50 protein-coding genes, 2 tRNA genes and 3 pseudogenes are annotated in these 55,999 nt (G+C 70.7%); 31 read left to right on the top strand and 24 right to left on the bottom strand.

The window, feature by feature from the left end; genetic code table 11:
- Positions 1-199 precede the first annotated feature (199 nt).
- Positions 200-526 (bottom strand): hypothetical protein, encoded by a 327-nt coding sequence (locus tag ACP4J3_RS09045; RefSeq protein ID WP_194044009.1) that lies wholly within the window; start codon positions 524-526, stop codon positions 200-202.
- A 376-nt stretch (positions 527-902) separates the two neighbouring features.
- On the opposite strand from ACP4J3_RS09045, the gene ACP4J3_RS09040 reads away from it, so the two are divergent.
- The 3 genes from ACP4J3_RS09040 (at position 903) to ACP4J3_RS09030 (ending at position 3,030) form a co-directional block, all read left to right on the top strand.
- A complete protein-coding gene (locus ACP4J3_RS09040) occupies positions 903-1,769 on the top strand; it encodes a bifunctional DNA primase/polymerase (RefSeq protein WP_426532221.1) in 867 nt (288 codons plus the stop codon).
- A gap of 140 nt (positions 1,770-1,909) precedes the next feature.
- Positions 1,910-2,341: a hypothetical protein gene (locus ACP4J3_RS09035; RefSeq protein ID WP_426532219.1), complete on the top strand. Its 432-nt coding sequence runs from the start codon at positions 1,910-1,912 to the stop codon at positions 2,339-2,341.
- 149 nt (positions 2,342-2,490) lie between these two features.
- Positions 2,491-3,030, top strand: coding sequence for a DinB family protein (locus ACP4J3_RS09030; protein ID WP_426532217.1), 540 nt, complete (start codon positions 2,491-2,493; stop codon positions 3,028-3,030).
- Here the strand turns inward: ACP4J3_RS09030 and ACP4J3_RS09025 are convergent.
- From ACP4J3_RS09025 to ACP4J3_RS09010, 4 genes are all read right to left on the bottom strand, one after another.
- Complete coding sequence (locus tag ACP4J3_RS09025; RefSeq protein WP_426532215.1) at positions 3,004-3,348, bottom strand: hypothetical protein; 345 nt, start codon at positions 3,346-3,348, stop codon at positions 3,004-3,006. The genes ACP4J3_RS09030 and ACP4J3_RS09025 overlap by 27 nt on opposite strands.
- 76 nt (positions 3,349-3,424) lie before the next feature.
- Positions 3,425-3,509, bottom strand: a tRNA-Ser gene (locus ACP4J3_RS09020).
- 54 nt (positions 3,510-3,563) lie between these two features.
- Positions 3,564-5,117, bottom strand: a complete 1,554-nt coding sequence (locus ACP4J3_RS09015; RefSeq protein ID WP_426532213.1) for a serine/threonine-protein kinase — start codon at positions 5,115-5,117, stop codon at positions 3,564-3,566.
- A 170-nt stretch (positions 5,118-5,287) separates the two neighbouring features.
- Positions 5,288-7,015, bottom strand: coding sequence for a trypsin-like peptidase domain-containing protein (locus tag ACP4J3_RS09010; RefSeq protein ID WP_426532211.1), 1,728 nt, complete (start codon positions 7,013-7,015; stop codon positions 5,288-5,290).
- 267 nt (positions 7,016-7,282) lie between these two features.
- On the opposite strand from ACP4J3_RS09010, the gene ACP4J3_RS09005 reads away from it, so the two are divergent.
- From ACP4J3_RS09005 to ACP4J3_RS08995, 3 genes are all read left to right on the top strand, one after another.
- Complete coding sequence (locus ACP4J3_RS09005) at positions 7,283-8,110, top strand: glycerophosphodiester phosphodiesterase (protein WP_426532209.1); 828 nt, start codon at positions 7,283-7,285, stop codon at positions 8,108-8,110.
- A 257-nt stretch (positions 8,111-8,367) separates the two neighbouring features.
- Positions 8,368-9,006 (top strand): ATP-binding protein, encoded by a 639-nt coding sequence (locus ACP4J3_RS09000; protein WP_426532207.1) that lies wholly within the window; start codon positions 8,368-8,370, stop codon positions 9,004-9,006.
- Between the two features lie 157 nt (positions 9,007-9,163).
- Positions 9,164-10,129: a DUF5926 family protein gene (locus ACP4J3_RS08995; RefSeq protein WP_426532205.1), complete on the top strand. Its 966-nt coding sequence runs from the start codon at positions 9,164-9,166 to the stop codon at positions 10,127-10,129.
- A 243-nt stretch (positions 10,130-10,372) separates the two neighbouring features.
- Here ACP4J3_RS08995 and ACP4J3_RS08990 read toward each other — a convergent pair whose 3' ends face one another.
- Positions 10,373-10,936 carry a hypothetical protein gene (locus tag ACP4J3_RS08990; RefSeq protein ID WP_426532203.1) on the bottom strand — a complete coding sequence of 188 codons (564 nt, stop codon included), beginning with the start codon at positions 10,934-10,936 and terminating at the stop codon, positions 10,373-10,375.
- Between the two features lie 160 nt (positions 10,937-11,096).
- Positions 11,097-11,756 carry a bifunctional DNA primase/polymerase gene (locus ACP4J3_RS08985; RefSeq protein WP_426532201.1) on the bottom strand — a complete coding sequence of 220 codons (660 nt, stop codon included), beginning with the start codon at positions 11,754-11,756 and terminating at the stop codon, positions 11,097-11,099.
- A gap of 504 nt (positions 11,757-12,260) precedes the next feature.
- Between ACP4J3_RS08985 and ACP4J3_RS08980 the strand changes: the two genes are divergently transcribed.
- The 4 genes and pseudogenes from ACP4J3_RS08980 to ACP4J3_RS08965 all read left to right on the top strand — a co-directional run bounded on the left by ACP4J3_RS08980 (position 12,261) and on the right by ACP4J3_RS08965 (position 18,166).
- Positions 12,261-13,766 carry a PP2C family protein-serine/threonine phosphatase gene (locus ACP4J3_RS08980; RefSeq protein WP_426532200.1) on the top strand — a complete coding sequence of 502 codons (1,506 nt, stop codon included), beginning with the start codon at positions 12,261-12,263 and terminating at the stop codon, positions 13,764-13,766.
- A 144-nt stretch (positions 13,767-13,910) separates the two neighbouring features.
- A complete protein-coding gene (locus ACP4J3_RS08975) occupies positions 13,911-15,374 on the top strand; it encodes an aminopeptidase P family protein (RefSeq protein ID WP_426532198.1) in 1,464 nt (487 codons plus the stop codon).
- Positions 15,375-15,503: 129 nt separating this feature from the next.
- Complete coding sequence (locus ACP4J3_RS08970) at positions 15,504-16,850, top strand: PLP-dependent aminotransferase family protein (RefSeq protein WP_426532196.1); 1,347 nt, start codon at positions 15,504-15,506, stop codon at positions 16,848-16,850.
- A 102-nt stretch (positions 16,851-16,952) separates the two neighbouring features.
- A pseudogene (locus tag ACP4J3_RS08965) lies at positions 16,953-18,166 on the top strand (MFS transporter).
- Here the strand turns inward: ACP4J3_RS08965 and ACP4J3_RS08960 are convergent.
- Both ACP4J3_RS08960 and ACP4J3_RS08955 read right to left on the bottom strand, forming a co-directional pair.
- Positions 18,141-18,377 (bottom strand): annotated as a pseudogene (locus tag ACP4J3_RS08960) (triphosphoribosyl-dephospho-CoA synthase); the annotation flags it as partial. The pseudogenes ACP4J3_RS08965 and ACP4J3_RS08960 sit on opposite strands and share 26 nt — an antisense overlap.
- Positions 18,319-18,498: pseudogene (locus ACP4J3_RS08955) on the bottom strand (protocatechuate dioxygenase); the annotation flags it as partial. The pseudogenes ACP4J3_RS08960 and ACP4J3_RS08955, both read right to left, overlap by 59 nt.
- Positions 18,499-18,680: 182 nt before the next feature.
- Between ACP4J3_RS08955 and ACP4J3_RS08950 the strand changes: the two are divergent.
- A complete protein-coding gene (locus ACP4J3_RS08950) occupies positions 18,681-19,769 on the top strand; it encodes a serine hydrolase domain-containing protein (protein WP_426532194.1) in 1,089 nt (362 codons plus the stop codon).
- Positions 19,770-19,855: 86 nt separating this feature from the next.
- Here ACP4J3_RS08950 and ACP4J3_RS08945 read toward each other — a convergent pair whose 3' ends face one another.
- Complete coding sequence (locus ACP4J3_RS08945; RefSeq protein ID WP_426532192.1) at positions 19,856-21,229, bottom strand: TrkH family potassium uptake protein; 1,374 nt, start codon at positions 21,227-21,229, stop codon at positions 19,856-19,858.
- Between the two features lie 248 nt (positions 21,230-21,477).
- On the opposite strand from ACP4J3_RS08945, the gene ACP4J3_RS08940 reads away from it, so the two are divergent.
- On the top strand, positions 21,478-21,933 hold the full coding sequence (locus ACP4J3_RS08940) for a CBS domain-containing protein (RefSeq protein ID WP_426532190.1): 456 nt from the start codon (positions 21,478-21,480) through the stop codon (positions 21,931-21,933).
- Between the two features lie 48 nt (positions 21,934-21,981).
- On the opposite strand, the gene ACP4J3_RS08935 is transcribed toward ACP4J3_RS08940, so the two are convergent.
- Positions 21,982-22,683 carry a hypothetical protein gene (locus tag ACP4J3_RS08935; RefSeq protein ID WP_426532188.1) on the bottom strand — a complete coding sequence of 234 codons (702 nt, stop codon included), beginning with the start codon at positions 22,681-22,683 and terminating at the stop codon, positions 21,982-21,984.
- 131 nt (positions 22,684-22,814) lie between these two features.
- On the opposite strand from ACP4J3_RS08935, the gene ACP4J3_RS08930 reads away from it, so the two are divergent.
- Positions 22,815-23,273 (top strand): hypothetical protein, encoded by a 459-nt coding sequence (locus ACP4J3_RS08930; RefSeq protein WP_426532186.1) that lies wholly within the window; start codon positions 22,815-22,817, stop codon positions 23,271-23,273.
- A gap of 195 nt (positions 23,274-23,468) precedes the next feature.
- On the opposite strand, the gene ACP4J3_RS08925 is transcribed toward ACP4J3_RS08930, so the two are convergent.
- Together ACP4J3_RS08925 and ACP4J3_RS08920 are read right to left on the bottom strand one after the other, a co-directional pair.
- Positions 23,469-24,152 (bottom strand): hypothetical protein, encoded by a 684-nt coding sequence (locus ACP4J3_RS08925; protein ID WP_426532184.1) that lies wholly within the window; start codon positions 24,150-24,152, stop codon positions 23,469-23,471.
- Positions 24,153-24,480: 328 nt separating this feature from the next.
- Entirely contained in the window at positions 24,481-24,846 is a 366-nt protein-coding gene (locus tag ACP4J3_RS08920; protein WP_426532182.1) for a hypothetical protein, read from the bottom strand.
- A gap of 397 nt (positions 24,847-25,243) precedes the next feature.
- Between ACP4J3_RS08920 and ACP4J3_RS08915 the strand changes: the two genes are divergently transcribed.
- A complete protein-coding gene (locus tag ACP4J3_RS08915) occupies positions 25,244-25,501 on the top strand; it encodes a hypothetical protein (protein WP_426532180.1) in 258 nt (85 codons plus the stop codon).
- Positions 25,498-26,283: a tyrosine-type recombinase/integrase gene (locus tag ACP4J3_RS08910; RefSeq protein ID WP_426532178.1), complete on the top strand. Its 786-nt coding sequence runs from the start codon at positions 25,498-25,500 to the stop codon at positions 26,281-26,283. Before ACP4J3_RS08915 ends, ACP4J3_RS08910 begins: the two co-directional genes overlap by 4 nt.
- A 107-nt stretch (positions 26,284-26,390) precedes the next feature.
- On the opposite strand, the gene ACP4J3_RS08905 is transcribed toward ACP4J3_RS08910, so the two are convergent.
- A complete protein-coding gene (locus ACP4J3_RS08905; RefSeq protein ID WP_426532176.1) occupies positions 26,391-26,840 on the bottom strand; it encodes an ATP-binding protein in 450 nt (149 codons plus the stop codon).
- Between the two features lie 241 nt (positions 26,841-27,081).
- On the opposite strand from ACP4J3_RS08905, the gene ACP4J3_RS08900 reads away from it, so the two are divergent.
- From ACP4J3_RS08900 to ACP4J3_RS08860, 9 genes are all read left to right on the top strand, one after another.
- Positions 27,082-27,942, top strand: coding sequence for a hypothetical protein (locus ACP4J3_RS08900; protein ID WP_426532174.1), 861 nt, complete (start codon positions 27,082-27,084; stop codon positions 27,940-27,942).
- Positions 27,943-28,127: 185 nt separating this feature from the next.
- A complete protein-coding gene (locus ACP4J3_RS08895) occupies positions 28,128-28,877 on the top strand; it encodes a YcnI family protein (protein ID WP_426532172.1) in 750 nt (249 codons plus the stop codon).
- Between the two features lie 97 nt (positions 28,878-28,974).
- Positions 28,975-29,628, top strand: coding sequence for an SCO family protein (locus ACP4J3_RS08890; protein ID WP_426532170.1), 654 nt, complete (start codon positions 28,975-28,977; stop codon positions 29,626-29,628).
- Positions 29,625-30,071, top strand: coding sequence for a copper chaperone PCu(A)C (locus ACP4J3_RS08885; protein ID WP_426532168.1), 447 nt, complete (start codon positions 29,625-29,627; stop codon positions 30,069-30,071). The genes ACP4J3_RS08890 and ACP4J3_RS08885 overlap by 4 nt, the downstream gene beginning before the upstream one ends.
- 13 nt (positions 30,072-30,084) lie before the next feature.
- Positions 30,085-32,124, top strand: coding sequence for a copper resistance CopC/CopD family protein (locus tag ACP4J3_RS08880; RefSeq protein WP_426532166.1), 2,040 nt, complete (start codon positions 30,085-30,087; stop codon positions 32,122-32,124).
- A gap of 7 nt (positions 32,125-32,131) precedes the next feature.
- Positions 32,132-33,475, top strand: a complete 1,344-nt coding sequence (gene efeB, locus ACP4J3_RS08875) for an iron uptake transporter deferrochelatase/peroxidase subunit (RefSeq protein ID WP_426532164.1) — start codon at positions 32,132-32,134, stop codon at positions 33,473-33,475.
- Between the two features lie 118 nt (positions 33,476-33,593).
- Positions 33,594-34,526, top strand: a complete 933-nt coding sequence (pheA, locus tag ACP4J3_RS08870; RefSeq protein WP_426532162.1) for a prephenate dehydratase — start codon at positions 33,594-33,596, stop codon at positions 34,524-34,526.
- Between the two features lie 532 nt (positions 34,527-35,058).
- Positions 35,059-36,336 carry a serine--tRNA ligase gene (gene serS, locus ACP4J3_RS08865; protein ID WP_426532160.1) on the top strand — a complete coding sequence of 426 codons (1,278 nt, stop codon included), beginning with the start codon at positions 35,059-35,061 and terminating at the stop codon, positions 36,334-36,336.
- Positions 36,333-37,151: an HAD family hydrolase gene (locus ACP4J3_RS08860; protein WP_426532158.1), complete on the top strand. Its 819-nt coding sequence runs from the start codon at positions 36,333-36,335 to the stop codon at positions 37,149-37,151. The genes serS and ACP4J3_RS08860 overlap by 4 nt, the downstream gene beginning before the upstream one ends.
- A 247-nt stretch (positions 37,152-37,398) precedes the next feature.
- Here the strand turns inward: ACP4J3_RS08860 and ACP4J3_RS08855 are convergent.
- From ACP4J3_RS08855 to ACP4J3_RS08830, 6 genes are all read right to left on the bottom strand, one after another.
- A tRNA-Ser gene (locus tag ACP4J3_RS08855) sits at positions 37,399-37,483 on the bottom strand.
- Positions 37,484-37,775: 292 nt separating this feature from the next.
- Positions 37,776-37,979, bottom strand: coding sequence for a hypothetical protein (locus ACP4J3_RS08850; protein ID WP_426532156.1), 204 nt, complete (start codon positions 37,977-37,979; stop codon positions 37,776-37,778).
- Between the two features lie 140 nt (positions 37,980-38,119).
- A complete protein-coding gene (locus tag ACP4J3_RS08845) occupies positions 38,120-38,839 on the bottom strand; it encodes an ABC transporter permease subunit (RefSeq protein WP_426532154.1) in 720 nt (239 codons plus the stop codon).
- Positions 38,840-38,849: 10 nt separating this feature from the next.
- Positions 38,850-39,761, bottom strand: a complete 912-nt coding sequence (locus ACP4J3_RS08840; RefSeq protein ID WP_426532152.1) for an ABC transporter ATP-binding protein — start codon at positions 39,759-39,761, stop codon at positions 38,850-38,852.
- The gene (locus ACP4J3_RS08835; RefSeq protein ID WP_426532150.1) at positions 39,758-40,675 is read right to left on the bottom strand and encodes an ABC transporter permease; all 918 of its coding nucleotides are present in this window, start codon (positions 40,673-40,675) and stop codon (positions 39,758-39,760) included. The genes ACP4J3_RS08840 and ACP4J3_RS08835 overlap by 4 nt, the downstream gene beginning before the upstream one ends.
- Positions 40,665-41,654, bottom strand: a complete 990-nt coding sequence (locus ACP4J3_RS08830; protein WP_426532403.1) for an ABC transporter ATP-binding protein — start codon at positions 41,652-41,654, stop codon at positions 40,665-40,667. The genes ACP4J3_RS08835 and ACP4J3_RS08830 overlap by 11 nt, the downstream gene beginning before the upstream one ends.
- Positions 41,655-41,907: 253 nt before the next feature.
- Here ACP4J3_RS08830 and ACP4J3_RS08825 point away from each other — a divergent pair, with 253 nt between their 5' ends.
- From ACP4J3_RS08825 to ACP4J3_RS08795, 7 genes are all read left to right on the top strand, one after another.
- Positions 41,908-42,759: a M24 family metallopeptidase gene (locus tag ACP4J3_RS08825; protein ID WP_426532148.1), complete on the top strand. Its 852-nt coding sequence runs from the start codon at positions 41,908-41,910 to the stop codon at positions 42,757-42,759.
- 8 nt (positions 42,760-42,767) lie between these two features.
- Positions 42,768-44,525, top strand: a complete 1,758-nt coding sequence (locus ACP4J3_RS08820) for an SDR family oxidoreductase (RefSeq protein ID WP_426532146.1) — start codon at positions 42,768-42,770, stop codon at positions 44,523-44,525.
- Entirely contained in the window at positions 44,522-45,478 is a 957-nt protein-coding gene (locus ACP4J3_RS08815) for a MerR family transcriptional regulator (protein WP_426532144.1), read from the top strand. The genes ACP4J3_RS08820 and ACP4J3_RS08815 overlap by 4 nt, the downstream gene beginning before the upstream one ends.
- Positions 45,479-45,600: 122 nt before the next feature.
- Complete coding sequence (locus tag ACP4J3_RS08810; protein WP_426532142.1) at positions 45,601-46,071, top strand: RNA 2'-phosphotransferase; 471 nt, start codon at positions 45,601-45,603, stop codon at positions 46,069-46,071.
- Between the two features lie 64 nt (positions 46,072-46,135).
- Positions 46,136-46,612, top strand: a complete 477-nt coding sequence (locus ACP4J3_RS08805; RefSeq protein ID WP_426532140.1) for a hypothetical protein — start codon at positions 46,136-46,138, stop codon at positions 46,610-46,612.
- Between the two features lie 41 nt (positions 46,613-46,653).
- Positions 46,654-47,556: an LLM class flavin-dependent oxidoreductase gene (locus ACP4J3_RS08800; protein WP_426532138.1), complete on the top strand. Its 903-nt coding sequence runs from the start codon at positions 46,654-46,656 to the stop codon at positions 47,554-47,556.
- A gap of 127 nt (positions 47,557-47,683) precedes the next feature.
- A complete protein-coding gene (locus ACP4J3_RS08795; RefSeq protein WP_426532136.1) occupies positions 47,684-48,571 on the top strand; it encodes a Cof-type HAD-IIB family hydrolase in 888 nt (295 codons plus the stop codon).
- A gap of 34 nt (positions 48,572-48,605) precedes the next feature.
- Here ACP4J3_RS08795 and ACP4J3_RS08790 read toward each other — a convergent pair whose 3' ends face one another.
- The 4 genes from ACP4J3_RS08790 to ACP4J3_RS08775 form a co-directional block, all read right to left on the bottom strand.
- Complete coding sequence (locus ACP4J3_RS08790; protein ID WP_426532134.1) at positions 48,606-49,670, bottom strand: peptidoglycan DD-metalloendopeptidase family protein; 1,065 nt, start codon at positions 49,668-49,670, stop codon at positions 48,606-48,608.
- A 145-nt stretch (positions 49,671-49,815) separates the two neighbouring features.
- Entirely contained in the window at positions 49,816-53,307 is a 3,492-nt protein-coding gene (cydD, locus tag ACP4J3_RS08785; protein WP_426532132.1) for a thiol reductant ABC exporter subunit CydD, read from the bottom strand.
- A gap of 12 nt (positions 53,308-53,319) precedes the next feature.
- Positions 53,320-54,324, bottom strand: a complete 1,005-nt coding sequence (cydB, locus tag ACP4J3_RS08780) for a cytochrome d ubiquinol oxidase subunit II (protein WP_426532130.1) — start codon at positions 54,322-54,324, stop codon at positions 53,320-53,322.
- A 20-nt stretch (positions 54,325-54,344) separates the two neighbouring features.
- Positions 54,345-55,853: a cytochrome ubiquinol oxidase subunit I gene (locus tag ACP4J3_RS08775; protein ID WP_426532128.1), complete on the bottom strand. Its 1,509-nt coding sequence runs from the start codon at positions 55,851-55,853 to the stop codon at positions 54,345-54,347.
- Positions 55,854-55,999 lie beyond the last annotated feature (146 nt).

Below are 55,999 nucleotides of genomic sequence, written 5' to 3'. Positions count from 1 at the left end.
TCTCGGGAAGTTCCGAGAAGCCCTGGGAGGGTTTCTGACTGTCCGTCAGATGCAGACCACTGTCAAGGCCACCGGGAACACCCGAAAACGCCTGCGCGGCGGCACCGAAGTACCACCGCGCAGACGCGTTACACCCCACAGCACACCCACAGTTCCGAGGGGGCCGATGCCTGAGCACCTGGGCACCGACCCCCTCAGCTCACCACCAGAGCGGAGTGAAGTTGACCGACGTGTTGTCGTTGCCCTGGTTGACCGACGTGAAGGCGGAACCGTTGACCTGGGCGGTGTTGCTCTGGTTCGAGGCACCGGAGCCGGTCGCCTGCTGCTGGGTCGTGGACGAGTTGCCCCAGTTGTCGCCACCGACCCCGCTGCCGATGAGGCCCTGAGCGGCGTTCGTGACAGCCGCGCTGGATCCGTCGTCCGCGATGGCGCCGTTGTCCGCCGTCGCGACGCCGGAGAAGAGGGCGACGGCGAGCGGAAGGGCGGAGACGGCCGCGATGACGCGGGCGGTACGGATGCTTGCCATGTTGTTCCTCCAGAACAGGTGCGCCCAGGCTCCCCGCCGGACGCATTGGTGGTGCATGAAGTACGGCATGTTCCAAGGCAGTTGGCCGTCCGCCCCGGAGTCGTTCACGACGTCGCGAGATCAGAGTTGCCCACCGAATCCCCGGCGAACCACCCCGGAAGCCCCGATTCGCCCTCAAGCGTGATGACAAGTCGATAAACCCCTTTCGCCACTTCTGACTCCCAGGCCAGGGCAGTACGGACACCTCCACCCCAAGCCGCACAAGGAAGGAAAGGTTCCGGCACGCTTCCGGCCAATCCGCGTCGACCGGCGCGTCGGCGGCGGATCGCGGCCAATCCCTCTTTCCTTTTTCGAACATCCGTACGAACATGGAGGCATGGCCACCACCGACCGGCAGGCCACGACGCTGGCCCTCGCACACGCCCTGTCAGCCGCCGAACGCGGACTGGCCGTCATCCCCCTGTCCCGGACGAAGCTCCCGGCCCTGCGCTCCCCGCACCGCGACGACCCCGACCCCGCGCCCTGCCACGGCGAGTGCGGCCGCTTCGGACACGGGGTCTACGACGCCTCCTCCGACCCCGCCCGCATCCGCGAACTCTTCGCCGCAGCCCCCTGGGCGACGGGCTACGGCATCGCGTGCGGCCTGCCCCCGCACCACCTGATCGGCATCGACCTCGACACCAAATCCGGTACGGACTCCTCGGCCGCCCTGCGCGAACTGGCACTGCGCCACCTGTTCACGATCCCGCCCACGGTCGTCGTACTGACCCCGAGCGGCGGTCGCCACCTGTGGCTGACCGGCCCGGCCGACATCGTCGTCCCCAACTCAGCGGGCCGTCTGGCCCCCGGCATCGACATCCGCGGCGCCGGCGGCTACCTCGTCGGCCCCGGCTCCCGCACCGACCACGGCGTCTACAGCACCGCCCCCGGCACGGCCCACATCGGCCCCGCGCCCTGCCCGCGCGCCCTCCTGCGCCTTCTGCTCCCCCCACCCCGCGCGCACCACCCCGCGCCCCCGTCGACCGGCGGCCACGGCCAGGGGCTCGTCCAGTTCGTGCTCGCCGCCCACGAGGGCCAGCGCAACACCCGCCTGTTCTGGGCCGCCTGCCGGGCCTACGAGGACGGCATCGGCCCCGCCCTCGTCGACCCCCTCGTCGAGGCGGCCCTCAACACCGGCCTGACGGAACGGGAGGCCCGCGCGACGATCGCGTCGGCGGCGCGGATGACGGGGCACCGGCCCTGACGAAGTCAGAAGTCGGCCTACTGCAGAAGCGGGCCTACTGCAGAAGTCGGCCTACTGCAGAAGCCCGCCCACTGAACGGCCCGGAAATTCACGGGAGCTCGATGCACCACCGCCCTAAGACGACGTCCAAAGCGCCGACCATGTCGCTGACGCGCGTCGTCCTCACGTCCGGCCGCTCGCTCGACCTCTCCGAGCTGCGGTTCTCCTCGACGTACGGCGGGATGCTGGAGGGTTACCCCTGCAAGGTGGTCAACGACATGACGATCAAGAGCCTCCTCCGCACCGCGGAGGGGGACCACCCTTCCGTGCCGGTGCACCTCGTGCCGCCGCCGCGCGAATATCCCGACCAGTACGCGGGCGCGTTCGGACCGGTCGAGGTGCTGCCGGCCGTGGCCTGCGTGGGTGTCTTCCGCTCCACGGCCCTCGACCGCGCCCACGACCCGGTCCTGCACCGCTCCGCCCTGACGATCATCTGGTTCCAGCCGACCACGCATGTGCCGTCCGGCTGCGACGCGGAGGATGCGCTGCGGGAGGTCGATTGGGAGGGGCTGGCGCGGGACTGCGAGCTTTGAGCGGCTTGAGGGCTGGGGGCCGGGGGGCGGGGCTGAGGGCTGGGGTCCGAGGCCCGAGGGCTGGGGACCGGGGGCCGGAGGCTTGGGGGCCGGCCGCGTGCGGGAAATCGGCTTGCCGCCGCGGGGAGGCCGTATGCCAGGGTCGGCCCGTGAGTGATTCCCGACGTGACCTGCTGCGCCGGCAGTTCGACCTGACGTGGGCGCTGTTCGAGTACCACCTCGATCGGCTCCGGCCCGAGGACTTCCTGTGGGAGCCGGGACCGCACTGCTGGACGGTGCGCCGGGCCGCCGACGGCACCTGGGTGCCGGACTGGGCGGAGACCGAGCCCGACCCCGTCCCGGTGCCGACCATCGCCTGGCTGAGCTGGCACATCGGCTGGTGGTGGAGCGTGGCCACGGACCGCCTGCGGGGCCGGCCGCCCCGGGAGCGGACCGACGTCATTTGGCCCGGCGAGGGGGAGGCGACCGTCGCGTGGCTGCGCGACCTGCGCACACAGTGGCTGACGGCACTGGACGGACTCGACGACGGCGACCTGGAGGCCGCCGCGTCGCTTCCCTCGGCGAATGACCCGCAGTACACCGTGGCGCACATGATCGGCTGGGTGAATGCCGAGCTGATGAAGAACGTGGCGGAGATCGGGCAGTTGCGGCTGCTGCGGGCTTCAAGGACCGGCGTAGGAGGCGAGTAGCAGCGCTCCGGCTCCCAGGACAACGATCTGAACGACGCCGGCGATGCGCCATCCCAGGACGAGAAGGCCACCGCCCGTGACGGCCGCGCCCCCGGCCAGGATCCACATCCCCCGCAACGCCTCCTTGGGCGCGCTGGGCGGATTGGCGCTGTCGTAGCTGTCGGCCCAGGCGGTCATCCCGTACTGGATGATCACCAACCAGGCGATGACCATCAGGTCGATGACAACAAGCGCCACACTGACCCCGACCTGCCGTCCGACCGACGGCTCACTCCCCCGCATGCCGTTCAGCATGCTGCCGGGGCCGGGGCCACTCATGAGTACAGCTACTCAGACGCGCGAACGGCCCTTGGCCTGGCAGCCAGGTCAAGAGCCGTTCTCACTGCTCATCGGGCGGTGGGTGTGGGATTTGAACCCACGGTGACTCGCGCCACGACGGTTTTCAAGACCGTTCCCTTAGGCCGCTCGGGCAACCCACCTTCGCTCCGGTCCGCCAGGGCGGAGCGGGTACAGCGTACCGGGCCCGCGTGGTGTCAGGGGGCGGTGGTGAGGCGGGCGCCGTTGGTGGCTGTTTCGAAGGCCGGGCGGTACTCGTGCCATTGGGCGTTCGGTGCGGACAGGTAGATCACGTACTGGGTGCCGTCGCTGCTCGCGAAGGCCAGTTCCGCCGCGCGGTACTCCCGTGCCCTGCCGTCGAAGGTGAACTCCCAGTACCCGGCGGGTCGGCCCCGGAAGGTCGTCGAGGTCATCCGCACGCGTTCGTAGCCGGGGTTGTCGCGTCGGGTCTGGTCCTCCTCCGTCTCCCGCCAGTGCTGTACGGGGTCCGTGCCCGCGAACTCGACGACGTTGACCCGCAGGCCCACCAGGCGGGAGGGGTCTATGTACGCGACCTCACCGCCGGGCAGCGTCTTGCGCTTCCAGCCGTCCCGCACCGGGACCGAGAGGCCGCTGTGCACCTCTTCGAGGTGGTATCCGGTGGGCACCGGGGGTGGGGTGGTGGCGGTGGGGCCGGGAGAAGGGGTGGTCGTGTCGGTCGCCGATGGTTGGGCCGATGGTCTTTCGGTGCCGGTCCTGGGCCACCACAGCGCGCCGCCCGCCACACAGGCCACCAGCGTCACCGCCAGGACCGACCACAGCACCGTACGGCGGCGCCTGCCGCTGCCGCCGCCGTCCGTTCGCTCGGTTCGTGCCGTGGGTGCAGGTGTGGGCAGCGTGGGGTCGTCGGCCCTGGCCCGGCGTGGGGCCGACTCTGTCGGAGCGGTTCGGGTGCCGGTCATGTCCGCCAGGCGGCGTTCGACCTCGTGCACGTCCATACGCTGATCCGGATCCTTGACGAGCAGGCCCGCGATCACCGGGGTCAGCTCACCGGCGTTGCGCGGGGGCTCGTGGGAGTCCGTGGCGATGGCGTACGCCGTCTCGATCGCGGTGCCGCGGCGGAACGGGGCCCGGCCCTCGACCGCCTGGTACAGCGTCGCCCCCAGGGCCCACAGGTCGCTGGCGGGGCCGGTCTCGGGATGCGCGCCGCGCAGCCGCTCGGGCGCCAGGTAGCCGATGGAGCCGATCAACTCGCCGGGCTTGGTCAGCGAGGACGTGCCCGACTCCATGGCGATCCCGAAGTCGGTGAGGACGATCCGCCCGTCGTCGCCCAGCAGCACGTTGGCGGGCTTGACGTCCCGGTGCAGGACCCCGGCGTCGTGGGCGGCGCGCAGGGCAGAGGCCATCGCGCGGCCGATCCGTGCGGCCTCGGCGGGTGGCAGGGTGCCGCGCTCCTTCAGTACGTCGCTCAGTGTGCGCGAGGGTATGTACTCCATGACGATGCACGGCAGGCCCTCGTCGTCGAGCACGTCGTGCACCACGATCACGTTGGGATGGGCGATCCGGGCGGCGCTGCGGGCCTCACGGCGGGTGCGCTCGTAGAGGGTCCGGATCTCGTCGTCCTGGAGGTGCGGCGGGATGTGCAGCTTCTTCAGCGCGACATGACGGCCGAGCAACCGGTCCTCGGCCCGCCACACGGTGCCCATGCCGCCGCTGCCCACTCGCTCCACCAGCAGGTATCGGTCGGCGACGAGCCGCCCAAGATCGGACACCGCGAGTCCGCCCCCCTTCTCTGCTTCCCCGTCGCGCATGTGCTTCCCAATCGCGAACAGTCCAGGTCGAGAAGGCACGATAGTCCATCCGGGTGCATGGACATGGTCGCCGCCGGTGCGGGAAAGGGGGGCGGACGGCCACGCGCGCGTGGCCGTCCTCGCGTCGGCTGTCAGCCGTCGCCCTTGCGTGACCCCAGGGTGAGTTCGACCGTGTTGGACTTGCCGTCACGTTCATAGGTGATCGTGACCTTGTCGCCGGGCTTGTGCGTCCAGATCTCGCCGATCAGGGTCGGGCCGGAGTCGATCACCCGGTCGTCGAGCTTGGTGATGACATCGCCGGGCTGGAGGCCGGCCTTGTCGGCGGGGCCGCCCGGCTCGATCGGGTCCGAGCCGCCGTTGCGCTCCTCGATGATCTGGGCGCCGTCGGTGGTGTCCTGCGTGGAGACGGAGGCGCCGATCCTGGCGTAGACGGGCTCGCCGGTCCTGATCAGCTCCTGGGCGACGTACTTGGCCTGGTTGATCGGGATGGCGAAGCCGAGGCCGATCGAGCCGGCCTGGCCGGTGCCGCCGAGGCCGTTGGCGGCGGACTGGATCGCCGAGTTGATGCCGATCACGTTGCCCTGCGCGTCCAGCAGCGGGCCGCCGGAGTTGCCGGGGTTGATCGAGGCGTCCGTCTGCAGGGCGCTCATGTAGGAGGCGTTGCTGCCGCGGCCGTCACTGGAGGCCACCGGGCGGTTCTTGGCGCTGATGATGCCCGTCGTGACGGTGTTGGACAGCCCGAAGGGGGCGCCGATCGCGATCGTGGAGTCGCCGACCGCCACCTTGTCGGAGTCGCCGAGTGTCAGCGGCTTGAGGCCGGACGGGGCGTTCTTGAGCCTGATGACCGCCACGTCGTAGCCCTGTGCGTGGCCGACGACCTCGGCGTCGTACTTCTTGCCGTTGGGGAATGTCGCCGTGAGCTTGCCGCCGTCGACCGCGTCGGCCACCACGTGGTTGTTGGTGACGATGTGGCCCTCGGTGTCGAAGACGAAGCCGGTGCCGGTGCCGCCCTCGCCCGCGCTGCTCTCGGCCTGGATGGTGACGGTGCTCGGCAGCGCCTTGGCGGCGACGCCGGCGACGGTGCCCGGGTCGCGCTTGATGGAGCCGCCGCTGTCGGAGGCGGAGACGGTCGTCGAGGAGGTCGTGTTGTCGTTCTTGGCCAGGGTGTAGCCGAGGCCGCCCCCCACACCGCCCGCGACCAGCGCGGCGATGAGGACCCCGGCGAGCAGCCCGCCGCGCCCGCGGCCGGACTTCGGCGCCGGCTGCTGGTGGGCGGCACCCCAACCGGCACCCCAACCGGGACCCATACCGCCACCACCGGCCGCACCACCCGCACCGGCACCACCCGCGACGGCACCCATCTCGGCATACGGCGGCGTCCCGGGCGGCGGCGGAGGCGGCCAGGAGGCATCGGGGGCCGACCCCTGGGAGACGGTCGGCTGAGAGACGGGAGGCTGGGAGGAATGGGGCTGGGAGGAGTAGGGCTGAGAGGAGTGGGCCTGGGCAGCGGACTCCGGGGACTCCGGCGGCTGCGCACCGTTCGCCGCGGCCGAGGCGGCGGGCGGCTGCGCGGCGGGTGGCCGTACGCCACTGGAAGCCGGCGGCTGCGTGGCCGGCGGCTGTACGCCGTTGGAAGCCGGCGGCTGCGCCCCGGCCCCGGCCCCCTGCGCACCGTAGGGCTGTGTGCCGTTCGAGTTCGCCGGGGCACCGTCCGGCACCGGCGGGAGCTGGGTGGTCGGGGCGGCGTCGGGCTCGGGGGCCGGGCGCTCCTGGGATGCCGGAGGAGCAGGAGCATCCGCCGGCACGGGGGGTGCGGACGGGGCCGGGGGTACCGCGGCGCCCTCGTTCTCGGTGCTCACAGCTTCTCTCCTCGATCCACGGCTGTTTGTCGGCGGTCGCACTCGGTCACGCCCGTTCACGCTTGTTCATGGCCGGTGCGCGGCGGCTGTGCATGACTTTTGTATGCCGTCAGCTTTTCCCACAGGCCGTCAGAGCACCATAAGCGGTCGCTGTGCGTCCACGACCACCCTTTATATAGGTTATGTGCGACTAAACGGACGCAATCCCAGCGCTCCCGAAACTGCTCCGGTCGCACGTCCACCCCCGTGCGGTGGCACCATGACGCGGTGACCCACGCACGGCAGCACCAGATCCAAGTCGTCGCCCACCGCGGAGCCTCCGAAGACGCTCCCGAGCACACCCTGGCCGCGTACAAGAAGGCGATCGAGGACGGTGCGGACGCCCTCGAGTGCGATGTACGGCTGACCGCGGACGGCCACCTCGTCTGCGTACACGACCGCCGTGTCAACCGTACGTCCAACGGTCGCGGCGCGGTCTCGGCCCTGGAGCTCGCCGAGCTCGCCGCCCTGGACTTCGGCTCCCGCAAGAACCGCGACTCTTGGAAGAACCGGACCGAGGAGCCCGACTGGGAGTTCCGGCCGGAGGATCCCGAGGACACCTCCGTGCTGACCCTGGAGCGCCTCCTCGAGCTCGTCGCCGACGCGGGGCGGCGCGTGGAGATGGCGATCGAGACCAAGCACCCGACCCGCTGGGCGGGGCAGGTCGAGGAGCGGCTGCTGCACCTGCTGAAGCGTTTCGGGCTCGACGCGCCCGCCTCGGCCGGCGACTCCCCGGTGCGCGTGATGAGCTTCTCGGCGCGCTCGCTGCACCGCGTGCGTGCCGCGTCGCCGATGATGCCGACGGTCTATCTGATGCAGTTCGTCTCACCGAGGCTGCGGGACGGGCGGCTGCCGGCGGGGGTTCATATCGCGGGCCCCTCGATCCGGATCGTGCGCAATCACCCGGCGTATGTGGAGCGCCTGAAGCGAGCCGGCCACCAGGTGCACGTGTGGACCGTGAACGAGCCGGAGGACGTCGATCTCTGCGTCGAGCTGGGCGTCGACGCCATCATCACCAACCGCCCGCGCGCGGTGCTGGACCAGCTCGGGCGCTGACCCGCCCGCGCGCGTGCCCGCGGGCGATCCAGACGCAACGCGCACGCGCGCGTGCTCGCAGCGACGCAGGCGCAACGCCGATGCCCGGAGCAAACGTCATGCAGGGAAACCCCTAAAACCCCTTCAATCCCTGCACAACCTCTTGACCCCACAACCTCTCCAGCCCCATCCTCCCCTATCGGCCACACCGAAAAATTCCAGCCGTCTCGATTACAGGGAGTGCACCGGCGCGTTCGGTCCGTATTCGATCGTTGCGAATGCGTCACCGGACATTGATTGGCCGGTTTCCGGTACAGGCCAATGGGGCATCCACACCGTGGCGTGGGGCAAAGGAGGTCTCGGGGGTGGCGTTGGTGGTGGCACAGGAGGTGCCCACGTCGTCGAGCATGGCCGTTCCCCATGGTCCTGCGGGCGTGGGGGAAGCGAGACACCGTATGCGCGCTCAGTTGCGCAGGGGCGGCGTGGCGGAATCGGTCATCGACGATGCCGTACTGATTCTTTCCGAACTCTTGAGCAACGCGTGCAAACACGGCCGGCCACTGGGTGACGCGCTCTCCGGGGACGGCGACGTCCGGGCGGCGTGGCGCGTGGACGCGGGCGGCAGGCTCACGGTGGAGGTGACGGACGGCGGCGGACCCACCCGCCCCGCTCCGGCCACGCCCTCGGTCACCGCACACGGCGGCCGTGGGCTGAACATCATCACCGCCCTCGCCGACGACTGGGGCGTCAGGGACGACGCCCGCGGCGAGGTCACGGTCTGGGTCGTGGTCCACGACGACGTGCACGATCCGGACGCGGGGCACCGACGGGACGACTTCGCTACGCGCGTCGCGGCGCCGTCGATGGGCGCGATATCCGGCCTCGACTTCGCGGACGCCTTCGACGACATGGACTGACTGAGGGCACCGGTCTCGGCACAGGCCCTGTTCCTGCCTCCGAACCGGCCCTTCTCCCGGCACGACCCGGTGGGTTGTCCACAGCCTCCCGTCGGCCATGGCGCGAACGGCTAGGCTCGCGCCGTACCAGACGAGCCGTAACCGGGAGACACCCACGATGGCCAAGAAGCGAGTCCAGACCAAGGCCAAGCGCCCGCAGATCGTTGACGGAGAGATCCCGGTCGTCGGCGCGCGCGAGCCCTGCCCCTGCGGCAGCGGCCGGCGCTACAAGGCCTGTCACGGCCGGGCCGCCGCGCAGGCCGTGACCGAGCTGGTGCAGCGTCCGTTCGAGGGGCTGCCCAGCGAGTGCGACTGGGTGGCCCTGCGCGAGCTGGTGCCCGCCGCCACCGTCGAGCTGCCCCTGAAGGGCGGCCTCCCCGAGGGCGTCCCGTCGGTCACGCTGGCCACCGTGCTGCCGATGGCCTGGCCGGCCCTGCGCCGCGACGACGGCACGGTGCTGCTCGGCCTGCAGAACGACACGGCGTCGGGCGACATTAGCCGCGACCTCGCCGACACCCTCCAGCAGGCCCTCGCCGCCCAGCCCGGCACCCCGGTCCAGGGCCGCCGCGCCCCCGCCGACGGTCCGCGGCTGCAGGATCTGCTCGACCCCGAAGGCACGTTCGAGCCAGTTGTGCACTCGGGCTTCGAGTTCTGGGTCCCGGACGCGGAGAACGCCACTCCGGAGGTGGCCGCCTCCCTGGAGCGGGCCAACGCCGCGGCCATCCCGACGGTGAAGCTGACCGGCGTGGACGCCGCCTACTGGTGCCAGACGCCGGAGAAGAACCACCTGCGCTGGGTCATGCCGCACCCCGAGGAGCAGCTTCTGGACGCCCTCGCGCGGCTGCACGCGGCGGGCAGGTCGAACCTCGGCGAGGGCACCCGGCTGGTGGGTTCCTTCCGCGCTCACGGCCTCACCGTGCCGGTGTGGGACCTGCCGAGCGGCGTCGGCGCCGAGGATGTGGAAAAGCCGGCCGCCGAGTTCGCCGAGCGCCTCGCCACGGCCCTGGCCACGGACGCTCCGCTCACGGCGGACGAGCGTCGCGCGCGCGGCGGCCTGACCAACCGGCAGGTCACGCTGAGCTGACACCGGCCGCGGAGATCGGGTTCGGCTGAACCGTCGTTCAGCCGAACCGGCCCGTCCGGGAGGGGTGAATCCGATCACAACTCCCCTGCGGAGCAAGGGAATCCGTGACTTGAAAGCCCGGATCGAATTTGCGAACCGCCGATCTCTTGTTACCGTTCCATTAGCCCGGTTGCTGGTGCATCCCCCGTCGCCAGCAACCGGGTCTTTCCATATACGCGCGCGTTTACGGAATGACGTCGTTCGTCAACCGCCTGCGGACGCCCCGGAATTGTCCGGCGCGGAGTTGCTGGTGGCGCGCAGCAGCAGCGCCCCGCGTCCGGCCCGCTCGGCGAACTCCGTGACCGCCGAGTAGGCGTCCATGCCCGCGCGCGTGCGCTGCCGGGGCGTCTCACACGTACCCGGCTCGTCACCGGCGCCCACCGCACAGCGCATCTGCACCGTGCGTCCACCGGGCCCCATGAGGCTCAGTACGGAGTCCAGCGCGCCGCCGGTCGCATTGCGGTAGTAGGTCCGCGCCCAGGTGTCCTCGCCCTGGGTGAGGACACAGGTCTGCGCCTCGACGCCCTCGGGCGAGGTGAGTTCGGGACCGCAGCGCACCGCGGTGGAAAGACCCAGGTCGAGCAGGACCGGGGAGTCGGTGGGCGTGGCCGTGGGCGCCTTGGCGTCACCGTGCGGGGACGGACGCGCGGTGCCGTCCTTCGGGGCGGGCGGGGCGGGCCGTACGGCGTCGCGCGCGGAGGTGCCCACGGCGGCCCGGCCCGCCTCGACGACCTGGCCGGCGGCCGCCCAGGCCAGTGGCAGCGCCACGGCGGCCGCCGCGACGGACGCGAGGGCGATCAGACGGACTCTTCGCTGGTTCGGCCCGCGGCGATGTGACGACGGTGCCCTTTTTCCCCTGGAATGACGCGGCATATCCGGAAGATAACGACCATGCGGGTGTGCTCCGTTCCGCGCACGCCGCAGACCCCTACAACTCGGGGGCGCTCACACCCGTACGAGTGAGGGCCTCGACCACGGCGTCGACCACGGCCTCCACATCCGGCACCCACGGAGAGGCCGATCCGGGCAGCGGGGCGCGCTGCCAGGTGATCGGGCCCTGGCCCGTCTCGGACGGGGGCAGGGCGAGATAGCCGCCCTCGCCGTGGAAGCGCAGGGAGCCGGGGACGAAGTCCTTGGCGTACAGCAGTTCGCCGAGCTGTTCCATGGAGTACGGCTTGACCAGGATCGCCCAGCGCGCGGGCGAGGCGATGACCGGGCCGAGGCGCATGCCCATGCGGTCGAGGGCGGTCAGTGCGTGAGCGGCCGGCAGGGCGGGGAGGCTGACCGCGCAGGGCGCCTTGCCGCCGGTGGCGAGGATGATCGGCGCCGCGGGCCGGTTGCCCCACCACCAGCGCACCATGCGCTCGTCGGTGGTGGCCGCGAGGAGCCCGGGATCGAAGGGGTGGGCACCGGGAACCGTGCACTCCGGGTCGGGGCAGCCGCAGCGGGAGTGCCCCTGCGGGTGCGTCGTCACTCCCGGGAGTACGGGCCACTGCCATTCCGTCGCGAAGGTCAGGGCCGCGCTGATCAGCTCAGGCCTCCCGTCACCGCGCAGGAGCCTGCGTCGCCTTCCGAGGATCTCGCGCATGAGCGCTCGTTCCTTTCCGTTGCACCGCTGGCAACACCGTGGACCACATCACACCATGTGTCGATCACTTCACTGTGCGTACCTGTTGGCGCATCACACCCCTGCCCTGGGCAAGGGAAACCCCTATGGGTCGAGCGTTTGGCTGCTTCCGCGGCAGCCTCGTCCATACTGCGTCCATCAAAAGCATGGGCGTGGCGTGGGGTGGCGAAGTCTGGCGTTTTGCCGTCGCGCGTATTTCTCTTCGCCTCCGCCACGGGAGGATGGGGCACGATCGTCGGTGGCTAAGACGCCCGGGTCCGGCACCAGGTTCCGGGTGGCTGTCAACCACCCCTGGCCTTCACCGAGTACGTACCCATCACGACCGCTGTGACGCTCCGTGGAGCGAAACCAGTCGACCGCAATAGCCCGTTCCCTGAGGCAGTTTTAAGCCAACTTTGCCTTTGCGCAAGAGGTCTACGAGGAGTACTCCGGTTACCCACGGACACCAGGAATCCCGGCAGGACAATGCTGGACATCCCCTCACGAGTGCGTGTACATGTGGAGACACTGCTAGCGGCGCAGAATGACATGGGGGTTTGCGATGCTTTTGAGCAATACGCACCGGTCGGAAAGCCGGACGCCATGAACGCCCCTCACCCTTCGAAAGTGGCCGGAATCGATTCAACGGTTCCCTCACCCGCACACACTGTCGCGCCCGCGCCCACGGGCACCCCGGCGGTGGCCCCGCCGAACGCACCCGGCGCGCTCCTCCAGGACCGCCTGGCCGGCTGGGTCTCGGACCTGACGACCCTCCACGAACTCACCGAACGGCTGGCCCGCACGAACGCGCTCGCCGAGGCCCTGGAGGAGTTGCTGCGCGCCGGATCCGCCCTCGTCGGCGCCCCGCGCGGACTCGTCGTCCTGGAACCGGCGGACGGACTGGGCCCGGACACCACCATCGGCCTCGGCCTCGCCCGCGCGGACCTCGGGCACATCGAGACCGTGCCGCGCAGCGCGATGTCGTACGGGCGGATCCTCGACGGACTGCCCGGCGGCGACGGCGAGATCGCCCAGCCCGATCTGCTCTCCGAGGACGGACTCGACCCCCGCCACCGCGAGGTCGCCGCCCGCCTCGGCTACGCCGCCAGCTACGCCCTCCCCCTGGCCACCGAAGCCGCCGGCCGCCTCGGCGCCGCCGTGTGGCTGTACGACGAGCCCGCCGAGCCGGCAGAGCGCCGGCGCCACCTCATCGGCCTGTACACCCGCTACGCCACCGAGCACCTGGCCCGACTGCTCGAAGTCGAGCGCACGCGCGCGTGCATGCGGACGATGACCGAGGAACTGCTCCCCTCCCGGCTGCCCCGCGTGGTCGGCGTCCAGCTCGCGGCCCGGCACCGCACCAGCCCGCGCGGGGGCGGCGACTGGTACGACGCGCTGCCGCTGCCGGACGCCGCGCTCGGCCTCGCGGTCGGCTCGGTGACCGGGTCCGGGCCCAGCGCGGTCGCCGCGATGGGACGGCTCAGGGCCAGCCTGCGGGCGTACGCCGTGATGGAGGGCGAGGACCCGGTCGCGGTCCTGTCCGACCTGGAACTGCTGCTCCGGCTCACCGAGCCCGCCCGCTCCGCCACCGCCCTGTTCGCCTACTGCGAGCCCGCCCTGCGCAAGATCACGCTTGCCGGCGCCGGACACGCCCCGCCGCTGCTGATCGGCGAGCGGCGCACGGAGTTCGTGGAGACCTCCGTCTCCGCCCCGCTGGGCATGCTGGCCTGCTGGGAGGCGCCGAGCGTGGAGCTGACCGCCGAAGCCGGAGAGACGGTTCTGCTGTACACCGACGGGCTGCTGCACCGCACCGGCGACGCCACCGACCGCGCCTTCGCCCGGCTGCACGCGGCGGCCGCCGGGGTGCCGAGGGCGATCCGGCACGATCCGGACGCCGTCGTCGACCACGTGCTGCGGACCGTGCTGCCGGACGGGGTGGACCGGTCGGGCGGTGACGAGGACGTCGTCCTGCTGGCGGCGCGCTTCGAGTAGCGGCTCGTGGCCCTCGGTGCCCACCCATAACAGGCGCGTGGCCTGCGCCATAGCAGAGGCGGGCGGCTCCTCCCGCGCCCCCGGGTCCTCGTGTGCGCGACCGTACGATGGACGGGGTCGAATGCCGTATCGAGGAGGATGACCGTGGCCGACGAGCTCACCCCGGAGACCCCGGAGACCCCGGAGACCGAGGAGCCCATCAAGCAGCGCAAGAACGGCCTGTACCCGGGTGTGTCCGACGAGCTCGCCGAGAACATGAAGTCCGGCTGGGCCGACACCGAGCTGCGCGATCTGGAGCCGATCCCGCAGGCCGCCGAGACGGCCGCCCGCCGTGCCGCGCTGTCCGCCCGCTTCCCGGGCGAGCGCCTGGTGATCCCGGCGGGCAACCTGAAGACCCGCTCGAACGACACCGAGTACCCCTTCCGCGCGTCCGTCGAGTACGCGTACCTCTCGGGCAACCAGACCGAGGACGGCGTGCTCGTCCTGGAGCCGGTCGCGGACGGCCACGAGGCGACGATCTACCTGCTGCCCCGCTCTGATCGCGAGAACGGCGAGTTCTGGCTCTCCGGCCAGGGCGAGCTGTGGGTCGGCCGCCGGCACTCCCTCACCGAGGCGGAGAAGCTGTACGGCATCCCCGCCTCCGACGTGCGCGAGCTGGCCGACAAGCTGCGTGAGGCGACGGGTCCCGTGCGCGTCGTCCGCGGCTACGACTCCGGCATCGAGGCCGCGCTGACCGACAAGGTCACCGCCGAGCGTGACGAGGAGCTGCGGGTCTTCCTGTCCGAGGCGCGGCTGGTCAAGGACGAGTTCGAGATCGGCGAGCTGCAGAAGGCCGTCGACTCGACGGTTCGCGGCTTCGAGGACGTGGTGAAGGTCCTCGACAAGGCCGAGGCGACGAGCGAGCGCTATATCGAGGGCACCTTCTTCCTCCGCGCGCGCGTCGAGGGCAACGACGTCGGCTACGGCTCCATCTGCGCCGCCGGCCCGCACGCCTGCACGCTGCACTGGGTGCGCAACGACGGGCCCGTGCGCTCGGGTGACCTGCTGCTGCTCGACGCGGGCGTCGAGACGCACACGTACTACACCGCCGACGTCACGCGCACGCTGCCGATCAACGGCCGCTACAGCGAGACCCAGAAGAAGATCTACGACGCCGTGTACGAGGCCCAGGAGGCCGGTATCGCGGCCGTGCAGCCGGGCGCGAAGTACCGGGACTTCCATGACGCCTCGCAGCGGGTGCTCGCCGAGAAGCTGGTCGAGTGGGGGCTGGTCGAGGGACCGGTGGAGCGGGTGCTGGAGCTCGGTCTCCAGCGGCGCTGGACGCTGCACGGGACCGGGCACATGCTCGGCATGGACGTCCATGACTGCGCCGCCGCGCGCGTGGAGTCGTATGTCGACGGCACGCTGGAGGCGGGCATGGTGCTGACCGTCGAGCCGGGGCTGTACTTCCAGGCCGACGATCTGACGGTGCCGGAGGAGTACCGGGGGATCGGGGTGCGGATCGAGGACGACATTCTGGTGACGGAGGACGGGAACCGGAATCTGTCGGCTGGGCTTCCTCGGCGGTCGGATGAGGTGGAGAGCTGGATGGCCTCTCTTAAGGGCTGATGTGTGATTGATGGCCGGATGCCCAGAGGGGTGTTCGGCCATCGTCGCGGTCTGCGGGTCGTGGGGGCTTGTCGCGCCCGCGCGGCGGAGCCGCATATCGATACAGCCCCGCGCCCCTGGGGGGTTGGTGTGGACCTGCATCTGGAAGTCGCCGCGGCTGAAGGGCATCGGGCGGGGCTCGAGCGTGCCCTGCGTGATGCCGTGCGGGACGGGCGGCTGGCACCCGGGGCCCGGTTGCCCGCCACCCGGCGGCTCGCCTCCGAGCTCGGGATCTCGCGGAACACCGTGAAGGCCGCTTACGACCAACTCGTCGCCGAGGGTTACCTGACCGCGCGACAGGGCTCGGGCACCCGGGTCGCCTCGCTGCCCGCCCTCGCCGCCGAACCGCCGGAGGCCTCCGCACGCGCGCGTGTGCCGCGTTTTGATCTGCGGCCGGGGAGTCCGGACGTGGGGGCGTTTCCGGCGGCCGCCTGGTTGCGGGCGCTGCGCAGGGCGATCGCCACGGCGCCGTCCTTGGCGTACGACTACGGCGATCCCCGCGGTCGTCTCGAGCTGCGGACCGCGCTGTCGGGGTACCTGGGGCGGGCGCGTGGGGTGATCGCGCCGCCGGAGCGGATCGTGATCACTTCCGGGTATGTGCAGGGGCTGGCGCTCCTCACGCGCGTGCTGGCGGGCGGCGTCATCGCCATGGAGGATCCGGGGCTGCCGTTCCATCGGGAGGTGGTGCGGCGCAACGGGGGCCTCGTCGTGCCCGTGCGGGTGGACGGACGGGGGGCCTGTGCGGAGGAGTTGGGGGACTGCGAGGCCGTCGTGGTCACGCCGGCGCATCAGTATCCGACCGGTGTGACGCTGCACCCCGAGCGGCGGCGGGCGCTCACCGACTGGGCACGCGCGCGTGGCGGGCTGATCGTCGAGGACGACTACGACGGGGAGTTCCGCTACGACCGCCAGCCCGTGGGCGCGTTGCAGGGGATGGCGCCGGGGCAGGTGGCGTATCTGGGGACGGCCTCGAAGACCTTGGGGCCGGCGCTGCGGCTCGGGTGGATGGTGCTGCCGCCGCAGTTGGTCGACGCCGTGGCCGATGCCAAGCTGCACAGCGACCATCACACCGAGTCCATCGGCCAGTTGGCGCTCGCCGAGCTGATCGACAGCCATGCGTACGACCGGCATGTGCGGGCCTGCCGGCTGCGGTACCGCAGGCGCCGGGACCGGCTTGTGGACCGACTGGGAGCGCGTCGGCGGGTGCGCGGGATCGCGGCCGGGCTGCACGCGCTGGTGGAGGTCGACGACGAGGCGCGGGTGCTGGAGCGGGCGGCGGCGGAAGGGCTCGCGCTCGGGCGGCTGGGGGAGCACTGGCACGGGCCGGGTGGCGGCGAGGGGCGGCCGCAGGGGCTCGTCGTGGGATACGGGACGCCCCGGGAGCAGGTGTATCCGGAGGCGTTGGAGGTGCTGGGGAAGGTGTTGGAGGACGGCTGACAGGCGGGGGTGGACTGCCGTTCGGCGTCCTCGAATTGGGCCACTGAAACGGCTGCAGATTGGTCCTGCCGAGAGACCCACCTCGTTCCTAGTGTCGCAGGCATGACGAACTCGCTCGTCCCGCCCGCCGGGCCACCACGCCTCCTGGCCTGCGCCCAGTTGAGCAACTCGGTCGGCGACGGCGCCTACTACACGACGTCGGCCCTCTACTTCACCCAGGTCGTCGGCCTCGCCCCCGCGCGCGTGGGGCTCGGGCTGACCGTCGGCTGGGGCGGCTCGCCGACCGGCGGGGGCCGCGCGGTACGGCGGTGCTGCTGGCCCTCGCGACGGGGCTCGCCGTGGCGTCCTTCACGGTTGTGCGCGGCTTCTGGCCGTTCGTGCTGGCCGCGTGCGCGTACGCCGCCGCGCAGTCCGGGCTCGCGGCGGCCCGGCAGGCGCTGCTGGCGGGGCTGGTGCCGGCCGGGGAGCGCACCGGGCTGCTGGCTCATCTGCAGTCGACGCTCAACGCCGGTCTGGCGGTGGGCGCGGGGCTGGGCGGGCTGGCGCTGCATGCCGGGACGCGGGCGGCGTATCTCGGGGTGTTCGCGCTGGACGCCGTGAGCTTCGTGGTGTGTGCGGGGCTGTTGCTGCGGCTGCCGTCCGTGCGGCCGACGCCTATGTCAGCGGGGCTGGCGCGCAAACGCGGCGGCCTGGGCGTTCTGCGCGACCGGCCGTACGCCGTCGTCGCGCTGCTCAACACCGTGCTGCTGCTGCGGCTGCCGCTGCTCAGCCTCGTCCTGCCGCTGTGGATCACCCGCCGGACCGGGGCACCGGCCTGGCTGGTCTCCGCGCTCTTCGTGCTCAACACCGGTGCGGTGATGCTGTTCCAGGTCAGGGCGGCGCGCGGCGTCACGGGGCTCGCCACCGCCACGCGCGCGGTGCGGCGTGCCGGGTGGGTGATGCTGGCCGCGTGCGTGGTGTTCGCGCTGTCGGCGGGCGCCTCCCTGTGGGTGGCCGTCGGAGTCCTGGTGGTGGGCGCGGTGCTTCAAGTCGTCGCCGAGATGGACCAGTCGGCGGGTTCCTGGCAGCTTTCGTTCGACCTGGCTCCGCAAGGCCGCGTCGGCGAGTACCAGGGCCTGTTCGGGACCGGCGTCACCGTCGCCCGCACCCTCGGCCCGCTCCTGCTGACGACCCTGCTGGTGGAGTGGGGGACACCGGGCTGGCTGCTGCTGGGCGGGGCCATGCTGGCCGCGTCGTACGCGATGGGACCGGCGGCGCGCCTGGCCGCCGCTCGCCGGGCGGAGGCCCGGGTCAGGCCGCCCGAGCACGTGCCGTGACCGGCAGTGCGCCCAGGAACAGCGCCCCCGCGAGCAGGCCCGCACTCCCCCGCGGGCTCCACGCGCGCGCGTGCAGGTCGGCGTCAAGGGCGGCCAGCGCCCGCGCGCCCGCCCCGGTGGCCGTACCGCCCGCCTCCAGGACCGCGCGGGCGCCCGCCTGGACGTGCCGCAGGCCGATCGGGCCCGCGGTGTAGAGGAGTTCGGTGTCCTGTCTCGACGGCGGCCCCCTTGACCGGCGTGCAGCCGTCGGTGGCGTCGACGACGGTGAGGCGCAGCGTCAGCGGGACGTCGCTCTTGCCCTCGGTGATGTCCTTTCTCACCAGGGCGCCGTCGCTTCGGTGGTGCTCGCGTCGGCGAAGGCCGACTGGTAACGGCGATAAGGAAGCCACCCGTCAGCGAGGTGAGGTCGCGCTGTGCGCGGACTGTGAGTGATCTCGAGCGGGAGTGGCATTCAACTTGTTTCGACATTACGTAATGACGTAACTTCTGTCTTGGTCGACTCTTGGAGGAGTGCATGAACCGACGGAAGTTCCTGGGCGCGACGGCGGCCGGGGTGGGTGTGTCGTTAATGCCGCGGGCCGCCACCGCAGCCGAGGGCGAGCTGGGCGCGCGGGTGCGGGGTTACCTGGACCGTGCGCTGGACGCCGGCAGCCCGAGCGTGGTGTGCGGAGCCATCCGCGGCGCACGGCGACACGTGGCGGGCGCGGCCAGGAGCGGCCCCGCGCCCGGCGGCAGGACGGTGTTCCAGCTCGGCTCGATCGGCAAGACGCTGACCGCCACGGCGCTCGCGCGCGAGGTGTGCGCGGGCAGGGTCCGCCTCGACTCGCCGCTCGTCCTGCCGCCCGCGTTCCCCGTCCCGCGCAAAGGCCCCCGGCGGATCACCCTGGCCGACCTGGCGACGCACACCTCCGGTCTGCCCAGGCTGCCTCCGAACCTCCTGGAGCATGCGGACCCCTACGACCCGTACGCGCACTACAGCTTGGACGACCTGGCCGCGGGTCTCGCCGAGACGGCCCTGAGCACCGAGCCGGGCAGCGCCTACGAGTACTCGAACCTCGGATACGGGCTGCTCGGCCAGGCGCTGGCCTTCGACGGCGTGGACGCGCTGCTGCGGCGGAGAGTGGCCGTGCCGCTGCGCCTGGCCGACACCACGACGACGCTGAGGCCGGACATGGCCTCCCGCAAGGCCGTCGGGCATCTGGCGGGGGAGCCCGTTCCCGACTGGCACGACCGCGTGCTCAGCGGCGCGGGCACGTCCATGTTCAGCACCGCCGACGACATGCTCCGCTATCTCGACGCGCAACTGCGTCCGGAGCGCTCACCGTTGCGCGACGCGATCGAACTGACCCAGCGCCCACACTTCACCGTGGACCAGAACCTGCGGATCGGGCTCGGCTGGAGCATCCACGCGCTGCCCGGTGGCCGGAGCATCACCTGGCACAACGGCGGCACCGGCGGATTCAGCACCTGCGCGGCGTTCAACAGGCGGAACATGACGGCGGTGGTCATGATGGTCAACACTTTCAGCGAGCAGACCGACAGCGCCCTCCGCCCGGTCGACGCACTGACCCTCGGCCTGCTCGCCGAACTCGACGAAGCGTGACCCGCCGCGCTACACCGCCACCAACGGGGCGTCCTTGCGCCACTTGAGGATCAAATGACGGGGGGTGGGGGGTGACCTGCAGGAGGTCATCCGATGATCGGACGCTCTTCGGGGAGTTCGTAGCGGCGGGTCCGTTCGCGGAGGGCGAGGGCGGAGACCAGGGTGACCGGTCCGAGGCGGCCGACGAACATCAGCAGGATCGCGATGAGCTGGCCCGGTACCGGCAGGTCGGCGCTGACGCCTGCGGACAGTCCGTTCACGCCGAACGCGGAGACGGCCTCGAAGAGCACGACCTCGAAGGGGGCTTTGACGACCGCCATCAGCGCTATTGCCGCCGCGATGACGAAGCCCACGCCGAGCAGCGCCACCGTGAGCGCCTGGCGCAGGGCGTGCGGGGCGAGGCGGCGGCCCATGATCGTCGAGTTCGGCTCGCCGCGCACCTCGGCGATCATCGCCGCGGCGAGCACGGCGAAGGTGGTGACCTTGATGCCGCCGGATGTGCCGGCGCTGCCGCCGCCGATGAACATCAGTGCGCAGGTCATCAGCAGCGTCGTGTCTTCCAGCGCCGCGATGTCGAAGGTGTTGAAGCCGCCGCTGCGGGTCATGACGGAGTGGGTGAAGCCGTTGAGCAGTTTGTCGCCCCGGTTCAGGGGGCCGAGTGTGCCCGGGTTGGCCCATTCCAGCAGGCAGGTCAGGACGGTGCCGGTGAGGAGCAGTGCGGCCGTGGTGACCAGGGTCAGTTTGGTGTGCAGGGACCAGCCGCGCCGTCCGGTGGTGCGCCGCCGGGTACGGTGCCGCAGGAGTTCCAGCAGGACGGGGAAGCCGATGCCGCCGAGGATCACGGCCACCGCTATCGGCAGGGTCACCAGTGGATCGGTGGCGTACGGGGTCAGACTGTCCGCCTGGAGGGCGAAGCCGGCGTTGTTGAACGCCGACAGGGCATGGAAGAAGCCGTGGTAGACGGCGTCGCCGAGTGGCATGTCGTAGCCGTACCGAAAGCGCAATGCCAGCCATGCCCAGACCGCCAGTTCGATGGTGGCGGCTGTGCGGGCGACGCCGAGCAGCACGCGTCGTACGTCTCCGAGGTCCAGGCTCTTGGTCTCCGCGGCTGCGGTGAGTTGCATGCGCAGCCGGAGCTTGCCGGAGGCGAGCAGGGCCAGCAGCGATGCCAGGGTCATGATGCCGAAGCCGCCGGTCTGGATGAGCGCCAGGATGACGCCCTGGCCGAAGCCGCTCCAGTGCGTGCCCGTGTCGACCACGACCAGTCCGGTGACGCACACCGCCGACGTCGCGGTGAACAGGGACGTGACGAGGCTGGTGGCGGTGCCGTTCGCGGCGGAGACGGGCAGTGTCAGCAGGACCGTGCCGGCCAGGATCACCGTGGCGAAGGCCATGACGGTCGTCCGGGCCGGGTGGGCGGTGAACAGGGTGTGCCATACCCGTGCCACACGTCCTGCCACTGCTTGCTCCCGGTCTTCCGTGCAGCCGGCCCGATCGCCTTGGCCCGTACTCGTACCGGTGGTCTCCTGCCGAACGTGTCAGCGGCACGGCAAGGGCCCGGCGGGTGGTCACCCTACCCGCCGAAGCCCCGCGATCAGGGGCGCGGCGTGGGCCGGCGCGGTCCACGATGACGGGCAATGGGGTCGCCAAGTAGATTCCGGGGTGGGTGCCGGAAAGGTCCGGTCGGCTGTTCACAAGGTGGTGGCGTATGCGGGCAGGCGATCTGGCCGAGCCGTACCCGGCGGTGTTCGCCGACGACGACGCGGTAGCGGCGGCGCGGTTCTTCGTGGAGCAGGGGCTGCCGGCGCTGCTGGTGCTGGATGCCGATCGGCGGCCGTACGCGATCGTGCCGGGGTCGCAGTTGTTGCGGGTCCTGGTGCCGGACTTCGCGCTGGAGAGCCTTGCGCTGGCCTCCTCCCTGCACGACTCCGAGGTGGAGCCGTTGGGAGAAAGGCTGGGCGGGTTGACGGTCGCTCAGTGGCTGCCCCGGCACCGGGCGTTGTCGACCGTGATGGGGCCCGATGCGGGTGCCGCGCAGGTGGCCGCGTTGACGGTGCGGACGCATACGCCGTTGGTGGCGGTCGTCGAGAGCGGCGGGGAGGCCGTGCGGACGGTGGCCGGAGCTTTCCACCGCCTCGCCGCACTGCCCCGCCCGGTCATTTGATCAACAGCCACCCGAAGCGAAACGGCGAGGGTAGGACGCGGTCTCCCGTCACTCCGGTTTGCGGACGACGAAATCCACGTTCCCGTTCTCGTCGACCGAGACGGAGCTGTTCTGCCACCAGAAGCGCCAGCCCTTCTCGTCGACGCACTCGTGGATCCGTATCTGGCACTGGTAGCGGGTAGGCTTCCCGACCCCCTCGACGGGGATGAGTTCGGGCATCCGATCGCACCGCCGCGCTCTCAGCTCGTCGTAGTTCCATCCGGCCGACTGGTACACCTTGCGTGCCGTCAGCACCCCGGTGACCGGCTTGACCTGGTACTCGGCGGTGGTCCACAGGCCCCCGTCGATCCTGGTGAACCGGACGTCCCACACCACGTCGAGCCCCTCGTACGTCACCGTGCAGCGCTGGGCCCTCTCCTCGCCCCGGTCGGGGACGACCGTCTCGCACGTGCCGGGACGGACGTCGCCGATGGCCCCGGCCATGCGCACCGTGTCCTGCATCAGACCGCGCATCACCTTGTCCATCAGGGAGGGGCGCGGTTCCTCCGGGGGCAGGGCGGCGTCGATCTGCTCGCCGGTGAGGTCTCCCGGGGGTTCGGTCCGCGGCGCTATCTCCACCGGCAGCCGCGTCCCCTCGACGGGGGGTGAGGCGGGTCTGTTCTCCGCCGCGCAGACGGACGGCGGCTCCGAGCAGCCTCCGAGCAGCAGTGCGACGGCGCAGGCGGCGAACGCCCCGACGGCAGGCCTCATGCAGCCTGGATACCACAACGCCGCCCACTGGGTACGGGCCCTTCGGTTCCGACGATCGTCTGTGCCGGACGGGGGACGGTCCGTACGCTGGGACGACACCTCACGGACCTCACGGGGAAGGGGACGGATCCGTGAACGGCGGCGAAACATGCTGGAGTTGCGGACATCCAGCGCGCCCCTCGTCCGCGCTGATCGTCAGGCTGCGCCATGAGGAAGGGGGCGGCGTCTACGTGGTGGCGATCACCGTCGCCTACCGGAAGGCCAGAATCCGCGTGCCGCTCTGCGCCCGGTGCAGGAAGGTCTGGCGCCCCGCGCTCCGCTCCCGGATGCTGGCCGTGTGGAGCCTGACCCTCGGGCTCATCCTGGTGCCGTCCGCGCTCATCATGGGCGGGTTGATGGCCTCGTACTACGATTCCGGCAGGATGTTCGCGATCGCCGTCGGCATCGGGGGCGCCATCGGAGGGATCGCCGTCGCGGTGGGTCTTCCGGCGTACCGCGCCCAGCACAAACACTCCCAGGGCCTGCGCCATCCGCACAGCCATCCCGACGTGGTGGCCCTCACCAGCAGCGGCTTTGGCATCCTCAACTAGGGCCTGTTCTGAGTTCCCCGTCGTCCGCGCGAAGCGCGGGCGCAGCGGCGGTCGGTGCGTGCCCTCGGCGTGCGGCGAGGGTGCGTGCCGGGCGTCGGGGCGCAGGCGGGGAACTCAGAACAGGCCCTAGAGCCCCGGATCCCGCCGGGTCGTGCCCCACGCTGTCGTCGTGACAGGCCCGGGGCAGCGCCCCGCTCAGGGCTTCTCGCCGCGCGCGTACGGGCCGAGGAGTTCTCGGAACGCGGCGTCGCCGGGGGGCTGGAACTCCTCGCTGTCCGCGCCGCGTTCGACGAACGGTGTGCAGGTGACGGAGGTACGACCGGCGATGCGGTGGGTGCCGAGCACACGGCCAGTACGGGCCTCCAGAACCCGCACCTCGTACCGGCCCTCGTAGTGGGAGATCTCCCGGCTCGCTTCGGCGGGCAAGTGGTACCGGCACACCTTGAGGAGCTTGCCCAGCCCCTCGTACCGGGCGCAGGCGACCAGTTGTACCCGCTCGGGCAGCGGCGTGAACGGGTCGGCGCGGTCGTAGCCGCCACTGCCCTCGAACTGGTGCAGCAGCCCGTTGACATGGACGACCAGAGGGCGGGGCCCCGACGCCGACACACGTGCCGCCCGGGGGACCGGACGGCTCCCGTCCTCCTGGCACAGGCCACCGAACGAGAAGAGGTTGAGGCGCGTGCCCCCCGGGCTCTCCGGCACCGGGGCCGTCGGCGTGATGGGCCGCCCGGAGGACCCCGGGGCGACGGAGAAGGCCGGGGTCGCGGCGTCTGCGCCGGTGTCGCCGTCGCCGCCCGAAGGCCGTCCCAGCAGCCCGATCAGGACCGAGACCGCCGCCAAGACCACCACCCCGGCCCCGTAGCGCACCCGTCGAGACACCGCGCTCGCCCCCTTCCGGCGTCATCGCCCGCCGATCCGCCCTCCCCCGATGCGCCCCGGGCGGCGGAGGCGGTAGGACCACCGTAGCCGCTCGGCGCGGACCGCACACCGGACCCGGCGGACGGCCATCGGCTCATCCTTGCCACGCCCGGTCCGCGACCTCCGGCAGATCCGTCCCGGGGATGTGCACGAGAAGCAGGTGCAGGAGCCGTCCAGCAGCCGCAGACGCCGCTGTCCGTCGGCGTGGCGCCACTCGCACCAGAGGCCCGGCTGAGGCTCGCAGGCAGCTCGTGTCGGCACGGATGAGCTGTGCAGCAGCAGCGGGTGGTCAGGGCGCATGGCCGTTGTCCTCGGTATGGACCCACAGCAGACGCCGGGTGAGGCCGGCCACGTCGCGCATGAAGAAGAACGCGCTGAAGGTCGGCGTCTCCCTCGTGGGGCGCTCCGACAGCTCCAGCAGTCGGTACGCCCGTCTGAACAGCTCCCGGACGTCCGGGTCTGCGTCGGCGCCCAGCTCCTCACCGAGCAGCGGGTTCAACTGCCCGATGATGGTGGCCGTCCGGGTGTCGATGTCCTCGCGGGTCGAGGTGCCCAGCTCCGTCTTCAGGGCGGCGTCGGTACTGTCCGCGATCTGCTGGACATCGATCGGGCCCTGGCAGGACTCGGCCTTCGCTGCTTCGTCTCTGCTCGTCATGGTCGTCACGGCGTTTCCCTCGCTGGCTGACGGCGGTTTCACCGGATGGGAGTCCAGCGTTCCGCGCGAAGGGCGTGCGGACCACGGCATTCATGGGTCAGTGTGGGGACATCTCTGGGACATGGGGCAGACGCCATGATTGAGAACAGCAAGAGCCGGGGAAGGTCTCCTGCTGGCGGATGGGGAGTTCGTTGTTCGGGTCGTGCATGGGCTGGACCGCACCGCCGCCAAACGCCCCACCCGGGCCGAGCAGGAGAAGGTTGGCGTCGAGCGCCCACGATGGTCCAGAGGACACAGACGAGATGATCCGACGCGAGTTTCTGCGCCTGATGGCGGTCTCCGGCGCGCTCGCCGCCGTGCCGATAGGCGAGGCTGATGCCCTGGCGGAAGCGTCGGCATGGGCACGGGAGACGCGTACGAGGGAGTCGTGCGCAACCACATCGAGCCGCACCTCGGCCATCTGGAGATCCGCACCCTCAACCGCCCTTCGCTCATCCAGGGGTGGGTGAAGAAACTGCAGAGCACAGGGCTGGAGGCATCCACCATCGGCTGGATCAACTCCGTGCTCTCCGCGGTCCTGGACGCCACCGTGGAGGACGGGCTGCTGCCTTCAAGACCCCCTGCAAGTCCAGCTCGGTCGAACTCCCGGCCGTGACCAAGAAGAAGGTCATCCCGTGGAGCCTGGAGCGAGTGCACATGGTGACGTCCGCGCTGCCCCGGCGCTTCCACGCCGGCGGGAAACTGTCCTTCGGCTGTGGCCTGCGACAGGGCGAGGTGTTCGGCTTCGCCGAGGACCAGATCGACTTCAAGCGCGGCGTGGTCCACGTCAACCGGCAGATCAAGCTGGTCCGCTCGAAGATGGTGTTCGCCCTCCCCAAGGGCAACCGGCTCCGCACGGTCCCCATGCCGGAAGCACTCGCCGAGGCACTCAAAGCCCACACGAAGGAGTTCCCGCCAGTCGAGGTCACGCTCCCGTGGGCCGAGCCGGACGGCGAGAAGCGCACCTTCCGCCTGCTCTTCACCGACGAGCAGGCGCGCGCGTACCACCGCAGCATCGTCAACCAGTACACCTGGAAAGGTGCCCTCGCCGCCGCCGGCGTCATCCCGCCCCGCGAGAAGGGCTCCCCGCGCTTCGCGGCGGCTCCCGAGGACGACATGCACGCCTACCTGCACGCCTCCGCGTCCGTCCTCCTCGACGCGGGCGAGAGCATCAAGGCGCTGTCCGAGTACCTCGGCCACTCGGACCCCGGCTTCACGCTGCGCACGTACACGCACCTGATGCCGAACAGCGAGTCCCGTACGCGCCGGGCGATGGACGCGGCGCTCGCCCAAGCGGGCACAACGGCGCCCCCTGCCACCGCACCCGAGGACCCCGAGGGCACAGCGCCCGAGGCGAAACCCTCCGGCATGTGCCCTGGCTGTGCCCTCGCGGCTTGACGGCAACCTCCGAGGCGTGGCGCTCACCGATTCACGCCCGGCCCAGCGCGGACCGTTTCAGCAGTTCAAACCCCTAGGCACCCACCCCTGAGCGCTCACCACCAGCGCTACACCGCCACCAGCGGAGCGTCTTTCCTCCATTTGAGGATCTTGTCGAAGCTCACCACCGCCCCGCCCCGCCCCGGCTTGTTGCCGATCTGGACGTGGTCGGCGAGTTCGTTGATGAGGCACAGGCCCCGGCCGTCCTCGGCGTCGGAGGGCGCCGGACGTGGGGCGCGGTGCAGTGCCGTGAAGCCGGGCCCCGAGTCGGTGACCTCGATGTGGCACTTCTCGCCGTCCAGATAGGCCGTGACCCGGTACGCCTGCGGAGAGCCGTCGGGCGTGCCGGCGCCGCCGTGTTCGACGGCGTTGGCGCAGGCTTCGGTCAGGGCGACGGAGAGGTCGTACGAGATGTCGGGGTCGACGCCCGCCGTCTCCATGGTGCCGAGCAGCAGGCGCCGGGCGAGGGGAACGCTCGCGGCTTCGCGGCGCAGATGGAGTGACCACCAGATGCTCATGCTCCAGCCTCCTGGCCGCGGCTCGACATACCGTTACGTATTGCCACGAGCGCCCAGCCGTAAGCACATCCTTGACGTGATGCCGCCCATATGGTCGATGCGCCTACGTAGGAATCGGTGTATGTGGGGGCGGCCCACATCAGAAGGTGATCTTCCGGTTCGTATGGCATCTTGCGGACCTGTGTCATCTTGCGGACCTGCCGTATGGCGGTCATAAGGCCAGTGCGATGATGAGCCCGCCATGACTGCCCCCCACCCGCGCACGGCGCGCTCCGGAAGTGATCTCCGGATACTGCGGGCCGCGGTGTTCGCCGCGGTCTGCGTCGTGCTGGCCGGGGTCGGCCATGTGCTGGGCTCCTGCGCCACGATCCCGCTGTGGACGCTGGGCGCGGGGTTCCTGGGGGTCCTCGTCGTCACCCTGCCGTTCACGGGACGCGAACGTTCGCTGCCCGGGATAGCGGCGCTGCTCGCGGTCGGCCAGACCGTCCTGCACACGCTGTTCGGGCTGGGGCAGCACGGGACGACGCTCGCCGGGGGGTCGTCCTCGGGCACGTCGTCCCTGGCCACCTCCTCGCTGGCCGACGCCGCGCTCGTCGAGCGGGCCGCGCGGCTCGTGTGCGGCAGTGCCGCGGCGGCCATCAGTCCCGCCCAGGCCCAGCGGATCCTCACCGAGGCGCGGATCGGCACGGGCACGGGCACGAATGCGGGGGCGCATCTCTCGCACCGGTCGGCCGACGCCCTGTCGGTCACCACCGGCTCCTCCGCCTCGCTGCTGCCGTCCCTGCCCATGGTGCTCGGCCACCTGCTCGCGGCGGTCGTCGCGGGGTGGCTGCTGCGCCGCGGGGACCTGGCCCTGCTGCGGATCGTCGAGATGTCCACGCTGTCGGCGCACTCGGTCGCCGAGGGGGCTCTCATACGTTCCCTGCGCGGGGCGCTCGCGCTGGTGCGCGCCCTGCGTGCCGGGCTGCCGAGCGCTCGCGAAGCGGGCCCGCGCTACCTGCGCACCGAGGCACCGGCGCGCCCCGCCCCCCGCACCGTCGCCCTCCAGCACACGCTGATCAGGCGCGGCCCGCCGGCCACCGCGCTCGCCCTCGCCGCCTGACACGACGCGACCGCCGCTCCACTGATGTGGGTCGAGGGCCGCCGTCGTGCGGCACGCGCGTGTGCCCCGTTTCCGACCGAGGGACGGCTCTTTCCCGTCGTCTCCCGCTGATCGGGCAACCCGGCGCACCCGTACCCCTCTTCACCACCGGAATCCGAATCTCATTCAACAGTGGAGTGCTCCGAATGAAGGCCTCTCGTATCGCCGCGGTGGGCGCCCTCGCCGGCACGACCGTGCTCGCCCTGTCCGTCCCCGCCTTCGCGCACGTCAGCGTGCAGCCCGAGGGCACGGCGGCCAAGGGCGGCTACGCGGTCGTCGACTTCAAGGTGCCCAACGAGCGCGACAACGCCTCGACCACCAAGCTCGAGGTCACCTTCCCGACCGACCACCCGCTGGCCTCCGCGATGCCGGAGCCGATGCCCGGCTGGAAGATCGAAGTCACCAAGTCCAAGCTCGACAAGCCGATCGAGATGCACGGCGAGAAGATCTCCGAGGCGGTCTCCAAGATCACCTGGACCGCCGAAGGCAAGGGCATCGAACCGGGCTACTTCGAGAAGTTCCCGGTCTCCATCGGCCAGCTCCCCGAGAACACCGACGAACTCGTCTTCAAGGCGATCCAGACGTACTCCAACAAGGAGGTCGTGCGCTGGATCGAGGTCCCGCAGGAGGGCCAGGACGAGCCCGAGAACCCGGCGCCGGTGCTCGCACTGTCCGCCGCCGCGGACGGCCACCACGGCTCGTCCTCCTCCGACAAGGCCGCCGACAAGGCCTCCGACTCCGACGACGCCGAGGCCGCCTCCGCCAAGACCGACGCCGCCGAGCCGGCCGACAGCAGCGACACCACCGCCCGCGTCCTGGGCGTGGTCGGCATCGTCGTAGGCGCGCTGGGCGTGGCGTACGGCGTGCTCGCCGGCCGTCGGCGCACCGAGGCCTGACGGCCCCTCCGGTTCACGGCGCGCGCCGGGGCACGACCCCGGTGCGCGCCGGACCACTCACAACTGGGACATCGTTCTATGCGTAAGAAGAATCGTCATGCGTAAGAAGACCTTCGCCGCGGCCGCCCTGCTCGCCGCCGCCACCCTGACCCTCTCCGCGTGCGGCAGCGGTGACGACGGCGCCTCGCCGGTGACCGTGGTCTCCGAGGAGGCCGACTCGGACAAGGCCGCCATCGTCCTCGACAAGCCGTTCGAGAAGCCGGACCTGGTCCTCACCGACACCAACGGCAAGAAGTACGACCTCCGCAAGGAGACCCAGGGCAAGCCGACGCTGATCTACTTCGGCTACACCAACTGCCCCGACGTCTGCCCGCTGACGATGAACAACATCGCCGTCGCCAAGAAGCAGCTTCCCAAGGCCGAGCAGGACGAACTGCGCGTGGTGTTCGTCACCACCGACCCCGAGCGCGACACCGCGTCCGCCCTCGGCAAGTGGCTCAAGGGCATCGACCCGCAGGTCGTCGGCCTGACCGGCGACTTCGACACCATCCAGGCAGGCGCCCGCACCATGGGCATCACCATCGAGCCGCCGCACAAGGACAAGAACGGCAAGATGGTCTCCACGCACGGCACCCAGGTCGTCGCGTTCTCGCCGAAGACCGACGCCGGGTACGTCCTGTACACCGAGGACGCCACCGTCGACGACTACACCAAGGATCTCCCGAAGCTGATCAAGGGGGAGAAGCCGTGAGGCGCCTCGCCCCGGTGACCGTCGTGCTGACCGCAGCCCTGGTCCTCGCGGGCTGCGGCTCCGAGGACTCCGCGGCCGACGTGTCCGTCAGCGGCGCCTATATGCCGCAGCCCGTCTCCGACTCCATGGCGGCCGGCTTCCTGACGGTCACCAACAAGGGCGGTACGAAGGACGAGTTGACGTCCGTCACCAGCGACGTCGGCGAGGTCACCGCGCACGAGACCGTCGGTTCGTCGATGCGGGAGGTCAAGGAGTTCGACGTCCCCGCGCACGGTCAGCTCGTGTTCAACAGCGGCGGCAACCACCTGATGTTCGAGAAGCTGAAGCGAAAGCCGAAGCAGGGCGAGAAGGTGACCGTGCGGCTCCACTTCGCCGAGTCCGGCACGGTCACGGTCGAGATGCCGGTGAAGTCCGCGACGTACACCCCGAAGACCGGACACTGAGGGAGAGATCGCCTTGACCCAGACCATCGCCCCACGCGTCCGGACCCTGGTGCTGCTGCTCCTGGCCGCCACCGGCCTGCTCCTCGCCGGCGCCGGTCCGGTCTCCGCGCACGCCGCGCTGACCGGCAGCGACCCCGGGCAGGGGGCGGTGGTCGAGAAGGCCCCGACGCAGATCTCGCTGACCTTCTCCGAGAAGGTCGCCCTGTCCGACGACTCCCTGCGGGTGCTCGACCCCAAGGGCGAGCGCGTCGACAACGGCGACCCGGCCAACCTCAGCGGCACGACCTACGCCGTGAAACTCCACGGCGGCCTGCCCGACGGCACCTACACCGTCACCTACCAGGTGGTGTCCGCGGACAGCCATCCCGTCGCCGGCGCCTACACCTTCTCCATCGGCGCTCCCTCCCAGACCTCCGTCTCCGTCTCCGACCAGACGGCGGGCGGCGGGGTCGTCGGCACGCTCTACGGCTTCGGGCGGTACGTGTCGTACGCCGGCTTCATCGTCATGATCGGCGGCGCCGCCTTCGTGCTCGCCTGCTGGCAGCGCGGGGCGGGTGTGCGGGTGCTGCAGCGGCTCACCGTCTCCGGCTGGCTGGCCCTGACCGCGGCCACGCTCGGCCTGCTGCTCCTGCGCGGCTCGTACACCGGCGGCGGCAAGGTCGGCGACATCTTCGACCTGGACCTGCTCGGGCAGGTGCTGCAGACCAAGACGGGCGCGGCACTGGTGTCCCGGCTGCTGCTGCTCGCCGCGGCGGCACTGTTCATCGCGGTGCTGTTCGGGGCGTACGAGAAGCGGGAGGACGAGGAGAAGCGGGACCTGACCTTCGGCCTCGCCATCGGCGGGACCGTGGTCGCGGCGGGGCTCGCGGCGAGCTGGGCGATGTCCGAGCACGCCTCGACCGGGCTCCAGGCCGGGATCGCGATGCCCGTCGACGTCGTCCACCTGATGGCCGTCGCGAGCTGGCTCGGCGGACTCGCCGCGCTGCTCGTCGCCCTCTACTGGGCGCCCGCGGACACTCCGGTCGACGCCTTGGCCGTACGACGGTTCTCGCGCGTCGCGTTCGGCAGCGTGCTCGCGCTGGTCGCGACCGGGATCTACCAGTCGTGGCGGCAGCTCGGCTCCTGGTCGGCGTTCACCGACACGCGATACGGGCAGTTGCTGCTGGTCAAGATCGGGCTCGTGGTGCTCCTTGTGGGGATCGCGGGGATCTCGCGGCGGTGGACGGGCCGGCTGGCCGCGGCGGTCGTGGTGAAGCCTCGGGAGGAAGAGGGGGCGGGTGAGGGCGAGAGGGAGCATGCCGCCGCGCGGGCGGGTGCCGGTGCCTCTGGATCAGGGGCTGATGCCGGTGCCGGGGCCTCTGAGGCGGGGGCTGGTGCTGGCGGTGGTGCCGGTGCCGGTGCCGGTGCGGGTGAGAAGGGTGCCGTTGCTTCGGGTGAGAAGGGCGATGCCGTGTCCGGCGAGGAGGGCGGCGGCTCCGAGCGCGCCGCGCAGCTCGCCCGGCAGCAGGCCGCGAAGGACGCGGCACGGCGGAAGCAGCGGCGGGACGCCGACCCGAACCGGTTCGGACTGCGCCGCTCGGTGCTGGCCGAGGCGGGTGTCGCGGTGGTCCTGCTCGCCGTCACCACCATGCTGACCTCGACCGAACCGGGGCGTACGGAGGAGCAGGCCAAGGCGGCCGCGGCGGCCTCGTCCGCGGACGCGTCGGCCGCCGGGGCGCTGACCTTGGACATGTCCTTCGACACCGGCGGCGAGGACGGCAAGGGCGTGGTACGCGTCGATCTCGACCCCGCGCGCGTGGGCGGCAACGAGATGCACGTCTATGTGCAGCGGCCCAATGGCCGCGCCTTCGACATCCCCGAGGTGAAGGTCGCCTTCACCCTTGAGTCCCAGGACATCGGGCCGCTGCCCGTCGTCCCCGACCACATCTCCACCGGACACTGGTCGGCGAACGGAGTGCAGATCCCCGTGGCCGGCGACTGGAAGATCGCCGTGACCGTGCGCACCTCCGACGTCGACCAGACCACCGTCTCCAAGAACGCGCAGATCGGCTGACCGCACCATGTCTGACCAGTCCATCCCGGAGGCCCGTACCCCCGAGGCCCCCGAGCCCTCCAAGACCCCCGAGAAGGCACCCAAGGGCGAGAGCGCACTCAATGGCGGTCTTGCGGAGAGCGCCGTCGGCAAGGACGGCATCTCGCGACGCCGGCTGCTCGGAACCGCCGGTGCCACCGGGCTGGTGCTCGGGGCAGCCGGCGGGGCCGTGGGATACGCCGCGCGGCCGGCCGAGGCGACGCCGCTCGCCTCACTGGGAGCCGATCAGGTGATGTTTCACGGGAAACATCAGCCCGGCATCCTCCAGGGCCTCCAGGCACGCGGCCACGTCATCGCCTTCGACCTGGCGGCGGGCGCCGGACGCAAGGAGGCGGCGGCGCTGCTGCGCCGCTGGTCGCAGACGGCACGGCGGCTGATGGCGGGCGAGGCGGCCCAGCAGGACGACACGGATGTCGCCCGCGACGCCGGGCCGTCCTCGCTGACGATCACCTTCGGCTTCGGGTACAGCTTCTTCGCCCGCACCGGCCTGGAGAAGCAGCGCCCCGTCTCCCTGGACCCGCTGCCCGACTTCTCCTCCGACCAGCTCGACAAGGCCCGCAGCAACGGCGATCTGTGGGTGCAGATCGGCGCCAATGACGCCCTGGTCGCCTTCCACGCCCTGCGCGCGATCCAGAAGGACGCGGGCCAGGCGGCCAAGGTGCGCTGGCAGATGAACGGCTTCAACCGCTCGCCGGGTGCCACCGGACACCCGATGACGGCCCGCAACCTGATGGGCCAGATGGACGGCACGCGCAACCCGAAGCCGTCGGAGGCCGACTTCGACCAGCGGATCTTCGTGCCCGAGTCCGGCTCGAAGGACCCGGCGTGGATGGCGAACGGCTCCTACGCCGTCGTACGCCGCATCCGCATGCTCCTCGACGACTGGGAGCAGCTCTCGGTCAAGCAGCAGGAGGACGTCATCGGACGCCGCAAGTCCGACGGGGCGCCGCTGTCCGGGGGCACCGAGACGACCGAGATGGACCTGGAGAAGACGGACAAGGCCGGGAACCTCGTCGTCCCCATCAACGCCCACGCGCGCATCACCCGGCCCGACCAGAACGGCGGGGCGGCGATGCTGCGACGCCCCTTCTCGTACCACGACGGCATCGACGCGGACGGCGTGCCCGACGCGGGCCTGCTCTTCATCTGCTGGCAGGCCGACCCGCTGCGCGGCTTCGTCACCGTCCAGCGCAAGCTCGACCGGGGCGACGCGCTGTCGAAGTACATCCGGCACGAGGCGAGCGGACTGTTCGCGGTGCCGGGCGGGGCGGCGGAGGGGGAGTACGTGGGGCAGCGGTTGCTGGAGGGGTGAGGGTGACGAGAGGGTCGTACGGGTTGTGCACGCCCGTACGACGGTGAGGGCGCCCTCGCGGGCGGCGCGCGGTCAAGAGGCGTGCGCCGCCCTTCGCAAGGCCCATTAGGGTGAGGTCATGCCAGCGAGCTATGCCTATCTCGGCCCCGAAGGCACCTTCACCGAGGCCGCCCTGCGCACCCTTCCCGAGGCCGCGACCCGGGAGCTGATCCCCTACGTGTCCGTGCAGTCCGCGCTGGACGCGGTGCGCGCCGGCGAGGCCGAGGCGGCGTTCGTGCCGATCGAGAACTCCGTCGAGGGCGGCATCACGACCACGCTCGATGAGCTGGTCGCGGGCGCGCCGCTGATGATCTACCGCGAGGTGCTGCTGTCGATCACTTTCGCGCTGCTGGTCAGGCCGGGCACGCACCTGTCGGACATCAAGACCGTCTCGGCGCATCCGGCCGCCCAGCCCCAAGTGCGCAACTGGCTCAGGAAGAACCTCCCCGACGCCCACTGGGAGTCGGCCGCCTCGAACGCGGACGCCGCCCGCCTGGTCCAGGAGGGCCAGTACGACGCGGCCTTCGCCGGCGAGTTCGCCGCCGCGCTGTACGGCCTGGAGGCGCTGGAGACCGGGATCCACGACGCGGAGAACGCCCAGACGCGGTTCGTGCTGGTGGGGCGGCCGGCCCGGCCGGCGGCGCCGTCCGGCGCGGACAAGACGTCCGTCGTGCTGTGGCAGCGCGACGACCATCCCGGAGGACTGCGCGACCTGCTGGGCGAGTTCGCCACCCGTGGCATCAACCTGATGCTGCTCCAGTCCCGGCCGACCGGCGCGGGCATCGGCAACTACTGCTTCTGCATCGATGCCGAGGGCCATATCTCCGACCGCCGGGTGGCCGAGGCGCTGATGGGGCTCAAGCGGATCTGCCTGGAGGTGCGCTTCCTGGGCTCGTATCCGCGTGCGGACCTGAAGGCGGCGGATGTGCTGCCGCCGCGGCTGGGGACGTCGGACGAGGAGTTCGTCTCGGCTGCGGACTGGGTGGCGCGCTGCCAGGACGGGCGGTTCTGAGGGCCGGGACCGGTCCTCCCTATCAGCCGATTGTCGTTATCCACAGGAGTTATCCACAGGTCCGCTTCTCGACCTGGGGACAAGTCGACAAGCAAGTGCGGTCCTGTCGACAAATCCCTCTCCAGGCCCCCCTGGCGTCCACCATCACGCAAGTCACCCTTCGTCCACTCTTTTCCTTTGGGCCATCCTTTGGGGTGACCGGTTTCCACTCGAAAGTGCGGATGGAACGGGTTTGTCCTGAGAATCCTCGACTTGATCGCCGCGTTACGGAGTGATCAATTCCGACGTCCACAGCCCATCCACACACCCTGTGGATAACTCTTCGGAGGCTGGGGATTCCTGTGGACAACCAAGGCCCAAGTCCCGTTCTCCACAAGGGAATCGAGTCAACCGGCCGCCTCGCGCGTTAGCCGTTCCAGGGAGTGGGAGATCTTTTGTTGACACATCCAGCAATTCCCTCATGACGGAACGTAAGCCGCAGTTCGGAATAGTGAGTCGTGGGCTGTCACCCCGCCCCGGTAGCCTTGGGCGCGTGATTGACCTTCGCCTGCTCCGTGAGGACCCCGACCGAGTGCGCGCCTCGCAGCGCGCCCGTGGAGAGGACGTCGCGCTCGTCGACGCCCTCCTGTCTGCCGACGAGCGGCGCAGGTCGTCCGGCGTCCGCTTCGACGAGCTGCGTGCCGAGCAGAAGCAGCTCGGCAAGCTCATCCCCAAGGCCGCGGGGGACGAGAAGGCCGAGCTGCTGAAGAAGGCGAGCGAGCTGGCCGCCGACGTCAAGACGGCCGACGCCGAGCGCGACGCGGCCGACGCCGAGACCCAGGAGCTGCTCCTGCGGCTCGGCAACCTCGTGCACCCCGACGTCCCGGTCGGCGGCGAGGAGGACTTCGTCACGCTGGAGACGCACGGCGAGATCCGCGACTTCCCGGCCGAGGGCTTCGAGCCTAAGGACCACCTGGAGCTCGGCACCCTCCTCGGCGCGATCGACGTCGAGCGCGGCGCGAAGGTGTCCGGCTCGCGCTTCTACTTCCTCACCGGCGTCGGCGCCCTGCTGGAGCTGGCCCTGGTCAACGCGGCGATGGCCCAGGCCACGGCGGCCGGCTTCACGCCGATGCTGACCCCGGCGCTGGTCCGTCCCCAGTCGATGGCCGGCACCGGCTTCCTCGGCCAGGCCGCGCAGGACGTCTACCACCTCGACAACGACGACCTCTACCTCGTCGGCACCTCCGAGGTCCCGCTCGCCGCGTACCACATGGACGAGATCCTCGACGCCGACCAGCTCCCGCTGCGCTACGCGGGCTTCTCGCCCTGCTTCCGCCGCGAGGCCGGCTCGCACGGCAAGGACACCCGGGGCATCTTCCGTGTGCACCAGTTCGACAAGGTCGAGATGTTCTCCTACGTCGCTCCCGAGGACTCGCAGGCCGAGCACCAGCGCCTGCTGGAGTGGGAGAAGCAGTGGCTGACGTCGCTCGAGCTGCCGTTCCGGGTCATCGACGTCGCCTCCGCCGACCTCGGCTCCTCGGCCGCCCGCAAGTTCGACTGCGAGGCCTGGATCCCGACTCAGGGCAAGTACCGCGAGCTGACGTCGACCTCGGACTGCACCGAGTTCCAGTCCCGGCGGCTGTCGATCCGGGTGCGTGAGGACAAGAAGGTGCGCCCGCTGGCGACACTCAACGGCACGCTGTGCGCCGTACCGCGCACCATCGTGGCGATCCTGGAGAACCACCAGCAGGCCGACGGCTCCGTCCGGGTTCCCGAGGTGCTGCGCCCGTACCTGGGCGGCCGGGAGGTCCTGGAGCCGGTCGCCAAGTGAGTGCCGCGTCTCCCTCCGGGGGGTTCCCCTACAGGCTGATCGCGACCGACCTCGACGGAACGCTCCTGCGCTCCGACGAGTCGGTCTCGCGGCGCACCCGTGACGCCCTCACCGCGGCCACCGAGGCCGGTGCCGCGCACATCGTCGTCACGGGCCGCGCGGCCCCCTGGACCCGGCACATCCTCGACGACCTCGGCTACCGGGGCCTCGCCGTCTGTGCCCAGGGCGCGCAGGTGTACGACGCCGGCGAGCACCGTCTGCTGACGTCGGTGACCCTGGACCGGCAGCTGGCGGGCGTGGCCCTGGCCAAGATCGAGGCGGAGGTCGGGCCGCTGTTCCTCGCGGCGAGCCGCGACGGACTGGACGGCGAGGTCCTGGTGGGCCCCGGCTACGCGGTCACGGGCGCCCTCCCGGCCACCCCGTTCACGGACGCGTCGGATCTGTGGGCCGCCCCGCTGAACAAGATCTACATACAGCATCCGGACCTGACCGACGACGAACTGACGGAAGCCGCCCGCCGCGCCGCAGGCGGCTTCGTCACAGTGGCCATGGCGGGCGAGGGCATCGTGGAACTGCTCCCCCTGGGCCTGTCCAAGGCGACCGGACTCTCGCTGGCGGCCCGCCGACTGGGCATGAAGGCGGCGGACACGATCGCCTTCGGCGACATGCCCAACGACATCCCGATGTTCGCCTGGGCGGCGAGGGGCGTGGCGATGGCCAACGCCCACGAGGAGCTGAAGGCGGTGGCGGACGAGGTGACGTCTTCCAACGAGGAGGACGGGATCGCGGTGGTGCTGGAGCGGTTGCTGGGCTGAGGCCGACCGATGTCTGGCGGCTGGCGGGCTGGCGGGCTGGCGGGCTGGCGGGCTGGCGGGCTGGCGGGCTGGCGGGCTGGCGGAACCATAGCCGCGGGCAGTCGTGTGCCGCTGGGGCGGCACGGGTGGGCGAGGGCGGCAACCCGCCGGCGCCGGGCTGCGCGGCCCAGCTCTCACCCGCAGCGCCGGCACTTCTCAAACGCACCCAAGCCCTGCACCACGGCCAAGCCCAAGTGGCAACGTCTCGCGGAGGATGCACGGATCGAACGTGCGCGGGGTTGCCCCCGACCGCGGCTTAGCAAGCCGGTGCCTTACCACTCGGCCAATCCTCCGGGTGGGCGGCCCACGCGAGAGCGACATCGCGTGCTCGAAGCGGCCGCCCCGGGCAGCTCCATCTGCGGAACGGGCTCGACGGCGGGGTAACTACACCGGAGCCTGCCGCAGGCTGCCCTGACGGGAGCTGGACGTACTGCCGTGCATGGACATCGTCCTGCTCCTCTCCCAGAACGCGGCGCCGGCCTCAACCAGCGTCTTCGCCACAACCATGGTGCATGTACGCCGAGTTGGGCGCCACTGATTAAAAGGCCCGGAAAGGCGCCACTGGCCCCTTACCGGCCAAGCCCCCTACCGGCGCCGCCACTTGCGCCGACGCCCCTTGCTGAAGAACCACCCCGCCGGCGGCTCGTCCGAGCGCCACGGCTGTGGCTCGGGCTCCTCATGGCGCCAGCGCGCGGCCAGCATCCGGGCCCGGGCGGACGGCTCCGACGTCTCGGCGGACCGTATGAAGTCCTCGTCCAGGACGAGGTCGTCGTCCCAATCGTCTGCCATCCCCGTTCCTCTCCGCCTTTCAGCCGAGCATTCTTCTCAGTCGAACATCCTCTTTTGCCCAGTGTGCCTGGACAGTGGTGAAGCCCCCGTCAAGAGCGGGCCCGGTAAAGGGCCCGCTCCTTTACATCTCACCGGCGTCCTTACTCCTCACCGGCCAGCGTCAGCGACCGCAGCTTCTGTCCCGCGTACCAGGTCGCGAGGACGGTGACCACGGCCAGCAGCACCGTCGCCGTGGGCAGTGCCACGTCCGACGTCACCATCTCCCCGCCGGCCACCTTCTGCGCCACCGCCAGCGCCCACTGCTGAACGCTCAGCGTGCGCGCCCCGGACACCAGGGAGCCGAACAGGGCCTCCCAGACCAGCGCGTAGACCAGCCCGAAGACCACCGCGTGCCGGGACACCGTGCCCAGCAGCAGGAAGATCGCGGCGTAGGCGATGGAGGCGACCAGCGCGGCCACCGTGTAGGCGACGGCGATCTGCTGGCCGTTGCCGTTGAGGATGTAGCCCGCGATCAAGGTGGGCAGCGCCGAGAACACCATCGTCACGGCGATCGCCACGATCAGCTTGGTGAAGATGATCGCCGGCCGCTTCACCGGCTTGGACAGCAGATACACCACCGAGCCGTCGTCGATCTCCGGCCCGATCGCGCCGGTGCCGGCGATGACGCCGATGATCGGCACCATGGTGGCCAGCGCCAGCCCGCCGAGCAGGTCCGCGGCGGTCTGGTCGTCGGCTCCGGCGAGCACGCGCACCACCACGGAGATCGCGATGAGCAGCAGCGGCAGCGCGCCCAGGATGAGGGCCCGGCGGCGGCCGAGCAGGGCTCGGTAGGTGAGCCGGGCGACTGTGGGGTCGTACATCTTCGGCCTCCTACGCCGCGACCAGATACGAGAAGACGGACTCGAGGGACTCGTCGGACGGCGAGACCGTGAGCAGACGGATGCCCTGGTCACGCGCCACCCTCGGCAGCAGGGCGGTGAAGCGGCCGAAGTCGACGGCCTGGATGTGCAGCGCGCCCTCGGTCAGGTCGACCTCGATGCCGGACGTCGACGGGTCGGCGATCAGCGCGGCCGCGAGGGCGCGGTCGTCGCTGGAGCGCACCAGGTAGCGGTGCGGCCGGTCGGTCATCAGACGGCGGATCTTGCGGAAGTCACCGCTGGCCGCATGCCGCCCCGCGACCACCACCTCGATGTGCCAGGCGAGTTGCTCGACCTCTTCGAGGATGTGGGAGGAGAACAGCACCGTGCGCCCCTCGTCACCCATGCGCCGCAGCAGATCCATGAGCTGCATGCGCTGGCGCGGGTCCATGCCGTTGAAGGGCTCGTCGAGCAGGAGCAGCGAGGGGTCGTGGACCAGGGCGCTCGCCATCTTCACGCGCTGGCGCATGCCCTTGGAGTACGTCTGGATCTTGCGGTCCTGGGCGTACTCCATCTCGACCGTGGCCAGGGCCTTCTGGGCGGCCTTGGCGCCCAGGCCGTGCAACTCGGCGTTGGCGACGACGAATTCGCGGCCGGTGAGGAAGTCGTACATCGCCTCGCGCTCGGGGACGATGCCGATGTGCTTGTAGATCGCCTCGTTGCGCCAGACCGGCTGTCCGTCGAGGGTGACCGTGCCGGTGGAGGGGGCCAGGAAGCCGCCCATCATGTTGATCAGGGTGGACTTTCCGGCGCCGTTGGGGCCGAGCAGGCCGGTGACACCGGGGCCGATCGTCATGGTGATGTCGTTGACGGCCACCACGTTGCCGAACCAGCGGGAGACGTGGTCGATCGAGAGCGTGGTCACAGTCCGACCTTTCGGTAGCGGCGCATCAGCAGGCCGTAGGAGGCGGCGATGAGGCCGAGGGCGACGAGGACGTAGACCGCGCCCTCTGCGTTGTCCGGGCCGACTCCACCGGGGAAGGCGGACGTGGCGCCCAGGAAGGCGGACTGCACCCCGTCGATGAGCGTGACCGGCGAGAACAGGCCGATCCAGGGGATGGCGCTCGAACTGTCCTGCACCTCGGCGATGGCCTGGAGGGTGGACACCGCCCCGTAGGAGATGGTCATCACGGCGATCACGGCGGCGATACCGAAGCCGCGGCGCGGGGTGACCGAGGCGATGACCAGGCCGATGCCGGCGAACAGCAGTGAGAGCAGTGCCACCGAGACGAGTCCCTGTGCGAATCCCTTGGTCTGGTCGGCGAAGTCGAGCTTGGCCAGCAGCGCGCCCACATAGAGCACCAGCAGCGGGGCCGCGGTGAGGATGAACAGCGCGGAGGCCAGTGCCGCGAACTTCGCCCGGACGTAGTCGGCGGTCTCGATGGGCCGCGAGAAGTACAGCGGCACGGTCTTGAAGCGCAGGTCGCGGGAGACGGACTGGGGTGCCTGCGAGGCGACGTACAGGCTGATCACGGCCTGCATGATGATCGCGTAGCGCGTGTAGTCGACGGGCAGGTCGTTGGCCTTGGTGGCGACCGCGACGGCGACCATGATGGCCGCGGGCACGCACATCACCACGAACAGCAGCATCGGCAGCACCTTGGACTTCACCGAGCGGCCCAGGCCGTAGGCGCCGCGCAGGGACTGCGAGTACAGCGACCGGATGGCGTAGGAGCGGCCGAGGCGGGGGCCGTCGTAGGTGCGGTAGCCGATGTTGTGGATGCGGGTCTGGTCACCCGACTGTGCGACTGGTGTCCGCGTGGGCTGCTCAACCGCCATGGCCGACCGCCTCCTTCCGCTGTGCTTCGGTGCTCTGCTCGCTGCCCTGCTCGCTGTCGGTGAAGACTTCCGAGATGTGGTGCCGGCGCTGCTCCATGCGCACCAGGCCCAGGCCGAGGTCGGCGACCACGTCGCGCACCAGGTCGTAGGTCTCGTCGCCCTGCGCGGTGAGCAGCAGGATGTGGCCGGCCCCGGGGAGGCCGCCGCTGCCGTCGAGGACGTCCACCCCGCGCGCGTGGAGCGCGTCGCGCACCGCGCGGGTGCCGTCCGGGTGGTCGTCGGTGTCGGTGACCTCGATGGCGAGGGTCGTGGTGGTCTGGGTGAAGTCGGTGGTGGAGCTGGAGCGCAGGAGCTTGCCGCCGTCGATGATGACGACGTGGTCGCAGGTGCGCTCCAACTCGCCCAGCAGGTGGGAGGTGACCAGGACCGAGATGCCGAAGTCGGTGTGGATACGGCGGATCAGGCCGAGCATCTCGTCGCGGCCCACCGGGTCGAGGCCGTTGGTCGGCTCGTCCAGGAAGACCAGATCCGGGTCGTGCACCAGAGCCTGGGCCAGCTTCACGCGCTGCTTCATGCCGGTCGAGTAGCCGCCGATGGGGCGATAGCGCTCCTCGTACAGACCGACGTGGCGCAGCGTGTCCGCAGTGCGCTCGCGGGCGGCGGCGGGCGGCAGGCCGGACATACGGGCCATGTGCACGACGAACTCGGTGGCCGAGACGTCGGGCGGCAGGCAATCGTGCTCCGGCATGTACCCGACGCGCTCACGGATGGCGCCGCCCTTGGTGGCGACGTCGAGTCCGAGCACTTCGGCGCGGCCCTCGGTGGCGGGGGACAGACCCAGCAGGATCTTGATCAGTGTGGACTTGCCGGCTCCGTTGGCTCCGACGAGTCCGGTCACACCGGGCCCGACGTCCACGGAGAGCCGGTCAAGCGCGGTCACCCTCGGGAACCGCTTGCTCAGGCTTTCGGTCGCGATCACAGTCACGCTTCGAAGGTAGTGACGCGCACCACGCCGGTCGTCACCCCGTAGAGCTGTCTTGGGGTCAGACTCCAGATGTACGGGACCCTAGGGGTCACCCCGAGGTCGAACAACGCGGCCCGGGGTTTCCACATCGGCGTGGTTGTCCACAGCCCGGGGGCAGCCCTATTGACGCAGCCTCTAACAACTGTCACATTCGCCAGTGTCAAGTTACGCGCACGTACCGCAGTCGGTGGGCGAAGAGGGCGGTGGCATGACTACGGCGGTGACAGGCGAACTCCGTGCGGATTCCGCGGAACTGCAGGGATTCAGACGGGTCCAGCGGCTGGCGTACGAGTGCGCGGAGGCCGTCGCTGCGCGACTTGAGCCGGGCATCACCGAGCGCGAGGCGGCGCGCATGCAGCGCGAGTGGCTGCGTGAGCGCGGGGTGCGCGACTGGTTCCATCTGCCCTTCGCCTGGTTCGGGGACCGCACGGCGTTCGTGAACTTCCGCATCCCGCTGCAGTTCTTCCCCACCAACCGCCGGCTGGCGCCCGGGATGCCGTTCATCCTGGACATGGCCCCGGTGTACGACGGCTACACGGCCGACATCGGCTACTCGGGCTCGCTCGGCATCAACCCGGTGCAGGACAAGCTGATGGCCGACCTGGAGGCGCACCGGGAGCTGATCCTGCGCGAGGTGCGCGAGCGGCGGCCACTGAGGGAGATCTACGAGGACGTGGACCGGCTCATGGTCCGCCAGGGCTATGCCAACCGGCACCGCGCCTATCCCTTCGGGGTGATCGCGCACAAGGTCGACCGGGTGCGCCAGCGCCGCCGGCCGACGCATGTCTTCGGGTTCGGCACCCAGTCCCTGAAGGGCCTGGCGAGCGACGCACTGCACGGGCACCGCGAGGGCTGGTCCCCGCTGTGGTCGCCGTACCGCTTCTCCGACCACCCGCCGCAGCCGGGCCTGTGGGCGGTCGAACCGCACCTCGGCTTCCGGGGTACGGGCGCGAAGTTCGAGGAGATCCTGGTCGTCACCGACTCCGCGGATCCCGAGGAGAGCGCCTTCTGGCTGGACGACGATCTGCCGCATGTGCGGCGCTGGGCGGAGGAGAGGTGACGGTGCCGGTGACTCTTCATGGCGCGCGTGAGCGCCGGGTGCGGACCGGCGGGGTCGAGCTGTGCGTCGCCGAGCTGGGCGATCCCGGGCAGCCGACGGTGATCCTGGTGCACGGCTATCCGGACAGCAAGGAGGTGTGGTCCGAGGTCGCGCCGCGGCTGGCCGACCGCTTCCATGTCGTGCTGTACGACGTCCGGGGCCATGGCCGGTCGACGGCACCGAAGCCGCTGCGGGGCGGGTTCACGCTGGAGAAGCTGACGGACGACTTCCTGGCCGTCGCGGACGCGGTCAGCCCGGACCGGCCCGTGCATCTGGTGGGGCACGACTGGGGCTCGGTGCAGGCCTGGGAGTTCGCCACGGTCAAGCGCACCGAGGGCCGGATCGCGTCCTTCACCTCGATGTCCGGGCCGTCCCTTGACCACTTCGGCCACTGGATCAGCCGGCGCCTGAAGCGCCCCACGCCACGCCGTGTCGGCCAGCTCCTCGGCCAGGGCGCCAAGTCCTGGTACGTCTACGCGCTGCACACACCCGTACTGCCCGAACTGGCCTGGCGCGGCCCGCTGGGCAAACACTGGCCGCGCATCCTGGAGCGCGTGGAGAAGGTCCCCGGCGGCGGCTACCCGACGTCGTCCCTGCCGACGGACGCGGCGCACGGGGCGTGGCTGTACCGGGACAACGTACGGGCCCGGCTGCGCCGTCCGCGCGCTGACGCCTACGCACACGCGCCCGTGCAGCTCATCACGCCCTTGGACGACGCATTCCTGTCGGAACGGCTCTACGACGAACTGGAGCTGTGGGTTCCGCAGTTGACCCGGCGCACACTGCCGGCGAAGCACTGGATACCGCGTTCGCGCCCCGACCAACTGGTGGGGTGGATCACGGAGTTCGTGACGTCCGTGGAGGGCGGGCGGCCGGAAGGGGTGACGGCGACCGGGAAGTACGCCGATCGCTTCGGCGGGCAGCTCGTCCTGGTCACCGGCGCGGGCAGCGGCATCGGACGGGCGACGGCGTACGCGTTCGCCGAGGCCGGCGCGCGCGTGGTGGCCGTCGACCGGGACGCCGAGGCCGCGGCCCGCACCGCCGAGACGTCCCGGCTGATCGGCGCGCCCGAGGCCTGGGCCGAGACGGTCGACGTCTCCGACGAGCAGGCCATGGAGAAGCTCGCCGTGAAGGTCGCCGAGGAGTACGGCGTGGTGGACGTCCTGGTGAACAACGCCGGGATCGGCCTGTCGGGCTCCTTCTTCGACACCACGCCGGAGGACTGGAAGAAGGTCCTCGACGTCAATCTGTGGGGCGTGATCCACGGCTGCCGGCTCTTCGGCAGGCAGATGGCCGAGCGCGGGCAGGGCGGCCACATCGTCAACACCGCGTCGGCGGCGGCGTATCAGCCCTCCAAGGCGCTGCCCGCCTACAGCACCTCCAAGGCGGCCGTACTGATGCTGAGCGAGTGCCTGCGCGCGGAACTGGCCGGGCAGGGCATCGGCGTCACCGCGATATGCCCGGGCCTGGTCAACACCAACATCACCTCGACCGCGCACTTCGCCGGCGTCGACGCCGAGGAGGAGAAGCGGCGCCAGAAGAGGTCCGCGCGGCTGTACGGGCTGCGCAACTATCCGCCGGAGAAGGTCGCCGACGCGATCCTGCGGGCGGTGGTGCGCGGTGAGGCCGTTGTTCCGGTGACTCCGGAGGCGCACGGGTCGTATCTGATGTCGCGGTTCGCGCCGCGGGCGCTGCGCAGGATCGCGCGGTTGGAGCCACGGCTTTGAGTTCGGCCGACGGGCCGCCGGCCCCGTCCGCGTACCGGATCGAGGACCTCGCGCACCGCAGCGGTGCCACGGTCCGCACCATCCGCGCCTACCAGGACCGGGGCCTGCTCCCCCGCCCCGAGCGCCGTGGCCGCGCCAACGTCTACTCGGACGCCCATCTCGTCCGCCTGCGCCAGATCGCCGACCTGCTCGACCGCGGCTACACCCTGGCCTCCATCAAGGAACTCCTGGAGGCCTGGGACGCCGGTCGCGGCCTGGGCGGGATACTCGGCCTGGCCGCCGAGGTCGACGGGCCGTGGACCGACGAGGAGGCGGTACGGATCTCACGCGCCGAGCTGAACGAGCGCTTCGGCGGTGCTCCGGACGACGCGGCCGTGGCGGAGGCCGTGGAGCTCGGCGTGCTGGAGCCGGTCCCCGGCGACGCGGACACCTTCGTCGTGCCGAGCCCTCAAGAGCTGGCCGTGGCAGTGGAGTTGCACGCGGCAGGGGTGCCGCTGTCCGCGATCTCGGGCCACTTGAGGGAGTTGAGGGGACAGGTCGAGCACATCGCCGCCCGTTTCCTGGAGTTCACCACCGAGCACGTCTTCGCTCGCTACCTCGACGGACCACACCGCCCGACGGACGCGGAGGCGGCCGAAGCGGCCTCTCTCGTACGACGGCTGCGCCCGCTCGCCCAGCACACGATGGACGCGGAACTCGCCCGCGCGATGCGCCTGTTGGCGGTGCGGCAGCTGCGTCAACACCTGGGCGCGGCCGAGGAGCCGGATTCTCGCAAAAGCTCTCGAAATGTGCCGATCCCTATGGAGACAATGCGCGCCGTCGAGGCCTTGGTTGGTCCGGAGCAGGCCGCGGAGTTCATCACGTTTGCCGCCGAACGGGAAGTGCGAACCCGGTCCTTGGACCGGCTTGCCGCAAATCACGGCCCATTACCTGGTCTTGACGAAACCCCTTGAGAGCACGGCTCGTTGTCCACAGAATCGCCAATTCCCCTGTGGATAACCGCACTTGGTTGTGGATCAAACATCGGGACCGAAATCGTTCGCGTGATTCTGGTCGCTCCCGGCAGTCTGGCGGCATGGACGAAAGACGCACCGTGAAGGTGTCGAAGTACCTCTCGAAGCACCTGCGCCACCAACCCATGGGGGCACCTCCCACGCCCTTAAGGCAGTGGGGGAGCATCGGGCTGACGCTCGACGAGGGCGGCTGGGTCGAGATCGACACGCTGATCGCCGCCGCGGCCGCGCACGGATTCCGGTTCACCCGGGACGAGCTGGACCATGTGGTCGCCGCCAACGACAAGAAGCGCTTCGCGATCGAGGGCACCCGGATCCGCGCCAGCCAGGGTCACAGCATCGACGTCGACCTCGGACTGCCCCCCGCGACGCCGCCGCCGTACCTCTACCACGGCACCGTCGCCCGCAATCTGGACGCGATTCGCAGCGCCGGAGCCATGCACCGCGACGGCCATGTCTTCCACATCAGCGCGAACGGCGTGTGGCTGACGACGGCGGTGCCGCAGTACCTGCGCTTTCCCGACTCGCACTGATCGCACGCCCGGGAGGCGAGCCTTTCTTGCTCTGGGAGGGGCTGCTTACGGCATGATCGGTGGTATGGACCAATTCCGTAGGGATCGATTCCGTGGGAACCAGTTCCCCACCACCGAAGCCGCCGTCACCGCTCTCCGCGCCCTCGCCGCCGAGTACGGCCGCGAGATCGAGGTGAGCCATGACATCGGCGCCGACCAGACCTCCCGCCGCAGCGCCGCGGGCGTCGGCGTCACCACGGACCCGGACGGCTCGCTGCCCCATGAGGCATACGTCGAGCTGGGCGGTTCGCCCAGGGTGAGTGTGCGGATCTACCCGGAGGACGACGCGCTGATCACCGTCGAGGGCGTGGAGTGCCCCGATGTCCGGCGGGACGACGTACCCGCCTTCCTGCGCTCCGTCTTCGACGGCCTCGCCTACGTCAAGGCGCGCCGCTTCCCACCGGGCTACTTCCTGATCGTGCCGCTGCCCGGCGACCGCACCCACCGGGAGTTCATGCCGATGCTCAGCCTCAGTCCCTGGCTGAGCAGCCGTGTGCGGTGACTGTTTCACGTGAAACCCATTCGGCCGCATAGGCTCGACGCATGAGTTTGCGCCTGAGCACCGTGATCCTTCCGTACCGCCGCTGGTCCGAGGGGGGTCGCAAGGCATGGCAGCACGCGGAGCAGCTCGGGTTCCACACCGCATACACCTACGACCACCTGTCCTGGCGCAGCTTCCGGGACGACCCGTGGTTCGGTGCCGTGCCGACGCTGACCGCAGCAGCGGCCGTCACCGACCAACTGCGGCTGGGCACCCTGGTGACCTCGCCGAACTTCCGGCACCCGGTGACCCTCGCCAAGGAACTGGTCTCCCTCGACGACATCTCGGGCGGGCGCGTCACGCTCGGTATCGGCGCCGGCGGCACCGGCTTCGACGCCACCGCACTCGGCCATGAGCCGTGGACCCCGCGAGAGCGTGCCGACCGGTTCGGCGAGTTCGTCACGCTGCTGGACCGGCTACTGAGCGAGGACTCGGTGTCGTACGAGGGCGACTTCTACTCGGCGCACGAGGCCCGCAACATTCCGGGTTGTGTGCAGCGTCCCCGGCTGCCCTTCACGGTCGCCGCGACCGGTCCGCGCGGGCTGCGGCTGGCGGCGCAGTACGGGCAGGCCTGGGTGACCACGGGGGACAAGAAGGTGAACGAGAGCGGTACCCCCGAGCAGTCGATTCAAGCCATTCGCGGACAGGCCGAGAAGCTGGCCGACGCATGTGCGGCGCTCGGCCGCGACACGGCCGGGCTCGACAAGGTTCTGCTCACTGGATTCACTCCGGACCGCGGCCGTCCGCTGGAGTCCCTCGATGCGTTCGTGGACTTCGCGGGGCGCTACCAGGAGCTCGGATTCACCGAGATCGTGGTCCACTGGCCGATCCCCGACTCGGACTTCGCGGCCGACGAGAAGGTCTTCGAGCAGATCGCCATGGAGGCGGCGGCACAGCTCGGCTGAGGTGGACAGCTCGGTGCGCCGGGAGGATCGACCGTGCTGGTCAGGGGGCTGTCGGCGGTGATCTCGGGGAGGTGTCTCCCCAGGTGCCGCCTCAGATGTGCGGACTGCCGCACGGTCGTGCGGGCATATGCGGGAGAATGACCCGGTGACCTCAGCGACCCGACAGCCCCGCAACCCGGCCGCCGCAGTGCGCCCCCGGCTCATCGCCACCGACCTGGACGGCACCCTGCTGCGGGACGACAAGTCCGTCTCCCCACGCACGGTGGCCGCGCTGGCGGCCGCCGAGGAGGCGGGCATCGAGGTGTTCTTCGTCACCGGCCGCCCGGCGCGCTGGATGGATGTCGTCAGCGACCACGTCCACGGTCACGGCCTCGCGATCTGCGGCAACGGCGCCGCGGTCGTCGACCTGCACGGTGGCGCCGGCGCCCACCGGTTCGTGAAGGTGCGGGAGCTGGCGCGGGAGAACGCGCTGGACACTGTGCGGCTGCTGCGTGAGGCGGCGCCGGGCACGGTGTACGCGGTGGAGCAGACGTACGGCTTCTACCAGGAGCCGGACTATCCCAAGCTGCACATGGAGATACCGGACGAGCTCGCGCCGGCCGAGAACCTCCTGGCGCCGGACGCGCCCGGCGCCGACGAGCCGGTGCTCAAGATCCTCGCCTATCACCCGGAGATCGATCCGGACGTCTTTCTGACCACGGCCCGCCTCGCCATCGGCGACCGCGCCAACGTCACCCGCTCCAGCCCCAGCGCCCTGCTGGAGATCAGCGGCCCCGGCGTCTCCAAGGCCAGCACGCTCGCCCTGTGCTGTGCCGAGCGCGGTATCTCGCACGAGGAGGTCGTGGCTTTCGGGGACATGCCCAACGACGTCGAGATGCTGACGTGGGCGGGCCGGTCGTACGCGATGGGCAACGCGCACCCGGATGTGATCGCCGCCGCGTCGGGCCGCACGGTCGCCAACAACGAGGACGGGGTCGCGGTCGTGATCGAGCAGATCGTGGCGGAACGGCGCTAGGCCCGGTCGTCACATTCTCGTCGTCCGCCCGGGGCTACCCGAGGTGCACGCCCCGCTCCGTCAGCCACGGCACCGGATCCACCGCCGAGCCCATTTCGGGGGTGATCCGCGCCTCGAAGTGCAGATGCGGGCCGGTGGAGTTGCCGGTCGTGCCGGACTGGCCGATCCACTGCCCGGTGTCGACGCGCTCGCCCTGGTCGACGGCGACGGAGGCGAGGTGGGCGTACTGCGTGTAGTAGCCGTCCGTGTGCCCGACGACGACCTCCATGCCGAAGGCGCCTGCGCACGACACCTTGACCACGCGTCCGTCGCCGACCGCCCGCACCGGCGTGCCGATCGGCACCGCGAAGTCCTGTCCGGTGTGCCGGTTCGCCCAGCGAAGGCCGCCGCTGCCGAACGCGGCGGACAGCTCGTAGGACTTCAGCGGCGCGACCCAGGCGCTGGTGAACTCCTTCTGTTTCCGGTCGATCCGGACGGCGCCCGGGCAGGAGCCGGCGGCCACTGAGGCGTCGGCCTGCCCCTGCAACTGCCACCGCGCCGCTTCGAGCTTCTGCTCGATGCTCCTCTTCAGCTCGGCGAGCTCGGCATTGCGCTTCTCCAGCGCCCGCCAGGCAGCCGCGGCCTTGGCCTCGTCCTTGACGAGCTGGGCCTCCGCGCGACGGCTCTTCTCGATGGCGTTGCCGACCGCCATGTTCGTCTGCGAGAACACACGCTGACCACGCATCAACTGCTCCGGGCTCGACGCGAGGATGAGCTGCGCGGTGAGCGGCATCCCGCCGCTGGTGCGGTACTGGGCCCGTGCGATCCGGCCCAGATCCTCGCGCAGCGCGCCGATCTCCCGCCGCTCACGGTCGAGCAGCGCCTCGATCCGCTGGGCCTGCGCGCGCTGCCCCTCGGCCTCCTGCCGCCCCGTCTCATACCGCTCCGTCGCCCGGGCCGCTTCCTCGTAGAGCCGCACGACCTGTCCGCTCAGCCCCAGGTCGTCTCCGATTCCGATGTCCTCTCCGTCGCCGACGGCACCGGCGGGCCGGGCCATGAGCAGGGTGAGCGCACACAGCAGTGCCGGAACGACCAGGAACCGACGGCAATGTGAACGCATGCCAGCGATCCTGGCGTGCGGTGGGGCAGGGAGCCCGTTCAGGTCGTGCGCCTGGGGGACGTGTTGCTGCGGACGGGTCAGTACCGCTGTTGACGCGAGCAGCGGCAGGTGACGCACCGGCTCCGGTCCGTGCGTGACACGGGAGCTACGGCGCCCCCACGAGCAGGTCCGCCGCCTCCTCACGCTCCACCATCCCCCGCAACGGCCCGTCCACGGCGGCCAGCTCCGCGAACGTCCCGCGCTGCGCCACCCGCCCCTGAGCCAGGACGACCACCTCGTCCACCGCCTCCAGCCCGGCCAGGCGGTGGGTGATGAGCAGGGTCGTACGGCCCTCGGTGGCGGCCAGCAGGTCGGCGGTGAGGGCGTCGGCGGTGGGCAGGTCGAGATGCTCGGCGGGCTCGTCGAGGACGAGGACGGGGAAGTCGGCCAGCAACGCGCGCGCGAGCGCCAGCCGCTGCCGCTGCCCGCCCGACAGCCGCGCCCCGTGCTCGCCCACGAGCGTGTCCAGCCCGTCGGGCAGACCGTCGGCCCAGTCCAGCAGCCGGGCGCGCTCGAGGGCGTCGCGCAGTTCGGCCTCGGTGGCGTCCTTCCTGGCGAGGAGCAGGTTCTCGCGCACGGAGCTGTCGAAGAGGTGCGCGTCCTGCGCGCACAGCCCGACGAGCCGCCGCACATCGTCGCCGTCCAGCGCGTACGCGTCGACGCCGCCCAGCGTGTACGAGCCCGCGTCCGCGTCCAGGAAGCGCAGCAGCACCTGCGCCAGCGTCGTCTTGCCGGACCCGGACAGCCCGACCACGGCGATCCGGCGGCCCTGTTCCAGGGTCAGGTCGAGACCGGCGAGCGCGTCCCGGTCCTGGCCCGCGTGACGGGCGGTCAGCCCTCGGACGGCGACCGGGAAGGGCGACGCGGGCGCCTGCCGGGGGCGCTCCGGCTCCCGTACGGGTTCGGGCGCGTCCAGCACCTCGTACACACGCTCGGCGCTCCTGCCCACCCGTTGCCGGTACTGCACGGCGAGCGGCAGCCCCAGGACGGCCTCGAAGGCGGCCAGCGGGGTGAGGACGACGACGGCCATCGTCACGCCGCTCAGCCGCCCGTCGGCGACCGCCTGGGCGCCGACGAGGGCGGTGGCGGCGACGGTGAGCCCGGAGATCAGCGCGGTGAGCCCGTCGCCGAGCGCGGTCGCGGCGGCGGCCCGTGAAGCGATCCGGGTGAGCGCCCCGTCGGCGCGGCGCGCCTCGGCCGCGCGGCTGGGCAGTGCGCCGGCGACGGTCAGCTCCGCGGTGCCGGTGAGCAGATCCGTCACGCGGGTCGCGAGGGCTCCTCGGGCGGGGGCCAGCTTGTGCTCGGCGCGGCGGGCGACAGCGGCCGTGATGAGCGGGACTGCGGCCCCGGCCGCCAGCAGCCCGGCCGCGAGCACGGCGCCGGCCTCGGGCAGCAGCCAGGCGGTGAAGCCGACGGCGCCCGCGGACACGACAGCCGCGGCGGCCGTGGGCAACAGCCACCGCAGCCAGTAGTCCTGCAGCGCGTCCACATCGGCGACGAGCCTCGACAGCAGGTCGCCCCGGCGGGTGCGGCGCAGCCCGGCGGGCGCCAGTCGCTCCAGCCGCCGGTAGACGGCGACCCGGGTATCGGCCAGCATCCGCAGCACCGCGTCGTGCGACACCAGCCGCTCGGCGTACCGGAACACGGCCCGCCCGATGCCGAAGGCCCGCGTCGCCGTCACGGCCACCATCAGATAGAGCACGGGCGGCTGCTGCGAGGCCCGCGAGATGAGCCACCCGGAGGTGGCCATGAGCCCGACGGCGCTGCCGAGCGCGAGGCTCCCCAGCAGCAGCGCGAGGGCGAGACGGCCACGCCGGGGACCTGACATGGCGCGGACGCGGGCGAGGACACCACGTCCGTCCGCGGCCGCGACAGGCGCGGCCACGGCGTCCTCCGAAGCCGCGCGCCCGTGCTCTTCCCTCTGGACGGGACGGTCGGCGGCCGCCTTGGGCAGGGCCTCGGGCGTCTCGGCCTCAGCCAGCCGCACCACCCGGTCCGCGACGCCCAGCAGCGCCGGCCGGTGCACCACCAGCAGCACCGTCCGCCCCACGGCGAGCCTGCGCACGGCGTCGACGACCTCCGCCTCGGTGGCCCCGTCGAGCGCGGCCGTCGGCTCGTCGAGCAGCAGCACGGGCCGGTCCGCGAGGAACGCCCGGGCCAGCGCCAGCCGCTGCCGCTGCCCCGCGGACAGCCCGGACCCGTCCTCACCCAGCCCGGTGTCGACGCCCTCGGGCAGCGCGTCCACGAACTCCAGCGCCCCGGCGTCCGTCAGTGCCCGCCGTACGGCGTCGTCGTCCGCGTCGGGGCGTGCCAGCCGTACGTTCTCGGCGATCGTCCCGGCGTACAGGTGGGGCCGCTGCGGCACCCAGGCGATCCGCGAGCGCCACTCCTGAAGGTCGAGCTCGGCGAGGTCGGCTCCCCCGACCAGCACCCGCCCGTCCGTCGGCCGCACAAACCCCAACAGCACGTTCAGCAGTGTGGACTTGCCCGCGCCGCTCGGCCCGACGAGCGCGACCGTCTCCCCGGGTTCGACGGTGAAGGACGCTCCCGACACCGCGTCGGCGCAGCGGCCGGGGTAGCGGACCGAGACGCCGTCGAACGTCACCGCTCCCGTCGGCACAGTCGCGCTCCCCGACGCCGGCGCCGGCGTCTCCAGCACCTCGAAGATCTCTTCGGCCGCGGACAGTCCCTCGGCCGCCGCGTGGTACTGCGCGCCCACCTGACGCAGCGGCAGATAGGCCTCGGGCGCCAGCACCAGGACGACCAGGCCGTCGTAGAGATGCATCTCGCCGTGGACGAGACGCATGCCGATCGTCACGGCGACCAGGGCCACCGAGAGCGTCGAGAGCAGTTCCAGGGCGAAGGAGGAGATGAAGGCGATCCGCAGGGTCCGCATCGTGGCCCGGCGGTACTCGCCGGTGATACGCCGGATCGACTCGGCCTGTGCCTTGGCCCGGCCGAACACCTTCAGGGTCGGCAGGCCGGCCACGACATCCAGGAAGTGCCCGGACAGCCGGGAGAGCAGTCGCCACTGACGGTCCATCCGGGACTGCGTGGCCCAGCCGATCAGCATCATGAAGATCGGAATGAGCGGCAGGGTGCCGACGATGATGGCCGCCGACACCCAGTCCTCGGTCACGATCCGCGCCAGCACCGCCACCGGCACGACCACCGCCAGCCCCAACTGCGGCAGATAGCGCGAGAAGTAGTCGTCGAGGGCATCGACCCCGCGCGTGGCGAGGGCGACCAGCGATCCGGTCCGCTGTCCGCTCAGCCATCCGGGCCCCAGCTCGGCCGCCCGCTCCAGCAGCCGCCCCCGCAGCTCCGACTTCACCGCCGCGCTCGCACGGTGAGCGGCGAGTTCGGTCAGCCAGGCGACCACCGCGCGGCCGATGGCGACAGCCACCAACAGCAGCAGGGGAGTGCGCAGTTCAGCAGCGGACATGCCGTGCTGGAACGCACCCACCACTGCCTCGGCGATGAGCATCGCCTGGGCGATGACCAGTACCGCGCCGACGGCGCCCAGGCCGACGACCGCGATCAGGAAGAGGCGAGTGGCGCGGGCGTATCGGAGGAGGCGCGGATCGATTGGTTTCACGTGAAACACACCTCAGTGCACGGTTTCGGCGATGTGCTGCGTGCCGATCCGCTTGCGGAAGACCCAGTAGGTCCAGCCCTGGTAGAGCATGACGATCGGAGTGGCGATGACCGCACACCAGGTCATGATCTTCAGGGTGTAGGGGCTCGACGAGGCGTTGGTCACCGTGAGGCTCCACTCGTCATTGAGTGAGGACGGCATGACGTTCGGGAAGAGCGTCAGGAAGAGCATCGCCACGGCGGCCACGATCGTGACGCCGGACAGGGCGAACGACCATCCCTCGCGCCCGGCCTGGTTCGCCGCGAGCGCCGCGACCAGCGCCGCGACGGCCACGATCATCGCGACAAAGCTCTGCCCGTCACCGTTCTCGACCTGCGTCCAGAGCAGGAAGATCAGTGCCAGCGCGGCCGTGGCGAGGCCGACCCACAGCGCCAGCCTCCGTGCCCGCTCCCGGATCTCCCCGACAGTCTTGAGCGCGGTGAACACCGCACCGTGGAAGGTGAACAGCGTCAGCGTCACCAGACCGCCGAGCAGCGCATACGGGTTGAGCAGGTCCAGGACGCTGCCCACATACTCATGGCTCTGGTCGAGCTTCACGCCCCGCACGATGTTGCCGAAGGCCACACCCCACAGGAACGCCGGGATCAGCGAGCACCAGAAGATCGCGTGCTCCCAGTTGCGCTGCCAGTTCACCTCGGGCCGCTTCGCCCGGTACTCGAAGGCCACGCCCCGGACGATCAGGCAGACCAGGATGAGCAGCAGGGGCAGATAGAAGCCGGAGAAGAGCGTGGCGTACCACTCGGGGAAGGCGGCGAAAGTGGCGCCGCCCGCCGTGAGCAGCCAGACCTCGTTGCCGTCCCAGACGGGGCCGATCGTGTTGATCAGCACCCGCCGCTCGGGTCGGTCGCGGGCGAGCAACTTGGTGAGGACGCCGACCCCGAAGTCGAAGCCCTCCAGGAAGAAGTAGCCGATCCACAGGACGGCGATCAGGACGAACCAGACGTCGTGCAGTTCCATGACTGTGCAGCTCCCTCGGCCTAGTACGAGAAGGCCATCGGCTTGTCGGCGTCACGGGAGTCGCCGCCGATCTTCGTGGGCGGATTCAGGTCGGCCTCCGTCAGCTCGGGCGGGCCGGCCTTGACGTACTTCGCGAGGAGCTTGACCTCGACGACGGCGAGGATGGCGTACAGCGCGGTGAAGACGATCATCGAGGTGAGGACCTCGCCCTGGGAGACGCCGGGGGAGACCGCGTCACGGGTCCGCAGGACGCCGTAGACCACCCAGGGCTGACGGCCCATCTCGGTGAAGATCCAGCCCCAGGAGTTGGCGATCAGCGGGAAGGCCAGGGTCCAGATCGCGATGCGCCAGTACCACGTGGTCAGCTTCGGGCTGAGTGCCTTCTTCGGGAGCAGCACCAGATGCGGCACCTCGTCGTCACCGACCCTCAGGTGCTGCGGCAGCATGAACTTCTTGCGGGTCAGCCAGAGTCCGGCCAGGCCGATGGCGAGCGACGCCATGCCGAAGCCGATCATCCAGCGGAAGCCCCAGTAGGCGACGGGGATATTGGGCCGGTAGTCACCGGGACCGTACTGCTCCTGCTCGGCCTTGTTGACGTCGTTGATACCGGGGACGTACGAGCTGAAGTCGTCCTTGGCCAGGAAGGACAGCAGGCCCGGAATCTCTATCGCGACCTCGTTGTGGCCCTTGTCGACATCGCCGACGGCGAAGATCGAGAAGGGTGCCGGCTCCTCGCCGTCCCACAGCGCTTCGGCCGCGGCCATCTTCATCGGCTGCTGCTCGTACATGATCTTGCCGAGGACGTCGCCGCTGACCGCGGTGAGCATGCCGCCTATGACGACCGTGATCAGGCCGAGCCGGAGCGAGGTCTTCATCTCACGGATGTGCTTCTTGCGCAGCAGGTGGAAGGCGGAGATGCCGACCATGAACGCGCCGCCGGTGAGGAAGGCCGCGGACAGGGTGTGGAAGGCCTGGGCGAGGGCGGTGTTCTGGGTGAGCACGAGCCAGAAGTCGGTGAGCTCGGCCCGTCCCTTCGCCTCGTTGATCTTGTAGCCGACCGGGTGCTGCATCCACGAGTTGGCCGCCAGGATGAAGTACGCCGACAGGATCGTGCCGATGGAGACCATCCACATACAGGCCAGGTGGATCTTCTTCGGCAGCTTGTCCCAGCCGAAGATCCACAGTCCGATGAAGGTGGACTCGAAGAAGAAGGCGATCAGCGCCTCGAAGGCGAGCGGAGCGCCGAAGATGTCACCGACGAAGCGGGAGTAGTCGGACCAGTTCATGCCGAACTGGAACTCCTGCACGATGCCGGTGACGACACCCATCGCGATGTTGATCAGGAAGAGCTTCCCCCAGAACTTCGTCGCTCTGAGGTACTTCTCCTTTTCCGTGCGCACCCAGGCGGTCTGCAGCCCGGCCGTGAGGGCGGCCAGTGAGATCGTCAGGGGAACGAACAGGAAGTGGTAGACGGTGGTGATACCGAACTGCCATCGCGCCAGGGTCTCCGGCGCCAGAGCCAGGTCCACGTCGCAACATCTCCTTGCGTCGCCGTGGGGACATGCTTGTGAACGCGTTCACATTCACAAGCATTATGACCCATGGCCGCTCGAGGCCCGATAGGCGGGGGGTCCCCAACGCCGACCAGCTGGACCACCAGGGAGGGGCCACGCGA

Source organism: Streptomyces sp. UG1, assembly GCF_049974585.1.
Taxonomy (GTDB): Bacteria; Actinomycetota; Actinomycetes; order Streptomycetales; family Streptomycetaceae; genus Streptomyces.
Note: the sequence above shows the minus strand (reverse complement) of the source record. Positions and strands in the feature narration are given on the sequence as shown.

Bases quoted from the DNA above. Each gene is read 5' to 3' on its own strand.
- ACP4J3_RS08995 (WP_426532205.1), top strand. From the start codon at position 9,164: ATGGCCAAGAAGCGAGTCCAGACCAAGGCCAAGCGCCCGCAGATCGTT.
- ACP4J3_RS08980 (WP_426532200.1), top strand. From the start codon at position 12,261: ATGCTGGACATCCCCTCACGAGTGCGTGTACATGTGGAGACACTGCTA.
- ACP4J3_RS08845 (WP_426532154.1), bottom strand. From the start codon at position 38,839: ATGTACGACCCCACAGTCGCCCGGCTCACCTACCGAGCCCTGCTCGGC.
- ACP4J3_RS08800 (WP_426532138.1), top strand. From the start codon at position 46,654: ATGAGTTTGCGCCTGAGCACCGTGATCCTTCCGTACCGCCGCTGGTCC.
- ACP4J3_RS08850 (WP_426532156.1), bottom strand. From the start codon at position 37,979: ATGGCAGACGATTGGGACGACGACCTCGTCCTGGACGAGGACTTCATA.
- ACP4J3_RS08795 (WP_426532136.1), top strand. From the start codon at position 47,684: ATGCGGGAGAATGACCCGGTGACCTCAGCGACCCGACAGCCCCGCAAC.
- ACP4J3_RS09045 (WP_194044009.1), bottom strand. From the start codon at position 526: ATGGCAAGCATCCGTACCGCCCGCGTCATCGCGGCCGTCTCCGCCCTT.
- ACP4J3_RS08950 (WP_426532194.1), top strand. From the start codon at position 18,681: ATGAACCGACGGAAGTTCCTGGGCGCGACGGCGGCCGGGGTGGGTGTG.
- ACP4J3_RS08805 (WP_426532140.1), top strand. From the start codon at position 46,136: ATGGACCAATTCCGTAGGGATCGATTCCGTGGGAACCAGTTCCCCACC.
- ACP4J3_RS08810 (WP_426532142.1), top strand. From the start codon at position 45,601: ATGGACGAAAGACGCACCGTGAAGGTGTCGAAGTACCTCTCGAAGCAC.
- ACP4J3_RS08905 (WP_426532176.1), bottom strand. From the start codon at position 26,840: ATGAGCATCTGGTGGTCACTCCATCTGCGCCGCGAAGCCGCGAGCGTT.
- pheA (WP_426532162.1), top strand. From the start codon at position 33,594: ATGCCAGCGAGCTATGCCTATCTCGGCCCCGAAGGCACCTTCACCGAG.
- ACP4J3_RS08835 (WP_426532150.1), bottom strand. From the start codon at position 40,675: ATGGCGGTTGAGCAGCCCACGCGGACACCAGTCGCACAGTCGGGTGAC.
- ACP4J3_RS08900 (WP_426532174.1), top strand. From the start codon at position 27,082: ATGACTGCCCCCCACCCGCGCACGGCGCGCTCCGGAAGTGATCTCCGG.
- ACP4J3_RS08985 (WP_426532201.1), bottom strand. From the start codon at position 11,756: ATGCGCGAGATCCTCGGAAGGCGACGCAGGCTCCTGCGCGGTGACGGG.
- ACP4J3_RS08920 (WP_426532182.1), bottom strand. From the start codon at position 24,846: ATGACGAGCAGAGACGAAGCAGCGAAGGCCGAGTCCTGCCAGGGCCCG.
- ACP4J3_RS08890 (WP_426532170.1), top strand. From the start codon at position 28,975: ATGCGTAAGAAGACCTTCGCCGCGGCCGCCCTGCTCGCCGCCGCCACC.
- efeB (WP_426532164.1), top strand. From the start codon at position 32,132: ATGTCTGACCAGTCCATCCCGGAGGCCCGTACCCCCGAGGCCCCCGAG.
- ACP4J3_RS09000 (WP_426532207.1), top strand. From the start codon at position 8,368: ATGCGTCACCGGACATTGATTGGCCGGTTTCCGGTACAGGCCAATGGG.
- ACP4J3_RS08915 (WP_426532180.1), top strand. From the start codon at position 25,244: ATGGGCACGGGAGACGCGTACGAGGGAGTCGTGCGCAACCACATCGAG.
- ACP4J3_RS08790 (WP_426532134.1), bottom strand. From the start codon at position 49,670: ATGCGTTCACATTGCCGTCGGTTCCTGGTCGTTCCGGCACTGCTGTGT.
- ACP4J3_RS09025 (WP_426532215.1), bottom strand. From the start codon at position 3,348: ATGAGTGGCCCCGGCCCCGGCAGCATGCTGAACGGCATGCGGGGGAGT.
- ACP4J3_RS08825 (WP_426532148.1), top strand. From the start codon at position 41,908: ATGACTACGGCGGTGACAGGCGAACTCCGTGCGGATTCCGCGGAACTG.
- ACP4J3_RS08935 (WP_426532188.1), bottom strand. From the start codon at position 22,683: ATGAGGCCTGCCGTCGGGGCGTTCGCCGCCTGCGCCGTCGCACTGCTG.
- ACP4J3_RS09040 (WP_426532221.1), top strand. From the start codon at position 903: ATGGCCACCACCGACCGGCAGGCCACGACGCTGGCCCTCGCACACGCC.
- ACP4J3_RS08940 (WP_426532190.1), top strand. From the start codon at position 21,478: ATGCGGGCAGGCGATCTGGCCGAGCCGTACCCGGCGGTGTTCGCCGAC.
- ACP4J3_RS09035 (WP_426532219.1), top strand. From the start codon at position 1,910: ATGTCGCTGACGCGCGTCGTCCTCACGTCCGGCCGCTCGCTCGACCTC.
- ACP4J3_RS08895 (WP_426532172.1), top strand. From the start codon at position 28,128: ATGAAGGCCTCTCGTATCGCCGCGGTGGGCGCCCTCGCCGGCACGACC.
- cydB (WP_426532130.1), bottom strand. From the start codon at position 54,324: ATGGAACTGCACGACGTCTGGTTCGTCCTGATCGCCGTCCTGTGGATC.